At 29.6% G+C, this 57,671-nt stretch carries 48 protein-coding genes, 1 pseudogene and 1 riboswitch; of the genes and pseudogenes, 13 read left to right on the top strand and 36 right to left on the bottom strand.

The features are described from left to right. Nucleotides 1-51: 51 nt before the first annotated feature. From ACQ3F0_RS09165 to ACQ3F0_RS09135, 7 genes are all read right to left on the bottom strand, one after another. Entirely contained in the window at nucleotides 52-954 is a 903-nt protein-coding gene (locus tag ACQ3F0_RS09165) for a DMT family transporter (RefSeq protein WP_428864931.1), read from the bottom strand. Nucleotides 955-1,116: 162 nt separating this feature from the next. Continuing rightward, nucleotides 1,117-1,827 carry an AraC family transcriptional regulator gene (locus tag ACQ3F0_RS09160; protein ID WP_428864930.1) on the bottom strand — a complete coding sequence of 237 codons (711 nt, stop codon included), beginning with the start codon at nucleotides 1,825-1,827 and terminating at the stop codon, nucleotides 1,117-1,119. 93 nt (nucleotides 1,828-1,920) lie between these two features. Further along, nucleotides 1,921-2,373, bottom strand: coding sequence for a GNAT family N-acetyltransferase (locus ACQ3F0_RS09155; protein WP_428864929.1), 453 nt, complete (start codon nucleotides 2,371-2,373; stop codon nucleotides 1,921-1,923). 19 nt (nucleotides 2,374-2,392) lie between these two features. Then, entirely contained in the window at nucleotides 2,393-3,307 is a 915-nt protein-coding gene (locus ACQ3F0_RS09150) for a CsxC family protein (RefSeq protein ID WP_428864928.1), read from the bottom strand. A 305-nt stretch (nucleotides 3,308-3,612) separates the two neighbouring features. Further along, on the bottom strand, nucleotides 3,613-4,269 hold the full coding sequence (locus ACQ3F0_RS09145) for a hypothetical protein (protein WP_428864927.1): 657 nt from the start codon (nucleotides 4,267-4,269) through the stop codon (nucleotides 3,613-3,615). Between the two features lie 128 nt (nucleotides 4,270-4,397). Beyond that, a complete protein-coding gene (locus ACQ3F0_RS09140; RefSeq protein WP_428864926.1) occupies nucleotides 4,398-5,075 on the bottom strand; it encodes a hypothetical protein in 678 nt (225 codons plus the stop codon). Between the two features lie 308 nt (nucleotides 5,076-5,383). Then, nucleotides 5,384-6,289 (bottom strand): CsxC family protein, encoded by a 906-nt coding sequence (locus ACQ3F0_RS09135; RefSeq protein ID WP_428864925.1) that lies wholly within the window; start codon nucleotides 6,287-6,289, stop codon nucleotides 5,384-5,386. A 543-nt stretch (nucleotides 6,290-6,832) separates the two neighbouring features. Between ACQ3F0_RS09135 and ACQ3F0_RS09130 the strand changes: the two genes are divergently transcribed. Then, on the top strand, nucleotides 6,833-7,300 hold the full coding sequence (locus tag ACQ3F0_RS09130; RefSeq protein WP_428864924.1) for a hypothetical protein: 468 nt from the start codon (nucleotides 6,833-6,835) through the stop codon (nucleotides 7,298-7,300). A gap of 676 nt (nucleotides 7,301-7,976) precedes the next feature. Here ACQ3F0_RS09130 and ACQ3F0_RS09125 read toward each other — a convergent pair. The 3 genes from ACQ3F0_RS09125 to ACQ3F0_RS09115 form a co-directional block, all read right to left on the bottom strand. Further along, nucleotides 7,977-8,660 (bottom strand): YjjG family noncanonical pyrimidine nucleotidase, encoded by a 684-nt coding sequence (locus ACQ3F0_RS09125; RefSeq protein WP_428864923.1) that lies wholly within the window; start codon nucleotides 8,658-8,660, stop codon nucleotides 7,977-7,979. 88 nt (nucleotides 8,661-8,748) lie between these two features. Beyond that, a complete protein-coding gene (locus ACQ3F0_RS09120) occupies nucleotides 8,749-10,170 on the bottom strand; it encodes a sensor histidine kinase (protein WP_428864922.1) in 1,422 nt (473 codons plus the stop codon). 15 nt (nucleotides 10,171-10,185) lie between these two features. Continuing rightward, nucleotides 10,186-10,893 carry a response regulator transcription factor gene (locus tag ACQ3F0_RS09115; protein WP_428864921.1) on the bottom strand — a complete coding sequence of 236 codons (708 nt, stop codon included), beginning with the start codon at nucleotides 10,891-10,893 and terminating at the stop codon, nucleotides 10,186-10,188. Nucleotides 10,894-11,108: 215 nt separating this feature from the next. On the opposite strand from ACQ3F0_RS09115, the gene ACQ3F0_RS09110 reads away from it, so the two are divergent. Further along, nucleotides 11,109-11,507 carry a hypothetical protein gene (locus ACQ3F0_RS09110; RefSeq protein WP_428864920.1) on the top strand — a complete coding sequence of 133 codons (399 nt, stop codon included), beginning with the start codon at nucleotides 11,109-11,111 and terminating at the stop codon, nucleotides 11,505-11,507. Nucleotides 11,508-11,535: 28 nt separating this feature from the next. After that, nucleotides 11,536-12,108 carry a hypothetical protein gene (locus tag ACQ3F0_RS09105; RefSeq protein ID WP_428864919.1) on the top strand — a complete coding sequence of 191 codons (573 nt, stop codon included), beginning with the start codon at nucleotides 11,536-11,538 and terminating at the stop codon, nucleotides 12,106-12,108. Nucleotides 12,109-12,162: 54 nt separating this feature from the next. On the opposite strand, the gene ACQ3F0_RS09100 is transcribed toward ACQ3F0_RS09105, so the two are convergent. From ACQ3F0_RS09100 to ACQ3F0_RS09085, 4 genes and pseudogenes are all read right to left on the bottom strand, one after another. After that, nucleotides 12,163-13,842: a glycoside hydrolase family 13 protein gene (locus ACQ3F0_RS09100; RefSeq protein WP_428864918.1), complete on the bottom strand. Its 1,680-nt coding sequence runs from the start codon at nucleotides 13,840-13,842 to the stop codon at nucleotides 12,163-12,165. A 468-nt stretch (nucleotides 13,843-14,310) separates the two neighbouring features. Next, nucleotides 14,311-15,330, bottom strand: a complete 1,020-nt coding sequence (locus ACQ3F0_RS09095; RefSeq protein ID WP_428864917.1) for a LacI family DNA-binding transcriptional regulator — start codon at nucleotides 15,328-15,330, stop codon at nucleotides 14,311-14,313. A gap of 418 nt (nucleotides 15,331-15,748) precedes the next feature. Further along, nucleotides 15,749-16,213: pseudogene (locus tag ACQ3F0_RS09090) on the bottom strand (pyridoxamine 5'-phosphate oxidase family protein). Between the two features lie 219 nt (nucleotides 16,214-16,432). Next, nucleotides 16,433-16,870, bottom strand: a complete 438-nt coding sequence (locus tag ACQ3F0_RS09085) for a MarR family winged helix-turn-helix transcriptional regulator (RefSeq protein WP_428864916.1) — start codon at nucleotides 16,868-16,870, stop codon at nucleotides 16,433-16,435. A gap of 333 nt (nucleotides 16,871-17,203) precedes the next feature. On the opposite strand from ACQ3F0_RS09085, the gene ACQ3F0_RS09080 reads away from it, so the two are divergent. Further along, nucleotides 17,204-18,205 carry a YhdH/YhfP family quinone oxidoreductase gene (locus ACQ3F0_RS09080; protein WP_428864915.1) on the top strand — a complete coding sequence of 334 codons (1,002 nt, stop codon included), beginning with the start codon at nucleotides 17,204-17,206 and terminating at the stop codon, nucleotides 18,203-18,205. A 92-nt stretch (nucleotides 18,206-18,297) separates the two neighbouring features. Here the strand turns inward: ACQ3F0_RS09080 and ACQ3F0_RS09075 are convergent, their stop codons facing one another. The 3 genes from ACQ3F0_RS09075 to ACQ3F0_RS09065 form a co-directional block, all read right to left on the bottom strand. Beyond that, a complete protein-coding gene (locus tag ACQ3F0_RS09075) occupies nucleotides 18,298-19,668 on the bottom strand; it encodes a Na+/H+ antiporter NhaC family protein (protein WP_428864914.1) in 1,371 nt (456 codons plus the stop codon). Between the two features lie 259 nt (nucleotides 19,669-19,927). Further along, complete coding sequence (megL, locus tag ACQ3F0_RS09070; RefSeq protein WP_428864913.1) at nucleotides 19,928-21,133, bottom strand: methionine gamma-lyase; 1,206 nt, start codon at nucleotides 21,131-21,133, stop codon at nucleotides 19,928-19,930. A 274-nt stretch (nucleotides 21,134-21,407) separates the two neighbouring features. After that, nucleotides 21,408-22,988, bottom strand: a complete 1,581-nt coding sequence (locus ACQ3F0_RS09065; RefSeq protein ID WP_428864912.1) for a sigma 54-interacting transcriptional regulator — start codon at nucleotides 22,986-22,988, stop codon at nucleotides 21,408-21,410. Between the two features lie 434 nt (nucleotides 22,989-23,422). Between ACQ3F0_RS09065 and galE the strand changes: the two genes are divergently transcribed. The 5 genes from galE to ACQ3F0_RS09040 all read left to right on the top strand — a co-directional run bounded on the left by galE (nucleotide 23,423) and on the right by ACQ3F0_RS09040 (nucleotide 28,785). Further along, nucleotides 23,423-24,442, top strand: a complete 1,020-nt coding sequence (galE, locus tag ACQ3F0_RS09060) for a UDP-glucose 4-epimerase GalE (protein WP_428864911.1) — start codon at nucleotides 23,423-23,425, stop codon at nucleotides 24,440-24,442. A gap of 48 nt (nucleotides 24,443-24,490) precedes the next feature. Next, complete coding sequence (locus ACQ3F0_RS09055) at nucleotides 24,491-25,423, top strand: nucleotidyltransferase family protein (protein ID WP_428864910.1); 933 nt, start codon at nucleotides 24,491-24,493, stop codon at nucleotides 25,421-25,423. Further along, nucleotides 25,413-26,522 (top strand): phosphotransferase enzyme family protein, encoded by a 1,110-nt coding sequence (locus ACQ3F0_RS09050; RefSeq protein ID WP_428864909.1) that lies wholly within the window; start codon nucleotides 25,413-25,415, stop codon nucleotides 26,520-26,522. Before ACQ3F0_RS09055 ends, ACQ3F0_RS09050 begins: the two co-directional genes overlap by 11 nt. Before the next feature lie 202 nt (nucleotides 26,523-26,724). Continuing rightward, nucleotides 26,725-27,609 carry an AraC family transcriptional regulator gene (locus tag ACQ3F0_RS09045; RefSeq protein WP_428864908.1) on the top strand — a complete coding sequence of 295 codons (885 nt, stop codon included), beginning with the start codon at nucleotides 26,725-26,727 and terminating at the stop codon, nucleotides 27,607-27,609. Nucleotides 27,610-27,813: 204 nt separating this feature from the next. Further along, complete coding sequence (locus ACQ3F0_RS09040; protein WP_428864907.1) at nucleotides 27,814-28,785, top strand: transposase; 972 nt, start codon at nucleotides 27,814-27,816, stop codon at nucleotides 28,783-28,785. A 321-nt stretch (nucleotides 28,786-29,106) separates the two neighbouring features. Here ACQ3F0_RS09040 and ACQ3F0_RS09035 read toward each other — a convergent pair whose 3' ends face one another. Beyond that, on the bottom strand, nucleotides 29,107-29,877 hold the full coding sequence (locus ACQ3F0_RS09035) for a folate family ECF transporter S component (protein ID WP_428864906.1): 771 nt from the start codon (nucleotides 29,875-29,877) through the stop codon (nucleotides 29,107-29,109). A gap of 62 nt (nucleotides 29,878-29,939) precedes the next feature. Next, a riboswitch (THF riboswitch) is annotated at nucleotides 29,940-30,090 on the bottom strand. Nucleotides 30,091-30,147: 57 nt separating this feature from the next. Continuing rightward, nucleotides 30,148-31,080: a CAP domain-containing protein gene (locus ACQ3F0_RS09030; protein WP_428864905.1), complete on the bottom strand. Its 933-nt coding sequence runs from the start codon at nucleotides 31,078-31,080 to the stop codon at nucleotides 30,148-30,150. Nucleotides 31,081-31,371: 291 nt separating this feature from the next. Here ACQ3F0_RS09030 and ACQ3F0_RS09025 point away from each other — a divergent pair, with 291 nt between their 5' ends. Continuing rightward, nucleotides 31,372-31,875 (top strand): hypothetical protein, encoded by a 504-nt coding sequence (locus ACQ3F0_RS09025; protein ID WP_428864904.1) that lies wholly within the window; start codon nucleotides 31,372-31,374, stop codon nucleotides 31,873-31,875. A 154-nt stretch (nucleotides 31,876-32,029) separates the two neighbouring features. Here the strand turns inward: ACQ3F0_RS09025 and ACQ3F0_RS09020 are convergent, their stop codons facing one another. From ACQ3F0_RS09020 to rbsK, 6 genes are all read right to left on the bottom strand, one after another. Continuing rightward, a complete protein-coding gene (locus ACQ3F0_RS09020) occupies nucleotides 32,030-33,025 on the bottom strand; it encodes a LacI family DNA-binding transcriptional regulator (RefSeq protein WP_428864903.1) in 996 nt (331 codons plus the stop codon). A 240-nt stretch (nucleotides 33,026-33,265) separates the two neighbouring features. Next, nucleotides 33,266-34,189, bottom strand: coding sequence for a ribose ABC transporter substrate-binding protein RbsB (gene rbsB, locus ACQ3F0_RS09015; protein ID WP_428864902.1), 924 nt, complete (start codon nucleotides 34,187-34,189; stop codon nucleotides 33,266-33,268). Nucleotides 34,190-34,406: 217 nt separating this feature from the next. Then, nucleotides 34,407-35,363: an ABC transporter permease subunit gene (locus ACQ3F0_RS09010; protein WP_428864901.1), complete on the bottom strand. Its 957-nt coding sequence runs from the start codon at nucleotides 35,361-35,363 to the stop codon at nucleotides 34,407-34,409. Further along, complete coding sequence (locus tag ACQ3F0_RS09005; RefSeq protein ID WP_428864900.1) at nucleotides 35,341-36,846, bottom strand: sugar ABC transporter ATP-binding protein; 1,506 nt, start codon at nucleotides 36,844-36,846, stop codon at nucleotides 35,341-35,343. The genes ACQ3F0_RS09010 and ACQ3F0_RS09005 overlap by 23 nt, the downstream gene beginning before the upstream one ends. 11 nt (nucleotides 36,847-36,857) lie before the next feature. After that, nucleotides 36,858-37,253, bottom strand: coding sequence for a D-ribose pyranase (gene rbsD, locus ACQ3F0_RS09000; protein ID WP_428864899.1), 396 nt, complete (start codon nucleotides 37,251-37,253; stop codon nucleotides 36,858-36,860). A gap of 38 nt (nucleotides 37,254-37,291) precedes the next feature. Beyond that, nucleotides 37,292-38,200 (bottom strand): ribokinase, encoded by a 909-nt coding sequence (rbsK, locus tag ACQ3F0_RS08995; protein ID WP_428864898.1) that lies wholly within the window; start codon nucleotides 38,198-38,200, stop codon nucleotides 37,292-37,294. Between the two features lie 285 nt (nucleotides 38,201-38,485). Here rbsK and ACQ3F0_RS08990 point away from each other — a divergent pair, with 285 nt between their 5' ends. After that, nucleotides 38,486-39,196 carry an HAD family hydrolase gene (locus ACQ3F0_RS08990; protein WP_428864897.1) on the top strand — a complete coding sequence of 237 codons (711 nt, stop codon included), beginning with the start codon at nucleotides 38,486-38,488 and terminating at the stop codon, nucleotides 39,194-39,196. A gap of 85 nt (nucleotides 39,197-39,281) precedes the next feature. Then, nucleotides 39,282-39,464, top strand: a complete 183-nt coding sequence (locus ACQ3F0_RS08985; protein WP_428864896.1) for a hypothetical protein — start codon at nucleotides 39,282-39,284, stop codon at nucleotides 39,462-39,464. A gap of 64 nt (nucleotides 39,465-39,528) precedes the next feature. On the opposite strand, the gene ACQ3F0_RS08980 is transcribed toward ACQ3F0_RS08985, so the two are convergent. The 5 genes from ACQ3F0_RS08980 to codB all read right to left on the bottom strand — a co-directional run bounded on the left by ACQ3F0_RS08980 (nucleotide 39,529) and on the right by codB (nucleotide 48,730). Then, nucleotides 39,529-41,280 (bottom strand): methyl-accepting chemotaxis protein, encoded by a 1,752-nt coding sequence (locus tag ACQ3F0_RS08980; RefSeq protein WP_428864895.1) that lies wholly within the window; start codon nucleotides 41,278-41,280, stop codon nucleotides 39,529-39,531. 293 nt (nucleotides 41,281-41,573) lie between these two features. Then, entirely contained in the window at nucleotides 41,574-44,771 is a 3,198-nt protein-coding gene (locus tag ACQ3F0_RS08975; protein ID WP_428864894.1) for an AAA family ATPase, read from the bottom strand. Continuing rightward, nucleotides 44,768-45,937, bottom strand: coding sequence for an exonuclease SbcCD subunit D (locus ACQ3F0_RS08970; RefSeq protein WP_428864893.1), 1,170 nt, complete (start codon nucleotides 45,935-45,937; stop codon nucleotides 44,768-44,770). Before ACQ3F0_RS08970 ends, ACQ3F0_RS08975 begins: the two co-directional genes overlap by 4 nt. A gap of 144 nt (nucleotides 45,938-46,081) precedes the next feature. After that, nucleotides 46,082-47,341 carry a cytosine deaminase gene (locus ACQ3F0_RS08965; RefSeq protein ID WP_428864892.1) on the bottom strand — a complete coding sequence of 420 codons (1,260 nt, stop codon included), beginning with the start codon at nucleotides 47,339-47,341 and terminating at the stop codon, nucleotides 46,082-46,084. 129 nt (nucleotides 47,342-47,470) lie between these two features. Further along, the gene (gene codB / locus ACQ3F0_RS08960) at nucleotides 47,471-48,730 is read right to left on the bottom strand and encodes a cytosine permease (protein ID WP_428864891.1); all 1,260 of its coding nucleotides are present in this window, start codon (nucleotides 48,728-48,730) and stop codon (nucleotides 47,471-47,473) included. A gap of 392 nt (nucleotides 48,731-49,122) precedes the next feature. Here codB and ACQ3F0_RS08955 point away from each other — a divergent pair, with 392 nt between their 5' ends. Beyond that, complete coding sequence (locus tag ACQ3F0_RS08955; RefSeq protein WP_428864890.1) at nucleotides 49,123-49,536, top strand: DUF3842 family protein; 414 nt, start codon at nucleotides 49,123-49,125, stop codon at nucleotides 49,534-49,536. A 24-nt stretch (nucleotides 49,537-49,560) separates the two neighbouring features. Here the strand turns inward: ACQ3F0_RS08955 and ACQ3F0_RS08950 are convergent, their stop codons facing one another. The 6 genes from ACQ3F0_RS08950 to ACQ3F0_RS08925 all read right to left on the bottom strand — a co-directional run. Then, nucleotides 49,561-51,156: a sodium:solute symporter family transporter gene (locus ACQ3F0_RS08950; RefSeq protein ID WP_428864889.1), complete on the bottom strand. Its 1,596-nt coding sequence runs from the start codon at nucleotides 51,154-51,156 to the stop codon at nucleotides 49,561-49,563. Between the two features lie 152 nt (nucleotides 51,157-51,308). Next, complete coding sequence (locus tag ACQ3F0_RS08945) at nucleotides 51,309-52,433, bottom strand: dipeptidase (RefSeq protein ID WP_428864888.1); 1,125 nt, start codon at nucleotides 52,431-52,433, stop codon at nucleotides 51,309-51,311. Between the two features lie 13 nt (nucleotides 52,434-52,446). Continuing rightward, on the bottom strand, nucleotides 52,447-53,529 hold the full coding sequence (locus ACQ3F0_RS08940) for a dipeptidase (RefSeq protein ID WP_428864887.1): 1,083 nt from the start codon (nucleotides 53,527-53,529) through the stop codon (nucleotides 52,447-52,449). A 450-nt stretch (nucleotides 53,530-53,979) separates the two neighbouring features. Beyond that, on the bottom strand, nucleotides 53,980-55,005 hold the full coding sequence (locus tag ACQ3F0_RS08935) for a LacI family DNA-binding transcriptional regulator (protein WP_428864886.1): 1,026 nt from the start codon (nucleotides 55,003-55,005) through the stop codon (nucleotides 53,980-53,982). A gap of 191 nt (nucleotides 55,006-55,196) precedes the next feature. Further along, nucleotides 55,197-56,213 carry an ester cyclase gene (locus tag ACQ3F0_RS08930; protein WP_428864885.1) on the bottom strand — a complete coding sequence of 339 codons (1,017 nt, stop codon included), beginning with the start codon at nucleotides 56,211-56,213 and terminating at the stop codon, nucleotides 55,197-55,199. A gap of 262 nt (nucleotides 56,214-56,475) precedes the next feature. Next, nucleotides 56,476-57,671 (bottom strand): sodium:solute symporter family transporter (locus tag ACQ3F0_RS08925; RefSeq protein WP_428864884.1); only part of this gene is annotated, 1,196 nt, incomplete at its 5' end.

Here is a 57,671-nt window from a genome sequence, read left to right as displayed (position 1 = left end):
TTCGTCTTTTATTTCAATTGTCAACTATATTTTTCATATTATCTTGAAATGTTAGTTAAAAAATGGTTTACCTATATACTGCAATACCACTCCAAAAACAATAACTACCAAGCCAATTACAGAACTCATCAATATTTTTTCGTCTAAAAATATTGAAATATATATTAGAGAAACAAAAGGAGTCAAATAAAGAACATTGGAAATTATTGCAGTTTCTCCGCCTTCCAGAGCTTTAAACCAAAATATATAAGATACACCATTTACAAAAACTCCATTATAGATGATCCAAATCCAAACATTTGAACTTGGTAAAACTAATCCCGAAAAATTTAAAACCGTAGGAATTAAAAATATTAATGCACTTAGAAAATAAATAAAAACGCTTATTGTCTTATCAAAATTATATTTCTTTCCTAGAACAGAAAATAGTGCGAAAACAATTGCTCCGCTTAACGCAAGTATATCTCCATATAAATTCGTTAAATTGAATTTTGTTATATTTCCATTTGTTGTTATTATAATTATACCGAAAAAACTAATTAAAACTCCTACTACTTTCTTTAGCGTTACTTTCTCCTTAAGTATTATAAATGATAATACTAATACTAACATTGGCCACGTATATGCAAGAATAAAGCCTTCTGAAGCCGTTGTTTTATCAATCGCTCCATATAATAAAATATAATATAAATAATTTCCCAAGAATCCCAAGAAAAACATTATTGAATATTGCCTTATACTATATTTTTTTAGTTCCTTTTTCTTTTTTTGAACTATCATTAATATACCCATTACCAATAATGAGAAAACTGTTGAATAGAATAATGTTTGTAAGTTGTCCAACTCTACAAGAATTTTTTTTGTTGCTACAGGTATTGATGCCCACAATAAAATACACAAAAATAAATTTAAATAAGCATTTCTTCTTTTATTTCTAGTTTTATTTATTTCCATATTAATTTTCTCTCCTCTAGCAGTTTACAGTAAATTTTATTTCCATGTAAAAAATCTTCCAAATAAAAAATAACTACTTTGCTAGTAGTTATTAAATTCTCTTATTTATATTATATTTTATTATAAGAAAAAAGCTTTGTCGATTTCATGATGTATTTTTGCTTATTTTCGGATTCTTTTTCTAAACTTCATTGGCGTCATCTTTTCCAACTCCTTAAACCTTTTAGTTAAAGATGAATTATGTTTATATCCAACCATTTGAGCAATCTGTAATATGGAAAAATCAGTATCTACTAAAAGTTCTTTAGCTTTTTCTATTCTTAAGTTTTGTATATATTCTACTGGAGAAATATTCATGTTCTTTTTAAACCACTCGCTATAGTAAGTAATGTTATAATGCTCAATCTCCGCCAGAGTTTTTAAATCTATCTCTTGTGCAAAATTTTCATTAATATATTTTATAGATTCAGAAATATTTTCTTGTGGAATAAAACTATACAAATATTGGAACAGATTATTAATTGCAGTTGAATTTTGTTTTTTATATGCTTCATTTAATAATAAATATCTTATTGCCTTCCACTTTTCATCAAGAATAATCTTGTTACCACCTTTCATTTTATCCATATCATGTTTATTAACCATATGCTCTGGTATATCTAAAACTAAAAATTCATTACTGTTATCAGCTTTGAAACCATGCAAACACTCAGGGGGCAACAAAAATAAATAATTTTTGTCCAATAAAAGGTTTTTATAGTCTGTTTCTATATGAAGCTTTCCATGTATCGGCATTATCATTTGAGCAAATGGATGATTATGAGTATTCAATTTGTTTGTATAAACCCTTTTTTCGCATTTTATACCATTCAATTTACTCACCTCTTGTTTTTTATTATATCATATTACTTAGGGACGGGTCTCAACTCTTAGTAAAGTTTAGACCCGTCCCCGAAATACATTGAATTATTTTATTGTCTTTCCCATCATAACCATATTATCTAATTCTCTATAAATCTTGTACTTATTTTTGAAATAAAATCTATCTGTATGATTTCCTCTTGAAGTAAATAAAAAAACTGCCTTTATATCAAACTTTTTAACCTGCTTTTCTATATCTGCTAACATTTCACTTCCAATTTTATTTCCTTTTAAATTTTTATCAACAAACATCTCTTTTAAAAAATAACGTTTGCCATCGTACATTTGCTCACAATTGCCAAACACTGCTCCTATAACATTTCCATTTTCAACATACATTAAACCTATAAAATTTGGTGTTCTATATATATCAGATAATCTTATGTAAGATGTTTCTAATGTCCATTTTTCGTTCCATGGCTTGTCATTAAATACTTCTCTGTGTAGTTCCGCACACTTTTGTAAATTTTCGTATTTGATTTCAAAAATCTTTTTCAAAAGTTTCTCCTTTCATATACTAATCACCAGGAATAAAAATCTCTTGGTTTTGTAATAATTTAATTGTTAACGACACAACAACTTTTTCCTTCAACTTTTTAAATGTGTATTCATCTACAAAAAAATCGTTCAACTTTTCTTTATCTTCTTTTATACTGAGCTCTAAAATTTTTGCTGACTCAAGTTCACAAAATACATTATTGTTAAAGTATTGTGAATGGTAATATACTTTTGAAAACGAATTTTCTTCAAAAGTACTACTATTTCGGTAATTCTCTTCATTTGAAGAAGTTCTTTTCAATTGTTTTGCTTTAGTTGTTAGATATACATCTGTAGAACATTCAAAAGGAATATACACCATTGAATATGCTACATCTCCACATATCGATTTTTCTCTAACTGATTTTACAGAAGCATACTCAACATATTGTCTAATAAATCCTTGCAAAAACAATGTATTAGTTTCTTGCATAAAATAATATTTTTCTAAAATTACATTTTTGTTTATTTTAGATATTTCTAAAACCGGTTCAAAAAAATTAATTATTGCTTCTAAGTTTATGTTAACTTTACAAACTGCTAATAAAACAGGAAGCATAGAAACAACTGAGTTTGTATTCTTTTTACTTTTAGTCTTAATTACTTCATTAGAACATTCCTTAATGATTGAAGATTTATAAACCTCAACCCTATAGTCTTCACTTACTTCATCATTTGCTCCTTCTTCTGATTGAGAAATATCATTGTTTGCTTCAATATCAACTATATCAAATTCACTTAAACTCTCTATGGTATCCCCTAAACTATCATTCTCTGATTTATCATTATTGATAACTTTGTCAACAGTTGTAGTTTCTTCAATTTTAACAACTTGGCATTCTGGATGCCTATTTTTTTTCTTAGAATCACTTTTATGTTTATGCCTTCTTGACATATGTGAATTCTCCTTCTTAATTACTTATACTAAAAAGAATCTACCATGAACTTAATTCAAGTATTATTTATTTATCTATACCTCAAAATCGAAATTTTGTATAGTATCTCTATATTTATAATATGAATTATTAATTCAAAATAGACTAAAAACAAACAATAGTTTGCTTTATATCCTATCATCACCGAAAAAACTATTGTTTACATCTTACTCTTCATTTGATAGGTACTAGTTTTTTAACTATCGGCTAAATAATACGCCTTCCAAACATTAAAGCAGCCAAAATACGGCTGCTAATTTTAAATCTACTTTTCTGAATCTTCTTGTGGAATTTCTTTTTCAATTTGTAATACGTCTTCATCATCTGCTACTTCTGACAATCCATAACCTCCATTATTATAAGGAGGAGGTACATCAATGACTTCTGTTATACAACAGAGGTACATTAATTTATACACTTGATTATCTTCATCTTTAAATACAACTAAGTGATCTGTTACACAACTCACTAAAAGATTATTGGATTGTTCTCCACCTTCAAGAGTAACGTCCAGATATCCTGATTTACATAGTAGGAATTTAGCTAAATCATTTTCACCACAACAACATTCTTTTCTTCTAGATTCTCCACAACGACAACATTCTTTACATGCACAATCTACACCATAACCTCTTACTTCCGCAATTTGTGCAATAGGAATAACAACATTTCTTTTTATCTTATGCCATCTTCTATTATGCCATATCCATTTTTCCTCAAGAATGTTAACTAAGAAACCATTAACGCATTGAATAATACCTTCAGCCTTAATATCACTTTTCGTTGTTATTTCGACTTCTTGACCTTGTAGTTTCCTTAATATTTTTTCCATTTCTTTAAAGCAACTGCATATATTACTTTTTTTTGATTCGTAATATTTACCACTTTTATTATAACATGTGTTACATGAACAATAACTCAAAACTTTCACATCCTTAGGTTATATTTTATATTCATAATTTCACCAATTTTTAAGCTTACTATAAATCTAAAGAGACTCAAAATCCAAAAGATTTTGAGTCTGCAATAAATTTTTCTTTTATAGATTATCTATGCATCTTTTTCAGTTGACTCTTTTTTCTTGGTATTTCTTCCATAACCTCCACCAAATTTTTGATCTATAACTTCAGTTATACAGCAAAGTGGGAATGCAATATACATACCATTATCTTCATCCTTAAATACAGCAAGTTGATCAGTAACACATCTTACTCTTAATTCTCCCCATTTCTCTTCACCTATAACTACAATTTCAACCAAACCTTGCTTACAAGCTATAAATCTTCCGAGTTGATCTTCACCACAACAACATTCTTTTCTTCTTGGTTTTCTACAATTACAACATCCTCTACAAGCACATTCCACACCAAAACCAAATACCGCTGCTATTTGAGGGATTGGAAAAGTAATATTCCTTCCCTCGCCATCGTCTAAAAAGTTTACAAGCCAGCCGTTAACACATTGAATATAACCCCAGTACTCTCTACCACTTTTAGTTGTTATTTCCACATGTTGACTTACCAAACTTTTTAATAGTTTTTTCATTTCTTCAAAGCAACTACATTTATCAAACTTTTGATATCCATCATATTTTTTTTGCTTACCATACTTATGATAGTCTTCATAATCATAATAATCATCTTCATAACATTGATAACTATCATAGTATCCATCATAATTACCTTGTCCATAATATTTTCTTCTATTATAACGTGGGCAATAACTCAAAACATCCACTCCCTTATATTATATTTTTTCATAAATTAACCAATTATTATCTTCAGTTTAGTTTATTATATGCATTTGCATTAATTTTTGTTATTTTTTATAGAATTTAAAATATACAATCATTTAACAAAGAACAAATGCATATATTATAAGATTTTTAAATGAAACTTTTTCTATATATGCTTCTTCTACTCACTGAAGGATGGAATTTATAAATTCCTATACATAAAAAAAAGACTCAAAATCTAACCGATTAAGAGTCTTAAATAATTTTTTACTACAAAAATCATAAAAACTTAATGATTATATTATTCATCAAAGTCCTCATGTTTTTCATATTCTTCTTCCCTATCGTATTCTTCACCTTTTTCATACTCTTCTTGTTTATCATACTCTTCATATTTGTCATGTTTACCATATCCACAAGGTCTTCTGCATCTACCAGGTTTTATACACATTTCTTCATTTTGTAAAACTCTCAATGTTACGCTTACCACCATTTTTTCTTCTAATTTTTTAAATTTACCTTCCACTCTTGGAGTTTTTACAAAGTCACATTCTGAAATCACAGAATTAACTAATTCACAATAAGGAACTTCAACAAAATTTTCGTAATTCATTAAATGTTGCTGATCATAATCTCTGCAAAGTTTGGTCTTATCAAGAGTTTCAAACTTCTCTTGGAATGATGGAAGATTTTTTTTGCAACTGTTAGGTAGTATAATAGTTGTTGAACATTCAAAAGGAATTTTACAGGTTGTAAATAATACTTTACCACTTACACAACCTCTTTTTCCTTCAGCTTCACAAGTTGGGTAACTATATCTTATATTTTTCTTAACATATCCTTCTAAGAATAATTGATATTTAACCCATTTGTATTCCATATAAGGAGTATGAATTGGACATAAAGTACATTGTGTTATACATACATCTTTATCAATATCCTTAATATCTTCAGCACATTTTTCTAGCTTAATGAATGATTTAACATTAATATTAACACAGCATATTTTCTTTACTACAGGAACCTTAGCTACAAATGGATAAGGAGTTCTAGCATGAGGTGGCATACATTTGTTTGCACAACATGGCATTGTTTTTGTTTTAATAATTCTAGATTCACATGGTTCCTCATTATCACATTCAGTTAAATTAGCTTCTTCAGTTAAATTGGTCTCTTCAAAATTAGCAGTTGTATCATCTTTTATCATAAGATATCCTCCTTTTTTAATCTAACATATAAAGAAAAACAACAAAATTAATTCTTTGTATTTCATTATCATTTTATGCAGGACAAGGCACAAACGTAACTATTTATAATAAATTTATATATGTTGTGACCTACTATATAAATTTTTCATATTATATAGTAACCAACGCTAAAAAGGAGAGGTGCTATGTGAGAAAAAAAAAATGTTTATACAAAGAAAAAAAATATTTAATAAAATTCAAACCTTGTCAAACTATCAAAGAAACAACTATAGATTTAGTTTTTAAGCCTGAAAACAATTGTGTTTGTCATAATTGCAACCATTGTCATAATTGCAACCATTGTCATAATTGCAACCATTGCCATAATAGCAACCACTGTCATAATAATAGATTGGAGAATATTTTATTAATTACAATAATACTTCTAATTATAATTAATTATAATAATTCATTAACACCTAGGTGCTTCTATGAATACTATATATAATGAAGATGTTAAAATCTTATTACTTTACTAAAACTTAAAAAGGTGGGGAAATATTGTGAATGAAAACTACGAAACAATAGATGTAAATAACGAAATAGAGGAAGAAATCCAAATTAATGATTATCCAGCTGAAAATTCTTCAGTTGATATTAAATCTGATTGTGCTTATGGCTGTGAAGAAGATTGTGATTCTGATTGCTGTGAAGGAACATTTAGTGATGAATTTAAAAAATGTGAAATAAAAAAGGAAATATCTAAAGCAGTATTTTTAGAATGTCAAGGAAGACTATTAAGATTGAAGTTAAAATTAAAAAGACTCTGTGCAGGAAATTTCATTAATTTAGGTGTAGTAATTCTAAATATGGATGATAAAATTATTGGTTTTAGAGTTAAAAAATTTAAAATTCCAGGATGCCCAAATACTTGTGTAGATATTTGTAAAGAATTTTGTTTTGCCTTTGAAGATGAAAATATCTGCCAAAAGCGAAACTTTAAAGTACTTGTTATTGCTCAATATTGCTAATTAACATTTATATGCATTTTAAAATTATTTATATTTGTCTGATTTAGATATGTGGACAGCCTTTATATAAAAGTTAAAAAGTAATTTGGGATAATATAAAATTACTAAATTACTGTTAAACATTGTACAAAATATCGAAGTATTAACGATTTTAGACACGTTTAGGGATTGTCATCAAAAATAACAGCACCACCAATGAAGATAAAACTTACGTAAACTTAATTTATCCAAGTCCAATATCTCAGATTTTATGAGTTATGGACTTGGATAAATTATTAGTTGAACTAGAAATCCTTTAACTTTGTTAATTCCCATCTTTCTTCCTAATATTGCATGTATTTATTTTATATTATACCCTTTCACATCATAACCATTTCATCCAATTCCCTAAATACTTCGTACTTATTTTTAACATAAAATCTAATCTAATTCTTTTACCTTTTAAATTTCTATCTACAAAGTTTCAAACTCTTATATTTAATATAAAAAAGCTTTTCCAAACATAATCCTTCCCCATGAATTGAATCAATAAGTAGACTATTATTAATCACACATCATTATTTTACCACTTTTCACCATAATCTATTGTCGACTTATACGCCTTAGAAATAGAAAGTTTCAGGGACGCAGCTTAACTTTTGTAAAGTTGAGCCCCGTCCCCTAGTTTTTATAAAAATTATAAAATATCATTTAATTCATTTAATTTATTGATTTCATATTTAGGATGTACATCACTCTTATTAGTCTCATTATCTGGGTTATACCAACATGTATCTATTCCAAAGTTAACTCCACCTTTTATATCAGAAGTTAAACTATCTCCAACTATTAATACCGAACTTTTATCTTGAAGATTTAACATTTTAAATGTATATTCAAATATCTTAGGATCTGGTTTCGAAGCATTTGCTTCTTCAGAAATTATAATCTCTTCAAAATAGTTATTTAAATTAGAATTTCTTATCCTCTTATTTTGAACATCTGCAAATCCATTAGTAATTATACATAGTCTATATTTATCACTCAATGAGGATAATATCTCATTGGAACCCTCAATCAAAAAAGAAGTTTTGGATAAAAAATCTAGATATGTCTTGTTGAGCTCTTCAGGATCAACAGAAATATTCAATTTCTTAGTAAATCTTTTAAACCTTTCTATCTTTACATCTTCAACTAAAATTAAGCCTTTCTCAAGTTCTTCCCAAACTTTTTTATTAATATTTTTATAAGTTTTGTAATGATAATTTCTATAATATTTTATATCGAATTCACTGATTGTTCTTTCAAATGCATATTCTTCTGATTTCTTAAAATCTAACAAGGTATCATCTGCATCGAAAAGAATTACTTCATATTTCATTTCATCATCTCCATAACTTGTAACTTAACAGATTTATTATAACTTTTCTCCCACTTACTTCGCAAGAGGCATTATAGAAAATATCAAATTAAATCCTTATTTTAAAACAAGCGCCACCTTCAATATTATTCTCAGCATTTATACTTCCTCCATGCATCTCAATAATGCTTTTAGTAATAGCAAGGCCTAATCCATAGTTGCCTTTTTCTCCTTTAAAAAACCTTTGAAATACATTTTCTATTTCATTTTGCTTAAAACCACTTCCATCATCTATAATTGTTATTAGTACTTTATCTCTTTCTTTTTCAGCTTTTACTAAAATCTTTTCTTTTGCGTATTTCAAACAATTAGATAAAATATTGATTATAGCTCTTGTTAATTTTTTTTCATCTCCGCTTATGTTAATATTACTTTCTTTTAATGATATATTGATAATCTTATTATTTTGTACTGATATTCCATTAACCCTCTCAATAGAACTTTTAAGAAGATTTTCAATATTAATTTCTTCTAGATCCAATTCTTCTTGCATAGAATCTAATTTCGATAGATACAGCAATTCCTCCACTAATTTGGATAATCTCTCGCTTTCTTCAATTATAATATCAACAGCTTTATCTTGACTATCAACCACCCCGTATTTTATTCCTTCAGCATACCCTCTAATGGACATTAATGGTGTTCTTAATTCATGGGATGCGTTTTGAAGAAAAGTTTTCATAGTATAATCGTAAGCTTTAAGCTTTTCACCCATGATCTTCATAGTTTCTGCCAATTGTCCAATTTCATCATTATCATGCTTTATTGTCTCTGTTGAATACTCTCTCTCTCCAATTTTTTTTGCATATTTACTAAGTCCTGTTATTGGCCTAGATATCTTCTTTGATACTGAATTCGAGATAAACACCGCAATAATAGCTGTAATCAGCATTATAAAAAATAACATCAATGTTATAAATGATGTTATCCTTTTGCTCGCGTCCAAATTAGAATAAATAAGCAGATTAATATTTCTTTTATCTTTTTGCAAATTGATTTGGTATTTTATACCTGCATATTTTTTATCAGAGGTATTAAAGAAAAAAACATTATTATTTTTTATTCTTTTTCTTTTTTCTATTACAGGGAAAATCTTATCCTCTAAAGTACTATTATCCTCATTTTCTTCATTTGAATTATATAGAACCTTACTATTTTTAGTTACTACAGCATAATCGATATCTAAAAACGTTTGAGTTCGTTTTAACGTTCTGTTTACTTTTACAAGATTTTCCCTATACTCCCTATTTACATTATTTACATCTTTATTGAAATTTAATAAAGAAGTATCTGCTTTTAATGATTCTTTAACTAAATTACCCGCTGTTATTAACTGCTGCTTTGTTTGATTTCTAATATAAACTCTAAGACATAAGGTGAAAACCGCAGCTGTAAGGAATAAAGCTATCAATACTGTTGACATCTGTGAAATAAATATACTTTCCTTAATGCTCTTTTTAGGTTTTATCATTTACATACCTCTTTTCTAATTGTCATCTATATTATTATGAGCTATTTTAAATCCAAAACCCCATATTGTTTGAATTTTAAGCTTAGAACCTGCATTTGTAAGTTTTTTTCTAATTCTTTTTATCATATCATCAGTAGCTCTAGTGTCCACTTCACTATCAAATCCCCATACTTTATTCAGTAGTTCTTCTCTCCCAACACCCCTATTCTTGTTTTTTGATAGATAATGAAGAAGATTAAATTCCATTGGTGTAAACTTTAAATCCCTCCCTTTGCAATTAGCATTTCGGCCATCTGGATTTATAATTACATCTTCAATTTCAACTACAGCTTTATTTTCCTGGGAAATTTTTTGAAATTCCATTCTCTTAAAAATACTTTTAACTCGTAATACAAGCTCCACAGGACTAAAAGGCTTAGTCATATAATCATCACTTCCTAACATCAATCCTGCAATTTTGTCCGCCTCTCCATCTTTAGCTGAAATTATTATAATAGGCACATCACTCTCTTTTCGAATTTCAGTACAAAGAGTAAACCCATCTAATCCTGGCATCATAATATCTAAAAGCAACATATCCGGTTTTCTTTTCATAAAAGCTTCTAATAAAGAATTTCCATCTGAAAAAAGTCTAACTTCATATCCTTCTTTTTTTAAAAACATTTTTATAAGCTCTTGTATTTTAACTTCATCATCTGCTATATATATTAGTTTTTGATTCATATGAACTCTCCTTTTTAAATATTTGTTATAAACATAAAAGCTTTTCATTTTAAAATTAACCTTAACTAATAATTTACATTTCCTATTTTGATTATACCATACCTAAATATTGGTCACACAAAATGAATTTTTCTGCCACAATTCTGCCACATTTTATCGGAGATTTATCCTAAGCTTACTTGATATAATTAGATTAACGAAGGAGGAATTCAAAGATGAAAAAAAATCATATTATCTTAAGTATAGTAATGATTTCTACACTATTAGTTGGTGGTTGCGGAAAAGCTAAACCTACAAATAATACTTCAACTAGTAATAAAACTTTATCAACTATTGAAAAAGTAAATGAAAGCAAAACTAATTCCACTGAAGATACTAATTCTAACACAATAGAAACTGATATTAATGATACCGTTGATATTAATACCGAATCTAATTCAACTAATGAAAGTGGCACAAGCAATGAAAATAACGAAACTTCATCAAAAATAATTGCCGAATCACACCAATCATTCGAAGATTTGTCAAATATTTTAGATGACCTGGACAATGCCTTAGATGATATAAATGACAGTACAGAAACAGAAACATTAATAAATAATAGCCTAAATTAAATTAACATATAAAAAGGAGATGTATTTTATGAAAAATTTAAGAGTAAAAGTATCTGCATTATTTCTTGCCGCTTCAATTTTAGTCCCTAGTGTATCTGTATATGCAGATGAAACAACAAAACAATCTAGTAGACAAGAGAATGTTGCTGCACGTCAAGAATTAATCGCCAAGAAAAAAGAAGCACTTGCTGAGAAAAAAGAAGCCTCAGCTAAGAAGAAAGAATTACTTGCGGGTATGAGAGATTTAATAAAAGAAAATAAAGAAACTAATTCTTCCTTAAGAATCGAAGTAAAAGAAAAAAGATCTACAGTAAAAACCTTATTAAAAGAAATTAAAGAAAGCGAAACAACTTTACAACCTGAAGATATAGAATTAATCAAAACTCAGCGTGAAGTAATTAAGAGCGAAAGCACTTTGTTAAAATCTACAAAAGGTTCAATAAAAAAGCAGTCTGATTTAATAAGAGAAGCAATTAGAAATGAAAACTTCGAAGAAATTGGAGGCTATTTAAATAATATAACTTCTATTCAAAGTAAAAGAACTGAAAGCTTGAACAAAATAAATGCAGCATTAAATACTATACTATCAATACTTCAATAAATTTTTGGGGACAGTGCTCAAATTTTGCAAAAAGTTGAGCACTGTCCCCCAATTTTAATCTAACATATAAACCCTAGCTTCATAAGGTTTAAGTGTGAATTTATCTATTTCATCGTTATCTACATGATAATTCTGCACTATTAGTTTCTTTTCTTTATACTTTATATCTTGAGGTAATACAAATTCAGGTGATTGCCCTGAAAAATTACATATAACTAATAATTTTTGCTCCTCTAAAGTTCTTGTATATGCAAAGATTTGTTCATCATCATTTAGAATCAAATCGTAAGTACCATAAACTATTATCTCATTTTCTTTTCTAAGCTTTATTAATTTTTGATAGAAATAAAAAATGGACTCATTATCTTCTAAAACTTTCTTACTATTGATTTCTTTATAATTTTGATTAATTTTTAGCCAAGGCTTTCCGTTTGTGAATCCAGCATTTTCTGAATCATCCCATTGCATAGGCGTTCTTGCATTATCCCTTCCTCTTGCATAAATTGATTCCAAAACTTCCTGTGGATTTTTACCATATTCATTAACTGCTTCATCATAGTAATTTATAGATTCAATATCTTCATAGTCTTTGATAGATTCAAAAGCCACATTAGTCATTCCTAATTCTTCACCTTGATAAATATATGGAGTCCCCTGCATCATATGAAGACATGTTGCTAGCATTTTAGCACTTTTAACCCTATATTTCTTATCATTACCAAATCTAGACACTACCCGTGGTTGGTCATGATTGTTCCAATACAGGCTGTTCCATCCTTTGTTTTCTAAACCTTTTTGCCATTTAGTCAATATTGTTTTTAGTTCAGTTAATTTCCAGCTTGTATTACTCCATTTGCCTTCTGGTCCATCGCCAACACCCATGTGTTCAAACTGAAAAAGCATATTTAATTCTTCTCTATCTTCACCTACATAATCTTTAGCTTGTTCTACTGATACACATGGTGCTTCACCCACAGTAACTAGATCGTATTGACTTAATACTTGTTTGTTCATTTCCTTTAAAAATTCATGTATTCTTGGACCATTGGCGAAAAACTTAGACCCGTCCCCAAATACTTTACCTTCATTTACAATTCCATCTACATAACTTTGATCTTTTGATATGAATGTAATTACATCCATTCTGAAACCATCAATCCCTTTTTTTAGCCAAAAATGCATCATGTCATAGACTTCATTTCTTAATTTCTCATTTTCCCAATTTAAATCTGGTTGTTTTTTTGAAAATATATGAAGATAGTATTCATCAGTGTTTTCATCATATTCCCAAGTGGAACCACTGAAGAAAGATTCCCAGTTGTTTGGTGTTTGTCCATCTCTCCCTTTTTTCCATATATAGTAGTCTCTATAAGGATTATCTTTGGATTTTTTACTCTCTGAAAACCATTCATGTTCATCTGAGCTGTGATTTACAACTAAGTCCATCATAATTTTTAATCCTCTAGCATGAGCCTGTTTCAGCAATTCATCGAAATCCTCCATTGTCCCAAACTCTTCCATTATATTTCTATAATCACTGATATCATATCCATTATCATCGTTAGGAGATTTATATATAGGGCTTAGCCAAATTATATCAATACCAAGTTTCTTTAAATAATCCAGTTTTTCAATAATCCCTCTTAAATCACCAACTCCATCTCCATTACTATCGTTAAAACTTCTTGGATAAATTTGATATACAACACTCTCTTTCCACCATGTTTTATTCATAATAAACCTCCTTGTAATTTTAATTATAAATATTCTATTTTAATATTGATCTATTGTTTACTCAAAGATAAATTCAAGAAATTCTATCTTTGAGTTGATAGTGCACTATACCGGTAAGGAATCGTTTAATATTAAGTTCTACTAGATTTCTTTCAAAAAACATATAGAGTTTTTAATTCAACTAATTATTTATACAAGTCCAAAACTCATAAGTACCTGAGCTTTTGTACATCTATAAATAAAGTTTCGCAATAAAAACACTTACTTGAAGATTGCATATTTTTAAAAGAAAAGTAGAATTAATTCTTAAGCTGCCCTGTACGGTAAGAGATCGTTTAAAAATAACTTCTACTAAGTTCTTTTGAAAAATGCTTGAAACGTGCATTTTTTAAAAGAAAAGTAGAACTAATTTTTAAGCCGACTCATTAGTAAGCGCTTACGTTATATTCAAAAATAACAGTTAAAAAATTATTTTAATCTTTTAACTGATTCTCTCTCTATTAAATAATGTTGCATTATACTATTTTCTGCTTTTATTTTTCCTTCTATCATAGCTATAAGATTATCTGAAGCCTTACGCCCCATTTCTTCAAAAGGTTGCGCTACAACTGTAATGGAAGGTATTGCCATTTGAGAAACCTCTGTATTGTCGTATCCAATTATTGATATATCTTCTGGAACTTTAATATTATTGATATATGCTGCCTTTAAAGCTCCAACAGCCATATAATCGCTTGCAGCAAACACTGCTGTAAATTTATTTTTTTCTTCTGCGATACCTTCTGAAATCAGCTCTTCCATACACTTAACACCACTTTTATAGGAGAAATCTCCGTATTTTATTAAACTATCATCAATTGTTATACCATAGTCTTTATGAGCATTAATGTAACCTTCAATTCTCGGTGTTCCTGCAATTAAATCATCCTTATAACCACTAATCATCGCAATTTTATTATGTCCTGCTTCAATCAAAAACTGTGTTGCACTATACGCAGCCGCCCTATCATCCACTTTTACATATGGCATTAAATATTCATTGGACATCGTTGAAACAAGTACTGAAGGTATTTTCATATTTTTCAAAATTTCATAGTATTCTTCTTTAATTGGCTCACTAATAATTATTATGCCATCAACTCTTTTTTCAGACATAAGGTCTAAAGATTTTGTAGTTCTTTCACCATCTTGTCCAGTATTTGATATGATAACGCTATACCCCTTATCTCCAGCAACTGTTTCCAATCCATATAATATGGTAGAGGCTATACTTGTTGGAATATATGGTACAAGTACTCCAATAGTAGAAGTTGTATTACTAGCCAAACTTCTAGCCATGGCATTTGGAGAATAATTTAATTCCTTTATAGCTTTCAATACTTTTTCTTTCGTTTTTTCAGAATATCCTATCTGCCCGTTCAAAACTCTTGAAACTGTTGCAGTAGATACACCTGCTTTTATTGCTACTTCATTTATAGTTATTTTCATTTTGATTTCTCCTAGGTATGATGTTAACTTCTAGTAAGCGCTTACGTTAATATAAATTTATCATAAATATTATTATTTGTAAATAATAATATCATAAAAGTAAAATGTTAATATTAAATTAATTGTTTAATATTTTCACATAAAAAACTTTAATTTCCTATAATTTTCTACAAATCTTTATTTTTTTTGTATTTTTTTAATGTATACGTGTTCAAGAGTCGAAATCTACATTAATTTGTTGTATAATGAATTTGTTAAGCATTATTTTTATGAATTTGTTTAACTGTTTTGATTCCCCCCAATTTGAATCAAAACAAAATGGACTGCTGAAAGGCTTGTTATAAAACAACAACTCTTTCTACAGTCCTTATTTTTATTTTCCATAAACAGAATCTATACCAATATGTGTATCTTAAATCTATCTTGATACCTTTCCTGTTATATGTTGAATGTCAATTTTGATTACTTTTGTCTTATTTTTATCTTTCAATACATATTTCTTTCCTGCATCCAAATGGTCACTAGAATATTTATTAATTAAAGCAAATAGAGCATTTACTTTTTCTTCACCCTCTACTGCTTTAGCTTATCCAAACACAATTACACTTTCATATTTAGTAGAAAACTTCTCAGGTACTAATTTTACATCACCTACGACAGAGAATGAAACTTTACAATTATGATTTATATTTTGAATTTTTTGTCCATCTTCAGCACTGTGAAAATAAATACAACCATCACTATAAACATAGTTTAATGGTGTTCCATAAGGATATCCATTTAAGCTAATAGTAGATAATACGCCATACTCACCTTTTTTTAATATTTCTTGACTCTCAGCTAAAGAAATTTGCTTTTCTTTTCTACGCATTTCTAAAAACATTTAATCTATTCCTCCTGCGTTTATCTTTAATTCAAAAATGTTACACTTTCTCTTTATAAAGGTACCTTAATCTCTAGTATTATGTAAATATTTTTGCAACTTCTTTTACATTTTGTTAACATTTAAGATACATTTTATACTCAAATTTATTTCTTATAATTTAACCTCACCACATATACGATTATATTTTCAAAAAGTTCGAGGACGAAACTAATATTCTTAAATCTCTTCTCTAAAATTTGTGTTCATTTTCTTTAACAATGATAGGAAAATTTCTTTTTCTTCTTGTGAAAACCCCTTATAAGCAGTTTCATAAACTTCCATAGATATATTCTTATACTTAATCTCAATTTCCCTTCCTTTATCAGTGAGAATAATATATGTAATCCTCTTATCTTGCTGACATTTTCGTTTTTCAATATATCCAAGATTTAACAATTTCTTAACTAGTGGTGTAACTGTAGATTTATCTTTACCAATCCTTCTAGCTATTTCTTTCATAGTTAGTTTCCCATCATTCTCATATAAGGCTGTAAGTATATTACCATGAGATGGAATTAAGTCCGTTAAATCTTCATCCCATAATTTATTCTCTATAAATTCCATCATTTTTTTCTTTGTTCTACTTATAAAGTAAACAATATACTTATCATTCATTATCTTCGCTCCAATTCTAATTTTTCTAACATTTAATCATTCAATAACGTTAAAATTTAGTTTTCATAATATCTATATTTATCTTCTTTCCTATAAATTTCTTCCTTATTTATATTAACTTATAATGTATCAATTATAAACTTTAGTAAAAATACTTGTCAACATCTTGAATTATTAATTACAAATTAACTTAAATCTTTGACAAAAATTTAAAAGTTGTTTATAATTAGTTTGTCGTAAAACTATTTTTGTTTGCTTTGTTTCTTTCTGTACTTTTCAGAATATTAAGTGAAGCTTAAAAATTTTAATAAGAATTCAAAAGGAGTGTTATATATGGAAAATATCAAATTTAAAGCTATGGTTGTTAAAGAAATTGAAAAAAATAAATTCCAGAGAAATATCCAAGAAAAAGAAATTAGCTCTCTTCCTAAAGGAGATATCTTAGTAAATGTTAAATATTCATCTTTGAATTACAAAGATGCCCTTTCTGCAACAGGTAATAAAGGGGTGACTAGAAAATTTCCACATACGCCAGGAATTGATTCTGCCGGTATTATTATAGAAAGTAATGACGAAAACTTCAAAAAGGGAGATGAAGTCATAGTAACAAGCTATGATTTAGGCATGAATACATCAGGTGGATACGGTCAATATATAAGAGTTCCATCTAATTGGGTAGTTAAGCTCCCTGAAAATCTAACTCTGAGAGAAAGTATGATTTATGGTACTGCTGGTTTTACTGCTGCTTTATCAATTTTCAAAATGATAAATTGTGGAGTCAAACCAGAAGATGGAGAAATATTAGTTACAGGTGCAACTGGTGGAGTAGGAAGTCTTTCAATTGCCATACTAGCTAAGCTTGGTTATAACGTTATTGCAGCTTCTGGAAAACCACAAGCAAGAGATATGCTATTAGATTTAGGTGCTAAAGATACAATTCACAGAAGCAATCTAGATGATGAATCTGGTAGAGCTATGCTTAGAAGTAGATGGGCCGGTGTAATTGATACTGTAGGTGGTAATATTTTATCTACAGCGATAAAATCTACTAAGTATAGTGGAGCCGTTACTTGCTGCGGAAATGTAGCATCTCACGAATTCATGTCATCAGTTTACCCATTTATACTTAGAGGAGTAACTTTATGCGGCATAGATTCAGGTGAAACTCCAATGGATATTCGATTAAAACTTTGGGCTTTACTTTCTAGTGAGTGGAAAATTCCTAACTTAGAACATAACGTTGAAGAAGTATCTTTAGAAGGTCTAAATGAAAAAATAGATATGATATTAAAAGGTAAAGCTAAAGGAAGAATTATCGTAAATCTAGATATATAAGAAAATGCTATATTGCTAAAATAAAAATTTTAGGGACGGGGCTTAACTTTTTAAAAGTTGAGCCCCGTCCCCAAATATATTATTATTTTATATTATTCTTGAATTGCTGTTTCTGTTTCTTTTTCCCATTTCCATGGATTCTTTTTGATAAGTCTATCTGCAAATGGCACGAATATTGATAGTATAGCAGAAACTGCTAGTAATTGTTGATACCAAAGTAGAGGAATAACTTGCATTGGAGATACTGCACCTTTAGCAAAACTTGTTAATATTAACATTTGAGCTCCATAAGGAATAAGTCCTTGGAAAACACATGAGAAAGTATCAAGTAATGATGCACTTCTTCTAGGATCAACTTTATATTTTTCGCACATTTCTTTTGCGATAGGTCCATTGATTATGATAGCAACAGTATTATTTGCTACAGCAGCGTCAGTTAAAGAAACTAATGCAGCTATACCAACTTCTGCTGATTTTTTACCTTTAATCATTTTTTGAATTCCGTTTAATAAGAATTGAATTCCACCCGCTTTAGTAACCATTAAGGCAAGTCCACCGGTTAACATTGAAAGAAGGAATATATCAGTCATATTTGTAAATCCTGTGAAAATCTGTTGTGCAAAAGTTAAGAATGATAAATCCCCATAAGCTAATCCAATTATTCCTGATAAGAATATACCACCTGTTAATACTGCAAAAACGTTCATTCCTGCTAAAGCTAACACTAGTACAAAAATATATGGTAAAACTTTTATTATGTTATAATCATAAGTTTGCATTACTGGAACACTTGTAGGAGCTCCTAAGATTAAAAGTAATATTATTGTTATAATTGCAGCTGGCGCAGCAATAAATATATTAACTTTAAATTTATCTCTCATTTCACAACCTTGAGTTCTAGTTGCTGCAATTGTTGTATCAGATATTACAGAAAGGTTGTCTCCAAACATAGCACCACCACATACAGCAGCTAATGTAAGAGGAAGAGGTAATCCAGCTTTTGCAGCAACTCCTACAGCTATTGGTCCTAAAGCAGCAATTGCGCCAACAGAAGTTCCTGTTGCAATAGAAATAAAACCTGCTATAACAAATAATCCTGCCATTACATATTGAGCTGGAATGTACGTTAAACCTAAATTAACTGTTGAATCTACTCCACCCATTGCCTTAGATACAGCAGCAAATGCACCTGCTAGTAAATAAATAGTACACATTATGATTATATCAGGATTTCCACAACCCTTAACAAATGTGTCGAATTTTTCGTTTATTGATCCTTTAAATAAAATGAATGCTGTAATAATACCGCAAAATGCTGCTACTGGCGCAGGGAATTGATAAAACGCCATTTCTACACCTTGTGCTTGTAATACTAATCCAACTCCTAAATAGACACCTATAAATACTATAAAAGGTATAAGGGCTTTTCCACTAGGTACAATTTTACTTTCTTTACTGCTCATTATTATTCCTCCTTAGGTTTTAACATTTATGAAATTTATAAAAACATTATAATAATTTACATTTTGCCCCAGAAAAGGTTTACAGAAACAAGAAATTTATTTGCCCCAAATAATTCCTTTAGTTATTTCTTCAATATTCTGGGGGAATACAATTGATTCCCCCAGGTAAAAGTACTTATTTTCTTTATCTTCTTTATCTTCTTTATCTTTCATTTATCAAATATAGCTTTATCTTTTATAACTTCATTAAAAATTGAAACTATTTAACTATCAAATCTAAAGCTTGTTTCATATCAGCAATTATATCTTCAGCAGTTTCAAGACCAACTGATAATCTAACAAGTCCATCACTTATTCCACAAGCTGCTCTTTCTTCTGATGTATATGGAGAGTGAGTCATTGAAGCTGGATGTTGAATTAATGTTTCAGCATCTCCTAAGCTAACTGCTAATGCAGCTAAGTGAACATTATTCATAACAACTCTTCCTTCTTCTACTCCACCTTTAAGTTCAAAAGCAATCATAGCTCCTGGTAAGTCCATTTGTTTTTTAGCTAACTCATAGAATTCAAAACTTTCAAGTCCTGGGTAATAAACTTTTTCTACTGCAGGATGACTTTCTAAGAATTCAGCAACTTTCATTGCATTAGCACAATGTTGTCTCATTCTAAGTTCTAAAGTTTTCATTCCTCTTAATACTAAATAAGCATCGTCAGCACTTAGTACAGCACCAGTCATATCTTTTACACCAACTAATCTAACTTGTGTAATGAAATCTGCTTTACCAGCTGCGAATCCAGCGATAACATCTCCGTGTCCATTCAAGTATTTAGTTGCTGAGTGAAGAACAACGTCAGCACCATGCTCTAAGGGTCTTTGAATATAAGGTGTACAGAATGTATTATCAACAAATACTAAACAATTTTCATTAGCATGAGCAATTTTAGATATTTCTTCTATATCAGTTACTTTTAATGTAGGGTTTGCAGGTGTTTCTAGGTATACAACTCTAGTATTAGGTTTCATAGCTTTTTTAACTTCTTCAAGGTTACTTACATCTACAAATGTAACTTCGATTCCAAATCTAGTAAGTCCGTGGTTTAATAATGCAAAAGTACATCCATAAAGTGTATCAGATGCTACTACATGATCTCCAGCTTTCAATGCAGTCCATAAAGATGAAGAAATCGCTCCGATTCCAGATGCTGTTGATACAGCAGCTTCAGCTTTTTCAAGGATAGCTACTCTTTCTTCTACTTCAGCATTTGTAGGATTTCCAAGTCTTGAGTATATATATCCTGGCTCTTCTAATGCGAATCTTCTTCCGCCTTCTTCTGCTGAATTAAATACGAATGTAGAAGTTCTGTGTATAGGAGTAACTAACGAACCATATTGTTTGTCTCCAACATGTCCACCATGTATTGTTTTTGTTCCAAAGCCCATATTTTCCAATTTTTCTCTATTCATTTATATCGCTCCTTAAAATTTTATATTTTTATTATCTTAGTTAAACCATTATTGCTCTTTAACTAATTTATGTGTCTTATCGTTTACACTATTAGTATAAGCAATTGCTATGCCAACTTATTATAATAAGCCTATAAGCTATTCTATCACGATTTTATGACAAAAATATAAAACAATGGAATTTTTTTTTACACATTCGACAAAACATTCGGAAATATTTTTTACACTTGTAAATAATATTTCCACAGACATATTAGAGGCAACTAGGAATCATTTAAAACTGTATATCAAATTTTTTCACTTTATTTATTATTGTTGTATGAGAAATTCCTAAAGCTTTAGCTGCCTTACGATACGTTCTATGAGTTCTTAATGCATTAGTAATAACTTCTTTTTCATACATTTCAATTGCTTGTTTTAAGTTTGGTTCTTTACAATAATTAAATTTAGGGGTAGAAGTAATGCATCCTTTACTTCTACTATTAAAATCTATAATCAAGTGCTCTAGTTCCAATATATCATTTGGACATAAATTCATAGCTCTTTCAATAACATTCTGTAATTCTCTAACATTTCCTGGCCAATTATATTCCATTAACGCATTAATAAATGTTGCATCTGATCCAGAAATCTTTTTATTTAATTTTTTATTTAATTTTTCAATAAAAAAAGTAACTAAGCTAGGAATATCTTCTATTCTATCTCTTAAAGGAGGTATATATACAGGAATAACATTTAACCTGTAGTATAAGTCTTCTCTAAATCCTCCCTTTTTTATCATTTCTTCTAAATCTCGATTAGTAGCTGCAATTATTCTTACATCAACTTTTTCTTCTTTAGTACCTCCAATTTTTCTAATAACGCCTTCTTGAAGAACTCTCAAAAGCTTTGCTTGCAATGTCATAGAAAGTTCTCCAATTTCATCTAAAAACAAAGTTCCTTCATGAGCTTCTTTGAAAAGACCTTCCTTCCCATTATTACTTGCCCCTGTAAAACTTCCTTTTTCATAACCAAATAACTCACTTTCAATCAAACTATCTGGCAGAGCAGCGCAGTTTATAGTTACAAAATTTTTATTCGTCCTGTTACTTAACCTTTGAATTGCCTTTGCAAACATTTCTTTTCCTGTACCACTTTCTCCTCTTAATAAAATCGTAGAATTGCTCTTTGCAACAGAAGTACATAGTTTTTTCACATTTTCCATTGTAAAACAACTACCTATTACTTCTTTAAAAGCTCCTTTTTTAGTCGATGAAACAATATTTGCAATTTCTATAGCTTGTTCAATGTCTTTAAGAGAAGCAACAACTCCAATAGTATTATCATTATCATCCTTAACCGGTCTGCCAGTAGTTAGATAATGAATTTTGCCCTTTTCATTTTTTATCTCGATTTCAACATTATCATATTTTTTACCAGTCTTGAGCAAATTTATCATAGGCGCATTTATTGCTAGAAATTCTTCTACTTTATTTCCAATAACTTCTTCTTTATTACAATAAAAAACTTTTTCGCAATAACTATTAAATATTTCTATTTCCATTTTATTGTTTATTGCCATTATTCCTTCGTCAACAGAATCAATAATCGCACGAAGTTTTCTTTCGTTTTTTTCATGTTTCATAAGTTCAACTTCTCGAACACTATGAACTCCTTCTAATTTAAGTAGTTCTTTTTTCAGTAGATTCTTTTTATCGCTAGACATGTTTTCAATTTTAACACAAAGTTTTCTAGGAAATACTTCTAAAGAATGTAGACTTATATTAAAATGATAAATTTTATTTAGTATATTCATTGCCATACCAATTTTGTCTTTTGAAATAACTTCAAGTCTGATAAATTTTTTCACTTCCATAGTTATCACCCTTGTATTATAAGATTTTGGTACAATTGCAACATTAATTATATCACAAATAGTTTCCTATATTTCATAAACTTTTAATGTAAAATTTGGGGTACGAGTAAAATCTGGGGACGGTTCTCAACTTTTTCAGAAGTTGAGAGCCGTCCCCGAATAATTTCACTTAAGACTAAAAATGCAAATTCATAGTCTTTTTTGATAAATATTAATAAATTTAAAATTGCTATTATATATACATACCTTACGTAACTTTAATCTATGCATGTACAAATTCTCAGGTATCAATGACTTATGGACTTGTATAGATTCAAAATTGAAGTGGTTTATTTAAATATAAGCATTACGTAAACTAATTAATACAGTGCTAAAATAATGACCCCTCGTAAATATTATTTAGCGGTCATTTATTGAATGGAGGAGGTATTTACATGGCAATATTAGTTACAGGTGGAGCGGGCTATATTGGAAGTCATACCTGTGTTGAATTACTTGAAGCAGGCTATGAAATTATAGTTGTAGACAATCTTATGAATAGTAATGAGGAATCATTAACAAGAGTTAAAAAGATAACCAAAAAGAACTTGAAATTTTATAAGGTTGATTTGCTTAATCAAATTGCTTTAGAAGAAATTTTCAAGGATAATAATATAGATGCAGTTATTCATTTTGCTGGGCTAAAAGCCGTTGGGGAATCTGTATCAATTCCTCTAAAGTACTATAGTAATAATATCATTAGTACTTTAACTTTATGTGATGTAATGAAAAAATTCAATGTTAAAAATCTAGTATTCAGTTCATCTGCAACAGTTTATGGTGATCCTGCTACGGTTCCTATAAATGAAGATTTTCCTTTAAGTGCTACAAATCCTTATGGACGTACAAAACTTATGATTGAGGAAATACTTAGAGATTTATACAAATCAGACTCTAGTTGGAACATTGGAATCCTTCGTTATTTCAACCCTGTAGGAGCTCATCACAGCGGACTTATTGGAGAGGATCCTAATGGCATACCAAATAATTTAGTTCCATACATCTCACAAGTTGCTGTTGGTAAACTCTCACAACTGAGTGTATTTGGAAGTGATTATTCAACAAAAGATGGAACTGGCGTTAGAGACTACATTCATGTAGTTGATCTTGCAATTGGTCATTTGAAAACGTTAGAAAAACTAAATAGTAACCCAGGTTTGGTAACCTATAATCTTGGTACCGGAGAAGGATACAGCGTTTTGGATATGATAAATGCTTTTAAAAAGGCATCAAGCAGAGAAATTCCTTACAAGCTAGTAGAAAGAAGATCCGGAGATATAGCTGAGTGCTACGCTGATACTTCACTAGCTGAAAAAGAACTAGGCTTCAAATCAAAATATGGTCTTGAAGATATGTGTAAAGATTCTTGGCGTTGGCAGTTTAATAATCCAAATGGATATTCCAACGAAATATAAATATTGTGAAGAATAATTATTATAAATTTTGAAAGGGGTAATTACATTATGATGAAACCAACACTTGTAGTAATGGCAGCTGGGATGGGAAGTCGCTATGGTGGACTAAAACAAATAGATCCAGTAGGTCCTAGCGGAGAACTTATTATCGATTATTCAATTTATGATGCTTTAAAAGCTGGATTTGGAAAAGTTGTATTTATCATTAAAGAAGAGATAAAAGAAGATTTTCATAATATAATTGGAAGTAGAATAGAAAAAATCATGGACATAGCCTATATATATCAAAAATTAGATACTTTGCCTGAAGGTTACCATCCTCCCGAAGGAAGAACAAAACCGTGGGGTACAGCGCATGCAGTAATGTGTTGTAAAGATGAAGTTAATACCCCTTTTGCTGTTATTAATGCAGATGATTTTTATGGTCCTTCAAGCTTTAAAGGAATTCACGACTACCTTGTAACCTCAAGCGATAGTGATGATTGTTATCAATATTCAATGGTGGGATTTATCTTAGAGAATACCCTTACAGACCATGGACATGTAGCACGTGGAGTATGCACTTTAGATAATGAAGGATATTTAAAAGATATTAATGAAAGAACTAAGATTCAAAAGTTTGGTAATATGGCAAGATATACTGAGGATGATGATACTTGGATAGATATTCCTAAAGGAAGTACTGTTTCCATGAATACATGGGGATTTACTCCTAGTATTTTTAATGAAATTGATTCTAGATTCCCTAAATTCTTAGAAGAGAGCAAAAACAATCCACTAAAAGCTGAATTTTTCTTACCTAGTGTTGTAGATAGTTTAATATCTGAAAACAAAGCTAAGGTAAAAGTTTTAACTTCTAAAGAACAATGGTATGGAGTTACTTACAAAGAAGACAAACCTCTTGTGAAGAAAGCAATTCAAAAACTAGTAAATGATGGTGTTTACCCAGAAAATTTATGGAGGAATATATATGACTCTTAATTATAATTTTAATGAAATTGTTAAGAACTTTAATTTTCAAGGTGATTTTATAGAAGCAAACCCTTACGGGGACGGTCACATTAATGATACCTTCGAAGCTTATTTCAGAAAAAATGACGGTACAAAACATAGATATATAATGCAAAGAATTAACTCAAATATATTTAAATCTCCTGAAGAATTGATGGAAAATATAGAAAACGTGACATTACATCTTAGAAAAAAAATTGTTGAAGCTGCTGGTAATCCTGATCGTGAAACTTTAAACTTAATCAGAACATTAGACAATAAATGTGTTTATAAAAGCCCAGAAGGAGATTATTGGAGAAGCTATATTTTCATCGAAAATGCTAAAACATACCTACTTGTAGAAAATTCAGAGCATTTTTATAATGCAGGAAAAGCATTTGGCATGTTTCAACAACTTTTAGCTGACTTTCCTGCTGAAAAATTATATGAAACTATTCCAAATTTCCACAACACAGAGAAGAGATTCTCAGATTTCTTAGAAGCAGTAAAGAATGATAAGATGGGTAGAGCAAAAGATATTAAAGCTGAAATAGATTTTGTTTTAGAAAGAGCAGAAGATACAAAAGTTCTTGTAAATCTTATAAAACTAGGTCAATTGCCAATTAAAGTTACACACAATGATACAAAATTCAACAATGTAATGATAGATGATGTTACTGGTGAAGGAATTTGCGTTGTTGACTTAGATACAGTAATGCCGGGTTCAGCCTTATATGATTTCGGAGATTCTATCCGTTCTGGAACTAATACAGCTGAAGAGGACGAGCCTGATATATCAAAAGTCTGGATGGATCTGAATCTCTTCGAAAATTTCACTAAAGGTTACCTTGAATCTGCTGGTCATTCTCTTAGTGATTTAGAATTAGAATATTTACCATTTTCCGCAAAATTAATGACATTTGAATGTGGAACAAGGTTCCTTACAGATCACTTAAATGGTGATATATACTTCAAAATTCACAAAGAAAATCATAATCTAGATAGAGCAAGGACTCAGTTTAAAATGGTAGCTGACATAGAAAACAAGCTAGAAAAGATGAAATTAATCGTACAAAAATATACTAAATAAAATTTTATCACAGGTACTTTTATTTGAATATAAAAGATGCCTGTGATAAAATTTTTATATAAGGTTAGTATTTAACAATTGCTATTGATGTAATGGCAATTGTTTTATTTTTATTATTTTTCCTTAACAATCTTCTATAGTTACTTTCACAAAATATTTACAAGCAAAAAACTACTAATAACTATCAGAGAAGGAGCCTGCAATGACTTATTCTAAAACATTTTTAAAACTTGAGTTTGAAATTGAAAGTCTAATAAGCGTTCATTATTTTGAGTTTGCTAAAAATTACGTATATGAAGGCGAAACACATAATTTTTGGGAGTTTGTTTATGTAGATAAAGGTGAATTAGAAGTAATGTCTCAAGATAATGGCTTCAAATTAAAAAAGGGTGAAATGATTTTTCATAAGCCAAATGAATTTCATAACTTGTGGGCAGACGGAAAAATTGCTCCAAATATTATAGTAATCACCTTCTACTGTAATTCTAAAGCTATGGAATTTTTCGAGAACAGGATAATCTCTACTGGAGACACTGTAAAAAATTTATTAGCTAATATAATAAAAGAATCAAAAGAAGCTTTTTCTACTAAACTCAATATTTCTAACGTCACTAAACTAGAAAAAAAGAAAAGCTCACTTTTTGGTTGTGAACAATTAATTAAAATTTATTTACAGCACTTACTTATATACTTAGTAAGAAAAGGCTCTAATCTTTTACCTGAAGATAGACTTTCTTCTTCCGTTAAAGAAAGAACTTATAATGATATGACTAGAAAAGCTATTAACTTCCTTCATTGTAATATTTCCAATAATATTACTTTCCAGGATGTATGTAGACATTTAAATGTTGGAAGTACATATTTGAAAGCTATGTTCAAAGAACATACAGGTACTAGTGTAATAGAATTTTATAAATCTTTAAAAATTGAAGAAGCTAAAAAGCTTATACGAGAAGGTCAATTAAACTTTACCGAAATAGCAGAAAAATTATCATACTCATCAATACATTACTTTTCAAGGCATTTCAAGAAAACTACAGGCATGACCCCAACGGAATATGCATCCTCTGTGAAAATGAAACTATAAGCTTAATTTTTATCCCTGTCCCCAACTTTTCAAAAAGTTGGGGACATTGCTTAACTTATTTAACTGAATTCTGAAAACATGTACTAAATTTAAATAATTAAACTTAAATCTAAAATTTCAGTATTAATCATCAAGTTTTTGTCAACAATTTATTATGTACTGCATAACTAAGTCAAGGTAAAAACATTGAATGGAGGTAAATAAATGTGTAGAAAAACAAGAATAAAATCTGAAGATGCATATTATCATATCATAATGAAAGGTATGAGTGAAATAAAACTATTTCGCTGTACAAAAGATAAAGATAGATATTTATTTTATATAAAAAAATATAAAGATATATATGGGTTTAAAGTTCTAGCTTATTGCTTAATGAATACTCATGTTCATCTTTTAATCGATACCAATGGCGCCGATATAAGTGATTATATGCACGATATTAATCAATGCTACGCACAATATTACAATAGAACGTATAAAAGAAATGGTCATGTTTTCGGTGATAGATTCAAAAGCATTCTCCCCAATGAAGAGTTTGGTTTACTACAAATGTCATCTTATATTCATAACAACCCAAAAGATATAAAAGGATTCAGATCTAATGTAGAAAATTATGAATACTCAAGTTTTGGCATATATGCTGGAAATCATAAAAATATCTATAATTTAATAGATCCTAGTCTCTTGTTAAGCTATTTTTTAGAAAAAAACAATTTCGAAATAGCTAGAAAAGGCTACTATACCTTCGTCAAAATAAGGTTATCTAACAAAGTAGAGGAGACAGATATTGTAACAGAAATTACTCCTATCAATATTAATAAATTTAAATATATTAATGATATTTTTTGGCAAAATGAAGATAGTATACCAATAATAAAACAGATAATCTGTCCTTCTTCAATAATTAACTTCTTATGTAAAACAGCTACTATTGAGCATCGAAAACTTTTAAACAACTCTAACAGGAAATACTCGGATTATAGATCAATTTGTGTATTCCTTTTAAGGTCAGTATGTAATTTAAAATTCAAAGAAATCAATCCTATTATGGGTAATTTAACTACATCAGCCTTATCAAAATTATGTAACAAGGGCTATGATTTATTAATGAATAATCCAAATTATATAGATATACTTTTTAAACTTAAATCAAATTCTATAGCATCTTTAGCTTAGTATTAAAGTTTATATATTTAAAAGATATTTTCAATTCAAACTCTTAATATTATCTTATCCTTTATTAACTTCTTTATAAATAAGAAATTAGCTTGTCTATTATCAAAATTTCTTATTAAATCATTTCTTTTTTTACTTGAATAGGACAAGCATAAAAAATTATTGTTTAAAGTACCGCATCTCGTGTAATATTTCTAAAAACATCTTTAAATTTCTTGAAATTAATATTAAAACACCTAGATATAAAAAAACTAGGTGTTTTAAAGTGGATTTATTTTTTAGTTAATTTTTTTTAATTATGAACTGTCCCCAATTAAAACTTTAACCAATATATTTAAAAGTTCTACTTACCATATACAAAATGATTGAGTGAATAGGAATAATAAATAATCCCGCTAATACTCTTCCTGGTAAGAAAGCAAGAAATCCTTTGCTAAACAAAATAGATAGCCATAATGTATTTAGAATCATTGAATTTAATAAATACGATATAGTAACTACAAATTGAATCTTATCTATTGAATACTTTTCATTAGTTGACCTATACCTTTTAGTGATAACTGTTGGCACTATTATGAATAGGGCAACTAGTAGCAAATACGCCATTGCTGTAATTACATGCAATTCACCATCATAAAGATAAACTCTTCCATCTATGGCTTTCAAAACTTCACTCTGGAACATAATTAACACTATACCTAAGGATATCAATATAGTAATTAATCCATTAATAATATTAAAATTAATATCATCTTTCATCTTTCTAAAATAATTAAACAACAATCCCGGAATAATTCCATTTAAAGCTGCTGTTAAAGTAAATCCTGGAAAAAATATACCCCCGCCTGGATTCATAATAAATCCAAGAAGGTCGGCAATTACCCCAACAATTCCCCCTATTACTGGACCCATTAAGATTCCTGAAATTTGAATTGGAATAGCTCCAAATCCAATTCTTAGAGCTGGCATTCCCGCAATAGGTACCATAATTGCAAAAACTCTTGTTAGAATAATACTAATTGCAATAAACACTCCCGATAAAGCAATTTCCTTAGCTCCTATTTTCCTTTTGACATCAATATTTTCGTACATAAGAAAAATACCCCCTTCTATAATTAGACAGGGCTATGACATTAAATAAGCTATATTAATGTAACAGCGGACGCAAAAAAGTACCGCGGTATTCATTACAAAATAAAAAATATATACTTAATTCATATTTTTTATAAATTCACATGTAACTTTCCCTTCGTCTAAGGGCAACTTCCCATCCCTTAACACTTTACGCACTTTTCCTACTCTGTCTTTTTATAAATAATACACGAAACCAGTAGAATAGTCAATATAAAAACAGTTTCTCTGTTACTTTCCAATGAACATTTGAGTCCAATAGTATCTTCCATTTGAGTCAGTAGCTACCCCTACACCTATCTCAGAAAATGATGATTTTAATATATTACTTCTATGACCATCTGAATTCATCCACCCATCCATTACTTGTTCAGGAGTAGTTTGTCCATATGCGATATTTTCCCCTGCAGCCATATAAGTTATACCAAATTTACTAATCATATCAAAAGGTGCTCCATAAGTTGGAGAAGTGTGAGAAAAATAATTTTTGTCAATCATATCTTGTGATTTTAATCTTGCTACCTCACATAATTTTTTACTAGTTCCTAGTTCACCTAATCCAGCTTTAGCTCTTTCCCTATTCACTAATTGAATTACTTTATTTTCAAAAGTACTATAAATTGTCGTATCAACACCACTTTCTTTTTCATTATTCTCTTTGTCTATTTCCTCATTTGAACTCTTCTCTTTCCTTGGTTCAGTTATATCACTTGAATCCGTCAACTCACTGTTATCATCTGGAGTTTTAACTGTTTTTTCTTTTTCTTGCTTTTGTTCCTCTTCACTTTTTGTATTATCCCCAATATTATTCGATTCTTTATTATCTTCTTTAGTTTTTTCTCCTAAATCACTTTTACCACTTTCTTTTTTATTTATCTTAGAAGTATTAGTAGTTTTTGTATCAAATTTTCCTTCGCTTTTACTATCATCTTTTGAATTAATAGATTCTTTTTGTTCTTCTGAATCTTCAACCTTCAAGTTCTTATTTTTCTCACTATCCATACTATTATAATTTTTATTTTTTGAGAACTGTCCCCAATTGAATATACTAATTTTATTATTGGAAGTTTCATAATAATTAAAAGAAAAATACCCAAGAACAGTAGTAGCTCCTATTGCCGTTGTAATAACTCCAGCAAAAATAATTTTATTTATTTTATTCACTTACTTTCCCTCCACCATCTTTGATAATTATTAAAATTGGTCATTATTTTATATTTATTTGATTTTTTTTCAAGACCTGACCCCAACTTTTCTATATTATTACTAAAGTCATGTAAAATATGACCTTTATCACTTAAAATATCTTTAATTATATTCTAAAATATAGTTAGAAGAAAGTCATTGTAAAATAATTACCACTTTTCAATTCAACAATCTTTACTTTATAAAATGACTATTGCAACAAATAATTGTATAATATTTCTTATATACTAGTTACAAGGAGGTTTTTATATGAATGGAAAATTAACATGGGGTATTATCTTGGTAGCATTCGGTATTATAGCAATTTTAAATAATTTCGGACTGATGCATGGCGAATATACTTTATTTATTATTAGTGGAGGCTTCTTTATTGGATATTTTTCTAGACCAAGCACAAGAATTGGATTATTAATACCAGCTTGCATTCTTTTATCTATTGGATTTTATACTAATATAGAGCATTTTGCGGAATCTACTGGTATTGAAGGTACATTGTTTTTTATATTTCTAGGTACAGGTTTTTTATTTATTTTCTTTATTCATAATATATTTACTAGAAAACTAACAAAAGAGAAAACAATTAAATGGCCTTTAATAACAGGAATAGCTATTTATGCATTCTCAGTTCTAATCTTTTTTGGAGAAAAATATGATTCAAATGTAGCAGAAATGATTATTAATAATATTTGGCCGATAGCCCTTATTTGTGTCGGAGGATCAATGGTTATTAACGGAATCAAAAAGAAAGAGTGAGTATAAATCAAAAGCATATTTAACTATAAAGGGGATTTATTTCAATACTATTATACTAAATATGCTTCGTTCTATTACTTATCATGTGAATCGGTTTAAAAATAATTTTAATTAAACTTTTAGTATAATCAAATTATGTAAATGCTGCTGAATATTATGCACTTCCTCTAACTACTAAATAAGACTCTAAAACAACTTCTTCTGGAACTTCTTCACCTTCAATAATTTTAATCAATAATTCACAAGAATACTGACCCATTTTATAAATTGGTTGTGCAACGGTAGTTAGTTCAGGTTCTAAAATTTCGGCAAATTTAATATTATCATATCCAATGACACTTATATTTTCAGGAATTTTAAAACCACTTCTTATGAGTGTTTTTATTCCTCCTGCAGCCATTGCATCATTACTGTAGAAAATTGCATCTATATCCAAACCTGAAGAGAGAATTTTTTCTGTAATTTTTCTTCCCCCTTCAATTGAAAATTCACTTTCAAATATGTATTCTTCATTAAAAATACCATTTTCTTTCATAACATTTTTATATGTTTCCAAACGACTTATCGCATTTTCTAAATTTTGTGGGCCACTTACAAATGCAATCTTTTTTCTATCTTTGTTAAATAAATATTTTAATCCTTCTTCAATGCCTACTTTATTTGAACAGTAAACACCACATTTAATTTTAGAGTATTTTATGTGTCTATCTACTAAAACGTAAGGAATACTGTTTGCATCTAATTTTTCAATGCTTTTAGTACTTTCACCACCTGATATAAATATTACACCATCTACTTGCTTACTTATTAACAATTGTACATACTTTTTTTCTTTTATTATATCATTGTCAGAATTGCACAAAATAACATTATAACTATATTTATTAGCGCTATCTTCTATTGCTCTCGCTACTTCTGAAAAAAATGGATTTTCAATATCTGGAACAATAATACCTATAGTTTCACTTTTGTTTGTGCTAAGACTTTTTGCAGCAAAGTTTGGTATATAATGCATTTCTTTAGCAGTTTGTAGTATCTTATTTCTAGTATCTTCACTTACATTAATATTTTTTTTATTTAAAACCATTGAAACTGTAGTTTTGGATACCCCAACTCTTTCAGCAATATCCTTCATCGTTGTCTTCTTCATCTAAATCTCCCATCTTATGATAAAATCTCAAATAATCTTCTAGTCAAGACTTACTTTTGTCATTTTATCATCCCTTAAAATATCCGAAAAATTATTTTTATAGTATCTCATCTAATTTTATCAAATAATATAATAATATGCGAGAATAAAAATATTATTGTTTCTAAACAGAAGTAAAAACCTAATTTAAGGCACTAGCTTAAATTAGGCATTTATACTTATATGTTCTATTTAATAAAATTACTTTTTAATTAAAGCTAAGTCAACAGGAATTTGAGCATCAACTGTTTCGCCAGTAGAAGTTTTTACTGCATTCATAATAGCAATTTCACCCATTAATTTAGGTTGTTGTGCAACAGTAGCAGCCATTTCTCCAGCATTTACAGCATCGATAGCGTCATCATTACCATCAAATCCAACAACAATAACATTTCTATTACTAGCTTTAAGAGCTTTTACAGCGCCAAGAGCCATTTCATCATTATGAGCAAAAATTGCATGGAATTCTGGTTGCGCTTGAATTATATTTTCTGTAACAGTTAAACCTTTTTGTCTATCAAAATCAGCCGCTTGGCTGGAAACTACAGTTATACCTTCTTTATCATCTACTATGTTATGGAAACCTGCTCCTCTGTCATTAGTTGCAGATGCTCCAGGAATACCTTGAAGCTCAACTAATTTTATATCAGCTGTATCGCCTAATTGCTCAAGAATATATTCTGCTGCAAGTTCTCCTCCTGCAACATTATCTGAAGCAATGTGTGATACAACCTCTCCACCATTAGCAGCTCTATCAACAGTTATTACAGGAATTTTCGCTTCATTAGCAACTTTGATAGCGTTTTCAACTGCGTCACTATCTGTTGGATTAATAACAATAGCAGCTACTCCCTGTTGTACTAAATCTTCTACATTTGATCTTTCTTTTGCAGGGTCATTTTGTGAATCTAAAACTACTAATTCATATCCTAAATCTTTAGCTTTCTCTTCAGCTCCTTCTTTCATTTGAACGAAAAATGGATTGTTTAATGTAGATACCACAATTCCTACCTTTTTATTTGCTTCATCAGTTTTTGGTTCATCTTTTGTTTTACATCCAACCATTCCAAATACTAACGTAGATACTAAAGTTGCAGCAGTTATTAGCTTTAAAATCTTTTTCATAAGTATTCACTCCCTAAAATTTTTTATTTAATGTCTATATGTAAATATAATTTAGCAATTATCTACATGTAGAACTATCAAATCATATTATTATTTTTTTCAAATTACTAATAAAAATACCTAGTATTTAATTTTGCTAATAAAAATCACTAATTTTATTAATATCAAAGTCAGCAAAAGTTACTTTCACCCTTGAACTATACATTTTTAATTCCGCTTACTTTCTCTCTCTCTTATCAATTAATACAGCAGCTAAAATTACAATACCTTTAATAATCGCTTGATAGAATGGAGATACATTCATAAGATTCAATGAGTTGTTAAGAACTCCTATAATCAACGCACCAACCATAGTTCCAATTACACTACCTTCTCCACCAGATAAACTTGTTCCACCAATTACTACTGCTGCAATGGCATCAAGTTCAAATCCCATACCAGCATTTGGAGAAGCTGAACCAATTCTGCTTGTTACGATTATTCCACTAAGCGCTGCCGCTGCACCACTTACTACATAAACAAGGGTCTTGATTTTATTTGTATCTATTCCTGAAAGCCTTGCTGAATCTTCATTCCCACCTAGTGCGTATAAATATCTACCATATCGCGTTTCACTTAGAATGTAGTATGCTAATATTAATACAATTACAGTGAATATAACTGGTAACGGTAGATTATTTCCTAGAATTCTTTTATTTCCTAAGGCTCCAAAAGCATCTCCTAATCTTGATATAGGCGTTCCATTTGTAAATACATAAGTTACTCCTCTAAAAATAGTCATTGACGCAAGTGTAACAATAAATGCTTGAATTCTTCCTTTTGCAACCACAAGACCATTAAATAATCCTATTAATCCACCTATTACAATTGCAACTATCACTGATAAAAGTACACTTCCTGTACTTCCAATAATTGTTGCAGCTACTGCACCACTTATTGCTAAAATTGATCCAACTGAAAGGTCAATACCTCCTGATAAAATTACGAATGTCATTCCAATTGCTAATACTGCATTTACCGATACTTGAGTTAATACATTCATCATATTGGAAGTCGTCAAAAACCTCGGTGATACTAATGATGCTATAATACAAAGAATTATTAATCCAAAAATCGACTTATATTTTGCTAAAAAAGATTTCAATTTATTTTTATTTGCTAATGTTGACTGCATGCTTCATAATCGCCTCCTGACTTGCTTCTTCTCTTGTTAATTCACCTGTTATTTTACCTTCGTGCATAACTAAAATCCTGTCGCTTACTCCCAGTACTTCAGCCATGTCGGAACTAATCATTATAACTGCTCTATTTGATTTTTTTAGCTTGTTAAGAATTTCATAAATTTCTTTTTTTGCTCCTACATCAATTCCTCTTGTTGGTTCATCAATAATCAGAATATCTGGGTTTAACATAAGCCACTTTGCTAAAATAACTTTCTGTTGATTTCCACCGCTTAAGTTTTTAATTTTTTGTTCTGATCCTGGAGTTTTAATAGAAAGTTTTTGTATATACTCATCAACTTCTGCACTTTCCATTTTTTTATTTATTCGTTTGATACCCTTTTCATACTTTTGTAAATTTGATAGAGTCATATTTTCTCTAACTGACATACCAAGCACTAAACCTTCTTTTTTTCTATCTTCAGAAAGGTAACAAACTTTCTTTTTAATTGCTTCTTTAGGAGAATTGATTTCAATTTTTTCTCCATTTAAATATACTTCTCCACTATCTTTTTTATATTCACCAAAGATTGTCTTAGCAAGCTCAGTTCTTCCAGAGCCCATAAGTCCTGAAATACCTAGTATTTCCCCAGCTCTTACTTTCAATGACGCATTTACAACTTTATTTTTCAAATTGACATTTTTGACTTCTAAAAGTACCTTTCCCTTTTCCTCTTCTTTGTAAGGAAACTGTTCTTCTATCTTTCTTCCAACCATCATAGTAACCAAATCATCATTATCTACATCTTTTATTAATGACTCACCTACATATTTACCATCTCTTAAAACCGTAATTCTATCGCAAATTTCAAAAATCTCTTCCATTCTATGAGATATATAGATAACTGCAATATTTCTTTCCTTTAAGTTATTTATAACCTTGAATAAACTTTTAGTTTCAACATCTGTTAGAGCTGTAGTTGGTTCATCCATAATGATAATTTTAGAATCATGGGTAAGAGCTTTTGCTATTTCAACCATTTGCATTTCACCAACAGTTATATCTCTAACTGGAGTATCAGGATCAATGCTACATCCAATTTGTTCTAAATATTTCAAACTCTCTTCTCTTAGATGTTTTTTATTAACTTTTCTTGTAACTTTATCAAACTTTTCGTTTCCTAAAAATAAATTTTCTGAAACAGTCATATTAGTCAAAATACTAAGTTCCTGATGAATAATTGCAATTCCTAATTCTTCGGCATGTTTGATACCTTTTACTATAGTTTCATTACCGTCAATTAAGATATCTCCACCATCTTTTTTGTAAACTCCACTCAATACCTTCATTAAAGTAGATTTACCTGCACCATTTTCACCTAGTAATGCTAAGACTTCACCTTTGTATGCTCTTAGATTTACCCCGTCTAGTGCTTTGACTCCTGGAAAGCTTTTAGATATATTTTTCATTTCTAATATTGGTGTTTGAGCTTTCATTTTTCCCCTCCTTAGAAAACAACTCCTGATTTAAGAATAATATTTGCATAAGGTGTTTGTTCTCCAGTTCTAACTACCGCTTTACATTTCTTAGTTAGATTTTTAAAATCTTCGTGCGTTGTGAAAGTTACCTTTATGTCTCCAATTATTTCTTTTATATTTACTAAAATATTTGGACTCATTTCTTCAATTTCTTTTGCTAAAATTACTTCTTCTATTTTTAATTCTTCTAAAATCACCTTCAAAGTATCTAAAAATGTTGGAATTCCTGCACATAATGAAATATCTATTCTCTTTGTTTCTTCTGGTATAGGGAGGCCACAATCTCCAATACATATAGAATCTGTATGACCCATTTTTGAAATTATAGTTGTGATTTCTGAATTCAATAACTTGCCTTTCTTCATTAGTTGTCCTCCTATATAATTTCTTAATATCTATTTTTTTATAACTCCTCTAAATACGGTATTGACGGTTGAGCTCCTGGTCTTTGAACCGCTATAGATGATACTTTATTACCATATAAAATCGCTGCTTTAACACTTTCAAAATTGATATTCTTGATGTCCAGCTTACTAGAAAATCCTCCAATAAAGCTATCTCCTGCAGCTGTTGTATCTACAGCTTCTACCTTAAATGCCGGAATAATTTCTGCCATACCATCTCCAATTAAAGCTGCACCTTTTTCTCCAAGTGTTACAATTACATATTTAACACCTTTATTATTCAGTTCCTTTGCAGCTACTTTTGCAGTTTCTAAATCATGAACTTCTATTCCCGTTAATGAAAATACTTCAGTTTCATTCGGAACTATTATATCTGTATACTTCAAAAGTTCATCTTTAATTTCCTTTGCAGGTGCAGGATTCAGTATAGTTATTTTACTATTATCTTTGGCAATTTTAAATGCTTCTATACCAGCCTCCATAGGTGTTTCAAACTGTGTAATTACAATATCTGAACCTTTTATACCATCTTCACATTCAATTATATCTTTTTTATTTAAAGTCATATTAGACCCTGAAACAACTATAATTGAATTATTTGCATCATTATCTACAGTAATAATTGCTGTTCCTGTTGGATTATTTCTATCTTTAAAAATAAATTTACTCTCTATATTATCTTTTATCAGCTCATCTATTAGCTTCTTCCCGTTTGCATCTTCACCAGTTTTTGCAATCATAATTACTTCAGCACCACTTCTAGCAGCAGCTACTGCTTGATTTGCACCTTTTCCACCAGGAATCATCTTCATTTCATCAGAAAAAATTGTTTCTCCTTCTTTTGGCATCGCTTTGACACTCAAGACAACATCCATGTTCATACTACCCACAATACAAACCTTATTCATTTAAACAACTCCTTTTGTAAATCCATCGTTAACCGATTCAGTTTATCGGTTCACTTAATCGGTTAACTAGATTATACACTATTCTGAAATGCTTTTCAACTTATTTTTAGTATTTTCTGAATATAAAATTATATTCTTTTACCTTATAACTTACATCCTTTTTTATTGCATTGACATTTATATTGATGTATTGTACAGTTGTAAGATATATTATTTTTTTTAATAAAAGCTAATGGAAGCTTAATTAAACATAGTTTAACCTACTATAATAAAGGAGCTGATTACATGAATACATTATTATTTGATTTAGACGGAACTCTTCTTCCGTTAGATATGAATTCCTTTATGGAAATATATTTTAAAGAAATAGGTGAATACTTTAATGACTTAATGGATAGCAAAAAATTTATAGAGCATTTATTAGCTTCTACAAAAGCAATGTTAACTAATTCTGAAAATAAGACGAATGAAGAAATTTTTATGGATGATTTTTCTAAAAGAATTGAAGGTGACTTAGCCCTTTATAAGGACAAGTTTGATAGTTTTTACGATTCTGCTTTTTTAAAAGCAAAAGACTCTGTGCTTGAAACTCCTTTTATAAAGAAAAGCATTAATTTATTAAAAGAAAAAGGATATAAAATGGCTATTGCAACTAACCCTCTATTCCCATTAAAAGCAATCCTTCATAGAATAGAATGGGCTGGACTAAACCCTAATGATTTTATTTATATTTCATCTTATGAAAAGAACTGTTATTGTAAACCAAGCTTAAAATTTTATGAAGAAATACTAAAAGACATAAATAAAAAATCTTGTGAATGTCTTATGGTTGGAAATGATGTTCAAGAAGATTTAATAGCATCAAAATTGGGTATGGAAACTTTTTTAATAGAAGATTGTATACTTCATAGAACCGAAGATGAAATAAGAACTGATTATAGAGGAAGCTATGAAGATTTTTATAAGTTTGTAATTGAGCTTCCAAATTTAAAATAAATAATTTTATTACTTCTACTTTCATTGCAGTAATCATATAAATAAGTTGTAAATATTTAAGCTCTAAAAGAAAGTAGGTGTTAAAATGAAAAACAAACATAATATTGAAAGTTTACTTTGGGAGGTGTATCAAACTATAAGTCATTTAGCCCCTGAAGAATATTCATTACTTTTAAAAAACAAGGGAATGCTTAAATTTCATAAGTCATCAAATACTTATGAAATCGAAAAATTTTCATCTCAAATAAAGAAAGAATACCATTCTTAACAAGAAGCTTTCAACTGCTCCTTGTTATATGGTATTCAGTTTCTTTTGAATTCTTTAAAAAATATTAATATTTTTCAAATTCTTTATCACTTAAACTAATCACTTCGTTATTATCGACCATTGCTTTTTCCTTCATATTTTTTAGGAGCTTCAAAACATCTGGATTTAAATCTTCCATACCTTCATTTAACAATGGTTCATCATCTAAAGTAGATTTTATGGATTTGTAAGTATCTTTGTTGTTATTTTTTATTTTAAATGTCCTTACTTGGCTCTTCAACATCTCTGCTTGACTAGATAACTCTTCGCTTGCAGCTGCTGTTTCTTCTGATGTAGCCGAAGTTGTTTGTACGACATCTGCTATTTGATTAATCCCTTTATTAACTTGTTCTACTCCTATTGCCTGTTCATTAGAAGCTACTGCTATATTTCCAACTAAAGTAGCTGCTTCGGAAATTCCATTAACTATTTTGCCTAAAGCAACTGCTGTAGAATTTGCAATATTAGTTCCACGTTCTACATTCTTTATAGAACCTTCAATCATATCAGTTGTCTCCTTAGCTGCATTTGCAGAACGTGCTGCTAGATTTCTTACTTCTTCAGCAACTACCGCGAATCCCCTACCATGTTGCCCAGCTCTTGCCGCTTCAACTGCCGCATTTAAAGCTAATATATTTGTTTGAAAAGCAATCTCATCTATTACTTTAATAATTTTAGAAATGCTATTAGAAGAATCATTAATCTCACCCATTGCAATTACCATTTCCTGCATTTGATTATTTCCTTCTACTGCATATTCTTTAGCTTTTTCTGCAATTTCTTTAGCATTATTTGAATTTTTAGCATTTTGTTTTGTCTGTGCATATATTTCTTCAATAGACGCTGTTAATTCTTCAATGGAACTTGCTTGCTCAGTTGCGCCTTGTGAAAGTGATGTACTAGAATCAGATACTTGTCCCGCTCCTGCTGCTACTTGTTCTGAGGCTGAATCTATGTTAATGATTACCTTATTAAGATTCTCTGTCATATTATTAAAAGCTATTGCCATTTCACCTATTTCATCTTTTGACTTTACTTCTAAGTCTACATCAAGATTACCTTCAGCTATATTATCTGCTGCTACTAAGATTTCCTTTATTGGCTTACCAATCTTATTTGCAAAATATAATCCCAACGCACCAGCTAACATAACTCCTAAAACAATAATAGTTATCATTAATATAATAGAATTCCTATAGTTATCATCAATATCTTGCAGTAATAATTCTGCCTGTAGATTGCTTTCCTCAATAAGATTTTGTATATCTTCTTCTACGTTTTCTCTTATTGAAGCGTATTCCGATGCAACTCTCAATGCTTGTAATTCATTACCATCCTTTATGTATTTTTCAAATTTTTCACGCATTGCTATATACGGTAAAATATCTCTTTCAAAATTACTTAAAAGTTCTTCTTCATTATCTGATAATGGTAATTTTTTATAGTTCTCTAGTAATACTTTATTTTTATTTATCCATTCAATGTTTTCCTTCTCTCTTTGTTCGAGCTTTTCTAAATCTTCATTATCGTAAAGCATATATATATTATTTGACCGAATCCTTAATAAATTTAAATTTATAGTTGATAATTCTTTAATAGGTATAAGTCTATGCTCATAAATTTTTACTGCCTCTTTATGGCTTTTACTCATATTATACAATCCAACTACTCCAACTATTACAGCCAAAATTGAAACCATCAAAAAAGCAACTGTCAACTTTGTTCGAATTTTCAAGCTATTGAAACCAAAAGATTTTATTTTTATAAGTTTTTTCACATAAATTCCCCCTTTTTGTAGTAACTATTTATATATTTTCCATTGATAAGCTTTACATTTAATGATAAAACCAATTTAACAAATTTTGTACACACTTCACATATTACCATATTTTATGAAATAATTCTACGATTTTTCATAAAATAACACGAAAATCGTGTGTTTTTATGCGGTTTTTTAATTTATTTATTAATTATAATAACTTTTACATTAAAATATTTACTAATTAACAAAAAAAAGAACAGGAGATACTCTCGTATCTCCTCTTAAAATCCTTACTTATCTATATTATTCTACACAAATCTGGTACAACTTCCTGCATTTCCAGCTACAACCTCAAGTTTTGATTCAATTCTCTCTTTAAGTTCCGGAACATGAGAAATAATTCCTACAAGCCTTCCCATTCTTTGAAGATCAATCAAACATTCTATTGCATTATCCAAAGATTCAGAATCAAGTGTTCCAAAACCTTCATCTATGAACATAGTATCTAATCTTACTCCTCCAGCATAGGATTGAACTACATCAGACAATCCAAGAGCCATTGAAAGTGATGCTTTGAATCCTTCTCCACCAGATAGAGTTTTTACATGTCTTGATCTTCCTGTATAACTATCAAAAACTTCTAATTCCAGTCCACTTTGCTTATTTTTTCTTTCTAGTTCATCAGTTCTAGATAACTGAAACCTTCCATCAGTCATCTTTCTAAGCCTTGAATTTGCAGCTACTAATATATCATCTAAAAATGCTGCAAGTACATATCTTTCAAAAGATATATTGGATGAATTACTTCCATTTGCTATTTTAGATAATTGGCCAATTAATTTATATTGATTTTCCTTAGTTTCAATTTTTACATTTATTTCCTCTATATCACTTATTGTCTTTATGTTATTTTCAATCCTATTTTGTGTTTTGTTTTTAATACTATTTATTTCTTTATAAAATTCATTCTTTTCATCTATTCTCTTTTGTATTAATGAAATATCAACTAAAGAAAATCCCTCAGTATTTTTTGCTAATTCTTCGTATCTGTCTCGGATAGATTGAAGGTCACTAAAGTATTTTTCTATACTTTTCTTGGTTGAATCCATCCACTCCCTATCTCTTTTTGCATTAATATATTCTTTGTATCCATCAAAACCAGCTTCCTCAACCTTTTCTTTAAAAATTTCTTTAGCTTTATTGAAAACTAATTTTGATTTTTCTAACTCCTTTTCAATATGTTCCTTTGAAACCTTTTTAGTCACGAAAACTTTAGAACAATTTTCATATTCTTTTCTGGAAGCTTCAAGCTTATGTTCTAATTTATTTTTTAAACTCTCAACTTCTTTAATTTCTGCTAAAAGTTGAGACCCGTCCCTAAATTCTTCTGGTATCTCTTTTACTATTTCTTCGTACTTAGTTTTAGCTTCAGTAAAGTTATTGTTAGCTATATATAAATTCTTTTCATTGACCTCAAAATCTTCTTCATTCTTCTTCATGTTTTCATTAGCGTTAATAATCTGTTTTTCTATATTACTGTGAATTTCTTTTAATTTTTTCATTTCATTTATTTCCATATTTGATTGATTAATTTTTTCTTCAATAAAGTTTTTTAAACTACTAATAAATATTGCAATTTTTTTTAATCCCATAACTTTGAATTTTTTAATGTCCACAGCATATTTAGGATTTTGGATTATTTCTTCAAATTCACCTATTTTATTAATGAGTTCTTCTGCTCTATTATATAGATTTTCTTTAGCATTTTTACCTTCAGTTTCTAAAGCTGCCTTCATAGCATTTCTATCATTAAAAAGTTTTTGTGCTTTTTGAACTCTTTCCCTTTTAACTTTCAGTTCCTCTTCTGAAGGTAAATGAGCTCCTTTAACTGCTAGATTAGTATGGTTAGTTGATCCACATACTGGACACGGCTCTCCTTCTTTTAAGTTATTTGCCAATAAGGCAGCTTGCCCTTCTATAAATTTATTATATAAATCATCATATTCTTTAGATTCATTTTCTAATTCTTCTTTTATAATCTTTAAACTTTCAGTTTCTTTTAAAAATAATTTACTTTTTTTGGCCAAATCTCTTTCTACGAGAGATAAATTATTTACATTGGATAAAACCTCTTTCAGCTTATCTCCAAAATTTTTCAATTTTTCATATTCAATTGCAGCATTTTGACATTTATCTTTTTCTTTATTTAAATTTTCTAATCTATCCTTTGTGCCCTGAATAACCTTTTGAATATTTTCTTTTCTTTCAATTAACTTTGACAACTGTCCCTGAAACTTTGTTTTTTCATTTTTAATAACATCGAAATTTCTAACTTTATCAATATAGCTTTTTAAAACAGTTAGTTTTTCATTTAAAGAATTTCTTCTATTTATACTTTCTTCTGAAGATTGAATTTTATATTTTTCCTGGGAACTATTCATACTAACTTCAGATTTTTGAAATTCATCAATTATTTTTTTTAATTCTTTTTCTTTATTTACTTTCTCTATTTTTCTATCATTATAAATCTCTTCTACAGGAATTATTGTATGTGCTTTATCAGCTAGATTTAATTCTTTTTCTTTTTGAGAAACCTCATCTTTTCGAGCTTCCATTAAAGTCTTTTCTTTAAATAACTCATCTTTTCTAGAAAGCTTTTTATTGTTTTCCTCAGACTTTGTTTTTTCTATAGTTAGTTTATTTACTTCTTTAAATATTGATTTTTCTTTTTCTTCTAATTCTTTCTTTTTTTCTTTATCTAATTCTAAGCTGTTTTTTGTCTTTTCAATAATTTTTGAGATATTTTTTTCATCACTCTCTACCATTTGGCTTAATGCAAAATTTTCAAAAGTATCTATTCTAGAGACAGCAGATTCTCTAAGTGCAAGGCTATTTTTAATTTCATTTTTCAACTGCTTTTCTTTTATTTGTAATTTGAATTGGAGATCCTTATAGATTTTTGTATTAAATATTTTCTGTAATACTTTTTCTCTTTCTTGAGAATCAGCTGTTAATAATTTTCTGAAAGAACCTTGAGGAATCATTAATATTTGCCTGAATTGCTCCGCATTTATCCCCATTATTTCTGAAACTTTATTATTTACGCTAGATACTCCTGTAATTACTGTTTTCTCATCAACCCCATTATCAATAATCATAGAAGCTTCTGGCTTTTGTTCTGTAAAACCTTCCCCTCTTTTCTTCTTCTTCATTTGTTTAGGAGTTCTGTGAATAAGGTATTTTTCTTCTTTTAATTCAAATTCCAATGTAACTTCTGTAATAAGATTATCTTCAGCAAAGTGACTTCGGAGACTTTCAGGATTTCTCTCATTTCCGCTTGTTTCACCATACATTGCATAACAAATACCATCAAATATAGTGGTTTTTCCTGCTCCTGTTGGTCCTGTTATCAAAAACAAATTCTTACCATTTAACTCAGTAAAATCTACAACTTCTTCATTAGGATAAGGTCCAAATGCCGTCATAGTTAATTTTAGAGGTCTCATCTTTCATTCCTCCTTTCTTTTTCCATTCCTTCTGCTGTATCAACAACTATTTCTTTCATCTCTTGGTTAAATTTATTTCCCGTAATGTTTTCATAGAACTCAGTAAATAAACCAAGTAAAGATTTTTCTACGAAATTCTTACTAGCAGAAGTTCTCTCTTCACCTGCATCACCTGTTGAAGCTTCTCTCTCAAGCCTTAAAACATTCGGATACACATTTCTTAACTTTCCAATGGCATCAATAATTTCTCCTTTATCCGTTAAAGTTGCCATTATGTAATCTTCTGAAGTCTTTTCTAATGAGTTAGCTTCTTCAATTAAATCCTTCAGTTCTCCTCTTATTTTTCTCATGTTTCTCTTAGGGGCTAATTCTCTATACCTATACTGAATGTCACCACTTTCATCTATATCAACAATTGTTACAGACTTTTTATGCTTAACTTCTGAAAAAGAATATTTCATTAATGAACCTGAATATCTTATTTTATCTACATTAATTTTCTGCGCTCCATGAAGATGTCCTAAAGCCACATAATTAAAGTCATGGAAATGCTCTACATTTACTGCGTCTGTTCCACCTATGGATAGAGGTCTTTCAGAATCACAAGTTTCAGGGGACTCCCCTGATGTTATGTATCCATGTGCAACTAAAACATTCCTTTCATTCATATTTATAGTGGCTTTTATCTTATCTATAATTACTTTAAAAGCATCGTCATGAGTCTTAATAGTTTCATCTCCATAAAGTTCACGAACTAAAACTGGTTCTGCATAGGGCACTGTATAAAAATTTACTGGCCCAAACTCATCTTCCATTGTGACTTTTCCTATTTCCTTTTTTAACTTTCCTGAAATATATAACCCTGTTGCTTCCATTAACCTACCACCAAAATCAATTCTATCTGGGCTATCGTGGTTACCTGCAATAGCAATAACCTTTACCCCTTGTTTTAAAAGAATTTCCACTAAGGCTTCTCCTAATAATTGTACCGCTTCAACTGGTGGTATTGATCTATCATATAAATCCCCTGCAATAACTATTGCATCAGGCTTTTCTTCTTTTACCATTTCAATAAATTGATCTAATATGTATTTTTGATCCTCTGTCATGTGAATTCCATGAACAAGTTTTCCTATGTGCCAATCTGCTGTGTGGATAAATCTCATAAAAACACCCCTTTTATCAATTCGCAATTCACAATTGCCAATTAAAACGTAGCCTTACTTTTCAATTATATCATAATTTAATAAACAACAAAGCGAAGCTTTCGGTATCATAAAAGATACATAAGCTTCGCTTAATCATTCCTATTATTTTTTGAAATTCACTTCTTTTTCTCCATCACCAAAATTCACAGTAGTTCTACATGGTTTAGTTTTAGCTATAATATTTCCATTTCTAATTGAATATAAAACGGATGCTTGTCTTCTTATAGCATCATAGCCATTTTCCGCATGTAAAATTAATAGATTTGCAGGTTTCCCCTCTTCTATACCATATTTATCTAATATGTTTAAAGCTCTTGCACTATTTTTAGTTATAAGATCAATAGAATCATTTATCTGACTGTATCCCATCATTTGGCACACATGCAGTCCCATATGAAGTACTTGCAACATATTTCCTGTTCCAAGTGGATACCATGGGTCAAAAATATCATCATGTCCAAAACATACATTAATACCAGCTTCATTTAATTCCTTAACCCTTGTAATTCCTCTTCTTTTGGGATAAGTATCAAACCTTCCTTGAAGATGAATATTCACTAATGGGTTTGCAACAAAATTAATCTTTGACATTTTTAATAGCCTAAATAATTTATATGTATAGGCATTGTTATAAGAATGCATTGCAGTTGTATGGCTAGCTGTAACCTTTTCTCCCATATTATTCTCATATGCTTTTGCAGCTAGTACTTCAATGAATCTTGATTGTTCATCATCAATTTCATCACAATGTACATCAATTAAGCAATCGTACTTTTTAGCAATTTCAAATATTTTCTCGATAGATTGAACTCCATATTCTCTAGTGAATTCAAAATGAGGTATAGCTCCTATAACATCAGCCCCTAGCTGAACAGCTTTTTCTAAAAGCTCAACTCCATTAGGAAAAGATAAAATACCTTCCTGTGGAAATGCAACTATTTGTAGTGTTACATAATTCTTCATTTCTTCTTTTACTTCTACCAACGCTTTTAATGCAATAAGCTCAGGATCCGTAACATCCACATGAGTTCTCACAAATTGAATCCCGTTAGCTACTTGCCATTCTAAAGCTTTTTTAGCTCTTTTCTTAACATCTTCAATAGTCAGCATGCTTTTTCTTTCTGACCATCTCTCTATTCCTTCAAATAATGTTCCACTTTCATTCCATCTTGGTTCACCTGCTGTTAATGTAGTATCTAAATGAATATGAGGCTCAATAAAAGGTGGTAACACTAGATTACCTTCTGCATCAATTGTTGTGTTTCCTACTATTTCACTATCTATTCTTTCTATAATCCCATTGTTTATTAGTATATCAACTGTATCATTCTTACCTTGTAATCTAGCATTCTTTATTAACATAAAGCACCCTCCTTAAAATTAACCCTCTATGTAAAGAGAATCCACGTGAAACTTAATTTATACATGTTTCAAAATCTCGGACATCAGCGAGTTATGGTACATGTATAATTTATAGTTGAACTGGAATCTCTATATATTCTCTAATTCTTTATTATCTATATTAACTTTATTTTCCAATCTAGCAACTACTACATGGCAAACTGCTGAAAACAATACAGCATTTATTGGTGCTATGCCTGGTACATATTTAGCTGCAAGAACTCCTACAGTCCATGCTATAATTGCTGAGATATTCACATTTTCAAATCTTGCATTTTTAAAGTTTTTATATTTTTCTCTATTAACAAAGAAATAATCCGCGATAATAATTCCTCCGATTGGCGGTATAAATGATCCTAAAAATGTTAGCCATCCAACAAAATTATTATATAAATACATCGCTCCTATAGTACCAATCAATCCATTAAATATAACTATTTTATTCTTTGGAATTTTTGTTATGTTTGAGAACCCTAACCCCGATGCATATAACGCATTGTCATTAGTTGTCCAAATATTAAATCCTAATATTATAATTGCAGGTAAAATCAATCCTTGAGTAAACATTACTTCAGATATATCTGATTGTCCAGTAACGGCTGCTCCTATAGCTCCGAAAATAAACATTAGTGAATTACCTATAAAGAATGCAATTAACGTTGTTAAAACTCCAACTTTTTTATTCTTAGAGAATCTTGTAAAATCAGGTGTTAATGTACCTCCACTTATAAATGAACCAACACATAGCGTTAATGCAATTCCTATCCCGATCGTTTCTTTTGGTTCTATAGCTAATAAATTTGAAATACCTCCGATTGAATTCACTGCATTTGCTACTGAATAACTACCAAGACATGCAATTGAAGGTACAGCAATTAAACTTAGAATTGTAAGTGCCTTAATTCCGAAATATGCCGTTCCAGTCATTAAAAGTCCCGCTACAAATATTATAAGATATACATTTGCACCAGTCACCTTTTGCACTGGGAGCGCAAACATGGCAACTCCAACACCAAACCATCCTACTTGAGTAATCCCAAGTATAAAAGATGCTAGATATGATCCCTTTTCTCCAAAAGAATATCTTGCAAGTAAATGTGTTGATAAACCAGTGTTTGAAGCAATATAAGCAAGCAAACTTGTATACACACCTAAAATTAAATTTCCTAATAAAACTGCAATTATAAAATCTTTTATTCCTAATCCTGTCCCAAGAGTTCCACCTGTCCACATACTTGCTGAAAAGAAAGTAAATCCTAACATAACAACAAACATAGATAAAAATCCTTTTTTGCTTTCCTCTGGAACTGTTTCTAATGCATAATCATGATCATAATTTTGATTGCTCATTTTTATTCCTCCTAAGTATTATATTTATCTGTACCAATTCGAGCAATAAAAAACAGCCTTGTCACAATAATATGACAAGGCTGTTATAAAGCAATTTTTTATTATTTAGATAAACACCTTCTATAATGCTTATCTATAATATGCGCTCAACCTTGCCAGTCTCTCGGACTGATTTAAAGGTACCGATATAATTTAAATTATTATATCATGCCATATTTTACATGTCAATAATAAATATCTTCTTTAATATACGGGTCTGATTGATTTTATAAGCTTATTTTGATAAAATTAATTCATGTTAAAGAGAATCCACAATGAACTTTATTTACAGTTGAATTGGAATCTCTATCTAAAGATAAATATTACAAAAATTTAATCCATGGAGTGATAAAATGAAAATTGCTGTTATAGATAGTCAAGGTGGAGGTTTAGGAAAACGTATTGTTGAAAAATTAAGTAAAGTTGTTGATGAGAATACTAAAATTATAGCTTTAGGTACTAATTCTATAGCTACAATGGGTATGCTAAAAGCTGGAGCACATTCTTGTGCTACAGGAGAAAATGCAATAAAGGTCATGAGTCAAAAAGTTGATATTATTACTGGGGCAATGGCAATTTGTGTGCCTAATTCAATGATGGGAGAAATATCTGAATCTATTGCATATTCTATAGGAACTAGCACTGCATCTAAGATTTTATTACCTTTAAATAGATGTGGTATAAAAGTAGCTGGAGTTGAAGATAAAAAGGCTAATGAACTTATAGATGATTTAATTAGTTTAATTATAAAAGAAACAAAAAAATAAAAACCGCATTTTGCGGTTTTTTTATTACTGAATTATTGCTAAGAAAATATATTGAACAACAAAGAACACTAAAGTAAAAATAGCATACTTATCCATTGTGAATGGAAGAATAGAAACTCCATCATCTTCTTTAAGTCCCTGAGCTATCATTTCTTTTCTTACACCCATAGCTGTATATTTCTTAACTTCTTCATCTGCTTTGTTACCTTTAAATATCAAACTAGCAATAAAACCAATTGAAACTGATAAAGTTGCACCAATTGCAGGATTCCATAACCAACTAGGATGATAAGTTTGTGCAATCCAGTACCCCCCTAAGAAACTAAGAATAAATCCAGTTGCAACACCTTTATCATTAGCTTTTGTAGTAAACATTGCTAATAAGAAAGCACCACATGCAGGGCCTGAGAAGTATGATATATATTTACCAACTAATTCTAGAACTGATTTAACTGTTCCACCGAATGCTAATATTACCACGAATATTATAACTATGCCAAATACTGCAGAAATAGTCATTGTAAGCTTAAGTGAAACTTCTCCTTTTCCTTTGTAGAAATATTTTTCATATATATCTTTAATAAATACTGTTGTCATGGAGTTTAATAATGAATCAACGCTCGACATAGCTGCAGCAAAAGCACCAGCAATAACTAAACCTACTATACCTACTGGAAGCTCTTCTAATATAAATCCAATCATAATTTGGTTTGAAGAATCAAATGATTTTCCACCATAGAATACCCAAAGAATTAAACCTACAAGTAATGTAGCAAAGTATGTAAAACTCATTACAACTGAACTTGAAGCTAGTGAACTTTTAACACCTTTCATTGACTTTGCAGTTAAAACCCTTTGAATTTGAGCTTGGTCAAAACAAAAATATCTAGTCCACATTATAGCACCACCTATAAGTGCTACCCAAAACGCATTTGTATTTGTTAAACTAAATGAAAAATCAAGAGCTTGCAACTTGCCAGCAGCTTGTGCTGTTCCAATAGTTTCAAAAAATCCCATATTCATTTTCTTTAAAGGAATAATTACTGCTAAAATTACTCCTAGCCAAACAACTGCTGTCTGAACTGCATCTGTCCAAATAACGGCTTTAATTCCACCTAATAATGTGTAAACTATTGATATAAGTACAATTATTGGAACTATTACATTTAGAGACCACCCAGTAATTGTTTGTAAAATAAGAGCTGGAACAAATACCATTGAACTAACTTGAATAAGTGAGTTAATAAAAAACTGAGCAACTGTTAGGTTTCTACTTATGCCACCTAAACGTAATTCCATATACTCATATATTGAAGTAATTTTTAGATGATAAATAACAGGAGTAGTTATATAAAGTGCAATAAATATAGCAAGTGGCACCGTAATATTCACCATGTAGGGTGCTATACCAGAATTATATGCCCAACCTGGAGCTCCAACAAAACTGTTAGCACTAATCATTGTTGCTGCTACAGACAATGCAATTGGAAGCCAAGGCATTGATCTTCCTGCTAATAAATAGTCTTCTTGTGTTTCGTTATCTTTACCTGCAAAATATCCAATAAGAATCATTCCTAAAAGATATGCTACTATTACAATACTGTCAATTGTAGAAATCATTTTTAAATCTCCCCTTTTCTAAATGTTTTTTTTAATTCATTTGTGAAATAATGTTACCAGAATCAATTATGTTTTTATCCTTCTTTCTTATTAATCCTTGAATTATATTAATAATGTAAAAAACCTCAATAACCATTTCGTTATTATTTTCTCTATTCTACAAAAACCTCTTTATAAACTCTCATAATATTTCCACCAAGGATTTTTTTAATATCTTCATCGCTGTAATTATTTCTGATAAGAACATCAATAAATTTATAGTAATCATCAAAATGTTGTAAATCTTCCATAATTAGTCTTCCTTTTGGAACACCAATCTCTAATCCTTCAATAAATCCAGGTGCTGGTGACCAAGCTCTATGAACATTACTCACTAATGGAAACTCGTCATTATCACTACCAATTGCAATATTATCTACTGTTCCAAGTAAGTCAGCAACATAATTAATATGTTTTACAAAATCATCAACAGTAACTCTCTCATCATTAAAATGACTAACCTTACCTTTTACAAATCCTTTTAAAGTTGTTATACCCATAACACCATTGCTTTTTGCAATAGCTTTTACACGTTCATCAGATATGTTTCTTCCATGATCTACAACTCCACTAATACAAGTATGAGAATTTATTAAAGGTTTTGTTGATACTTCTGCTACATCAAAAAAAACTCTATCAAGCATATGTGCAGTATCTATAACCATACCAAGCTTATCCATTTCTTGAATCGCTTTTACACCTAAATTAGTTAGTTTTCCACCACGCCCATCTCTCGCTGCAGCTTTTTCACCTGGTCCATCTCCAAAAGATGTTCTTCCCGATGAGAGAAGACAACATCCTCTTAAACCTAATCTATAGAAGCTTCTTAGAGTAGACAAATCATGTTCATCAGCTTTTCCTGTTAGCGCTCTAGCACCTTCGAATTTCATAAATATACCTAATTTATTATCTTCTATACATTTTTCTATATCTCTATAACTACGTAATATACGTAATTCTTTAGATACTTTTTCTTCTTCAAGCAACATATCTATAAGACTCATTGCTCCTAGCACTATGTTATCTTGACAATTTGTTAAACATGGTGAATTACCACCAACTACAGCATCCAAAAATTTAAGTCCACCTTTTCTCATTAACGGAGCATAGTGAGTATCAAAAATATTCTCTTCTCCAGCATCTTTTCTAATTGCAAATTCCATCATAAATTGATTCATAATATCAAAATATGGTGTATGTTTTATATGATATTGCAAACGATCATTTAAATTATTCATTTCTTCAACTCCTCTAATTTTTACTCTCTCTACTTGGTAATATTTCTTTCCAAACTCTTATCCAGTTCTCTCCCATAATCTTTCTTATATCTGATTCACTATAACCTTTTTTAATTAATTTATCTGCAATCTTATGGATTTCTTCAATTCCTGTTATACCTTCAATATAATCATTTTCACGACATTTATATGATATTCCCTCTATCCAACCTGGATGTCTTAACTTTGACAAAGGATTGATTCTATCAAATTCACAGAAATCCGGTCCTAGTGCAACACAATCAATGCCTGCTATTTCAATAACATGTTCTATATTTTTAATCAAATCATCCATACCTGCTGTTACTGCATCTTTATTCAAAAGTTCTCCTAGAAAGCTAATTCCAATAACGCCTTTCCTTTCAGCAATAGCTTTGATACGTTCATCAGATATACATCTTGTAAATTGATTTAAAGATTTACAACCAGTATGAGAATCAATAACAGGTTTACTTGTTAGCTCCATTAGATGATAAAAACCATAATCACTTAATGCTGAAGTATCGATAATTACTCCTAATCTTTCCATCTCTTTAACTAAATCAACACCGAAAAAAGTAATACCAGCTTCTGTTCTTTCTTCTGCACAGCCATCTGCAATACGATTTCTTCCATTTCCAGTTAATTGAACTGAACGAAGTCCCAATCTATATAAATTTCTTAGGCTTGATAGTAAATTTAAGTTTTCTTTTCCTTCTAAGGCTCTTCCATTCTCAATTGTGCACATTACTGCAATCTTATCTTCTTTGATACAATCATCCAAATCTTCTTTGTGCATAATTATTTTAAATGTTTGACAACCTTGTTCTAGATCATTTATTAAGCAATCTAATATTTTATTTGCATTCCAAAAATACAATTCAGAATAGCTATCAATACACATTACCGTATGGCTTCTAGTTATAACTAGATTTATTGCTCTAACTCCCGCTTTCTTAAGCTTTGGATAATATGTTTTATCGAAAGATTTCATACCTCCTGCCATTTTATCTTGTAAATACTTGTCCCATAATTGATGATGCCCATCAATTATAAGAAAATCTGTGTTTTTATCCACTATAATCCCTCCATTTTTTATGATGTTGTTTTGATATCGTTGTCATCAATATTAATCAGAAATCAAAATATTCTTTTTATAAAGATAGATGAAATTTGATATCGTTATCATAAACTGTAATAATTTTTCTTTTTCAGATAAATTAAACACAACAATGACATCGCTATCATGTATATTGAAAATTAAAATGCTTTTGCACAAAGCACTTAATTCAACTTTATATTTATTATTAATCTAATACTTGCTCATTATATAATTATTTTTATATATAGTCAAGTGTTTTATGGTATATTCTGAATTTACAAACAATTTTTAAATACTGCCATAGTAACTCTTAGCACTACCTTTTTATTTGATGAAATTTATAAATATAATAGAAAACAAAGAATGAATTTGCATAGTTATACTAATGCTAATCTATTCCTTGAATTATATATTACATACTTTTCCTTAGCTATTACCATTCGTCAAAACTTTAACTGAAGAACGAATAATTAATTCCATATCATATCTTCTTAATATCTGCTTTTCAGGATTTTCAAGCAACTCTTCAATAACTTCTATGGTTGCATTAACTAAATCATCAACTGATTGTCTCATAGTAGTTAAATCATATGCCTCTAAGCTTGCTGCTGAATTATCATCAAAGCCTATTATTGAAATATCATTTGGTACATCTAATCCAAATTTTCCTCTTGCTGCATCCATTGCGCCCATAGCCATATTATCTCCACAGCAAAATATTATATCCGGCCTTTTTTTAGAAGAGATCATTTTAGTGGCTAGCTTATATCCTGATTTATAAGTAAAGTCGCCTTCAATAACATATACAGGTTCTATACTATGGTTTTTAAGTTTTGTAATAAAGCTCTCATTTCTTTCGTTCTCGTTTTTACCTGCTATATATCCTATATGCTTAAATCCATTGTCAAATATAAAATCAGCTATTTCATTTACAGCTTTTATACTATCGCTCCAAACTGCACTTGCATTTGAATTCATAACTTCACGATTAAATAATATCAAAGGAATTTTACTATTTGTAAAATAGTTCATTATATTTGACTTTGTAGCTGGTGAAGTAACAATTATTGCGTCAACTCGATACTGATTAACTTGAGCTACTACTTTTTCCATGCCAATAGCCAAGTCTGCAACAAAAACTAATGCCTGTCTTCCTGATTCTTGTATTTTATGAATTAATTTATTTAAAACTTCTGCATAGAAATATCCTGTTTCCATTCCCATAACAACCGCTATGATATTAGTTCTTTGTGAATTTAAACTTCGAGCAACCCCATTAGGATTATACCCAATTTCCTTTGCAGCTTTAAGAACTTTATCAACTGTTGATTGTCTTACTTTTCCTTCCCATTTTGGGTTGTATACTCTTGATACAGTTATAGGGGAAACATCAGCACTTTTTGCTACATCTATCAAAGTAGGAAAAACAGATTTAGTACCGTCCTTTTTCATTTTAATCTCCATTCTGTAAAAATATTCTTTTTAAACTTTCTTTTTATTATCCAGTATTATTATAAAATATAAATCATTTAATTACAATTTTTTCGCCTTTATAATATTTTAATTATCATAATTTTTTGCACAAAAAAACATACGATACTCTCAAAGCTATCATATGTTTAATAATACAAAATATTAATTTATTATAAAAGATATTTTTTATTTCTTAATCTCTCAAATACGTCTACGCCCATCTGAAGTAAAACATCAATGACATCCATATAGCACCAGTTTTCAACGATACGCCCATCTTCCATTAAGTAGAAATCGGCATCTCTCATAACAATTTTGTTGCCGGTAGCTTTTTGTCCTAACCAGCCATCACCTGTATGAGTGGCTGTAAATCCTTCCCATTCAATAAGTGCACCGTACTTACCTTCTGCCATTTCAATCCTGAATTTATCTAAGTCCATCCCTCTGTCAGGAACAGAGTCTAAAAACGGCTTCTGATGATCTCTTTCAAATCCTTTAATCCCTCTAGTTGTACCAATGCCACAAGGTCCAAACCAAATAAAATCTTCTGTAAAATATTTTTCAAGACCCATGTTTCCTAAACCGACATCCTCAAAACTATCTAAACCTTTCCAAATCATATCGTACATGATTTGGAAAGTCTTTTTAGTTTCTTCCGGATCGCTTTCACCCATTAATACGCCATCATTAGTTTTTGGTCCAGGAATAATTACTTCTGGAGCTAAAGCCGCTGTAAAAGAGATTCCCGCTTGTCTGATTAAATCCAACATATCAATAATTGTGAAAGTTTCAACAATTTTACCATTTTCCAATCTGTTAAATTCTATATAGGTAACCCAAACCATATGCTCTGTCGCAGGGATATCAACAAAATCATTGTCAAAACTTCCTGAGTAATGACCTGAAGAAGCAACCCAATCATGGTTTTTGCCAAAGAAGTTCTTGCCTGCAATGTGCATAAACACATTTTTTTGCAAATCAGGAACAGCCTTCTTAAATGGCTTCCAGAACTTCTCACTTAAGTCTTTTCTATTAGTAATTGTATTAAATGGTTGTGGACCATTCCAAACAACACCATCGGCATAATACTTTTCGATTACATCATCCATTTTATCCATCGATGTATCACGAATCTCATCGAAAAGAGCCTTCACAATTTTTTTATTCTCTACGTTATTATTACTCATTTGTTACCCCTCCCATTTAAACTAATCTAATTGCACTAATCATCGATTTGATTAGATTTTAACTGAACATTACAAATTATTTGATCGATATTATTTCTTTTTGTAATTTTCATTCTGTTTATATATAAGCTTTCCTTTAAAACTGAAAATTCTAACCATATAAGATATTTCTCCGAAATACCTTATATTGTGTAAACATATATGTAAAAGGATGTAGTTTCCTACATCCTTTGTGGGGTTGATATAATAAATTCTAATTACTTTACATTTGTAATATTAGAAGTATTATGCATTGAACAACGAATATTCCAACAATAATCCATCCATATTTATCAAATACTAGTGGAGCTACTGCAGTGCCATCTTCGTCTTTTACGTCACCAAGTCTTTCTTTAACTCCCATAATAGTATATTGTCTCTTTTCTTTACTTTCATCTTTAAAGAACAAACTACATATATATGAGAAGATAATACAGTAAACAGCACCATAGAAGTATGTCCATAACCAATGCGCTGGCATATTATTTTGAGTTATGAATGTTGCTATCGCAGCTATTATACTACCTACAAACACTCCGTTATCATTAACTCTAGGCATAAACATACAAACAATCATAATACCTGTTATTAATGCTCCAAATGGAGATACATATCCACCAATTGTATCTAATATTGATTTAGTGTTTCCACTAAGGCCTGCGTAAACAAATCCTACGATTATAACACCAAATATTACAGAGAACATAATTGTTGTAGATAATGGTGTATCTTTCTTTTTAGTTATATATGGCTCATAAATATCTTTTGTAAATACTGCTGTTAATGAGTTAAGTATTGAGTCAATGCTTGACATTGCAGCAGCGAATGTTGCAGCTAATAAGATACCTAATAAACCAGTAGGTACATAGTTTAATAAGAAATCAGTCATAATCAAGTTTGAGTTTCCAAAATCAAGTGTACTAGGGTTTGTTTTGTAGAATACAAATAGTACAACACCTAAGAACATACAGAACCAGTAAATAAGTTGCATTGCAATAGAACTCATTATTCCACCTTTTTTGATGTTCTTAATGTTCTTTGCTGTTAAATATCTTTGTACTTGACCTTGGTCAAATCCAAAGTATCCTATCCACATTGCAAATCCACCGATCATTACTGTCCACATATTTAATGAATCTTTATTGAATAACCAATCAAAAGATTTTAGCTTGTCAGCTTCTTTTGCAGCTTGCATTATTCCACTAAATCCTGTTGGTACTTGACTTGAAGCAAATATTACTGCAAATACTAACCCTGCAAATAACACAAGAGCTTGTATAGCATCTGTCCAGATAACTGCTTTAATACCTCCAACAGCTGTATAAATAATTGCGAAAACAACAATAATTGGAACCCATGCTTTGAATGATAATCCAGTAATTTCACTTAATACTAAAGCTGGTGTATATACAAATCCAC

The sequence above is a fragment of the Clostridium sediminicola genome (assembly GCF_050402865.1).
Classification (GTDB): domain Bacteria; phylum Bacillota; class Clostridia; order Clostridiales; family Clostridiaceae; genus Clostridium_AF; species Clostridium_AF sediminicola.
Note: the sequence above shows the minus strand (reverse complement) of the source record. Positions and strands in the feature narration are given on the sequence as shown.

Coding starts and splice junctions, on each gene's coding strand:
- ACQ3F0_RS09110 (WP_428864920.1), top strand. CDS start 11,109: ATGAAAAAAAATCATATTATCTTAAGTATAGTAATGATTTCTACACTA.
- ACQ3F0_RS09005 (WP_428864900.1), bottom strand. CDS start 36,846: ATGAAAGCTCAAACACCAATATTAGAAATGAAAAATATATCTAAAAGC.
- ACQ3F0_RS09035 (WP_428864906.1), bottom strand. CDS start 29,877: ATGTACGAAAATATTGATGTCAAAAGGAAAATAGGAGCTAAGGAAATT.
- ACQ3F0_RS09040 (WP_428864907.1), top strand. CDS start 27,814: ATGTGTAGAAAAACAAGAATAAAATCTGAAGATGCATATTATCATATC.
- ACQ3F0_RS08935 (WP_428864886.1), bottom strand. CDS start 55,005: ATGAAAAAGGACGGTACTAAATCTGTTTTTCCTACTTTGATAGATGTA.
- ACQ3F0_RS09120 (WP_428864922.1), bottom strand. CDS start 10,170: ATGATAAAACCTAAAAAGAGCATTAAGGAAAGTATATTTATTTCACAG.
- ACQ3F0_RS08985 (WP_428864896.1), top strand. CDS start 39,282: ATGAAAAACAAACATAATATTGAAAGTTTACTTTGGGAGGTGTATCAA.
- megL (WP_428864913.1), bottom strand. CDS start 21,133: ATGAATAGAGAAAAATTGGAAAATATGGGCTTTGGAACAAAAACAATA.
- ACQ3F0_RS09165 (WP_428864931.1), bottom strand. CDS start 954: ATGGAAATAAATAAAACTAGAAATAAAAGAAGAAATGCTTATTTAAAT.
- ACQ3F0_RS09010 (WP_428864901.1), bottom strand. CDS start 35,363: ATGCAGTCAACATTAGCAAATAAAAATAAATTGAAATCTTTTTTAGCA.
- ACQ3F0_RS08955 (WP_428864890.1), top strand. CDS start 49,123: ATGAAAATTGCTGTTATAGATAGTCAAGGTGGAGGTTTAGGAAAACGT.
- ACQ3F0_RS09125 (WP_428864923.1), bottom strand. CDS start 8,660: ATGAAATATGAAGTAATTCTTTTCGATGCAGATGATACCTTGTTAGAT.
- galE (WP_428864911.1), top strand. CDS start 23,423: ATGGCAATATTAGTTACAGGTGGAGCGGGCTATATTGGAAGTCATACC.
- ACQ3F0_RS09135 (WP_428864925.1), bottom strand. CDS start 6,289: ATGATAAAAGATGATACAACTGCTAATTTTGAAGAGACCAATTTAACT.
- ACQ3F0_RS09065 (WP_428864912.1), bottom strand. CDS start 22,988: ATGGAAGTGAAAAAATTTATCAGACTTGAAGTTATTTCAAAAGACAAA.
- ACQ3F0_RS08990 (WP_428864897.1), top strand. CDS start 38,486: ATGAATACATTATTATTTGATTTAGACGGAACTCTTCTTCCGTTAGAT.
- ACQ3F0_RS09095 (WP_428864917.1), bottom strand. CDS start 15,330: ATGAAAATAACTATAAATGAAGTAGCAATAAAAGCAGGTGTATCTACT.
- ACQ3F0_RS08950 (WP_428864889.1), bottom strand. CDS start 51,156: ATGATTTCTACAATTGACAGTATTGTAATAGTAGCATATCTTTTAGGA.
- ACQ3F0_RS08965 (WP_428864892.1), bottom strand. CDS start 47,341: ATGTTAATAAAGAATGCTAGATTACAAGGTAAGAATGATACAGTTGAT.
- rbsK (WP_428864898.1), bottom strand. CDS start 38,200: ATGAATAAGGTTTGTATTGTGGGTAGTATGAACATGGATGTTGTCTTG.
- ACQ3F0_RS09150 (WP_428864928.1), bottom strand. CDS start 3,307: ATGTCAAGAAGGCATAAACATAAAAGTGATTCTAAGAAAAAAAATAGG.
- ACQ3F0_RS08970 (WP_428864893.1), bottom strand. CDS start 45,937: ATGAGATTTATCCACACAGCAGATTGGCACATAGGAAAACTTGTTCAT.
- ACQ3F0_RS09075 (WP_428864914.1), bottom strand. CDS start 19,668: ATGAGCAGTAAAGAAAGTAAAATTGTACCTAGTGGAAAAGCCCTTATA.
- rbsB (WP_428864902.1), bottom strand. CDS start 34,189: ATGAAAAAGATTTTAAAGCTAATAACTGCTGCAACTTTAGTATCTACG.
- ACQ3F0_RS09050 (WP_428864909.1), top strand. CDS start 25,413: ATGACTCTTAATTATAATTTTAATGAAATTGTTAAGAACTTTAATTTT.
- ACQ3F0_RS09115 (WP_428864921.1), bottom strand. CDS start 10,893: ATGAATCAAAAACTAATATATATAGCAGATGATGAAGTTAAAATACAA.
- ACQ3F0_RS09055 (WP_428864910.1), top strand. CDS start 24,491: ATGATGAAACCAACACTTGTAGTAATGGCAGCTGGGATGGGAAGTCGC.
- ACQ3F0_RS09045 (WP_428864908.1), top strand. CDS start 26,725: ATGACTTATTCTAAAACATTTTTAAAACTTGAGTTTGAAATTGAAAGT.
- ACQ3F0_RS09085 (WP_428864916.1), bottom strand. CDS start 16,870: ATGAATGATAAGTATATTGTTTACTTTATAAGTAGAACAAAGAAAAAA.
- ACQ3F0_RS09080 (WP_428864915.1), top strand. CDS start 17,204: ATGGAAAATATCAAATTTAAAGCTATGGTTGTTAAAGAAATTGAAAAA.
- ACQ3F0_RS09020 (WP_428864903.1), bottom strand. CDS start 33,025: ATGAAGAAGACAACGATGAAGGATATTGCTGAAAGAGTTGGGGTATCC.
- ACQ3F0_RS08945 (WP_428864888.1), bottom strand. CDS start 52,433: ATGAATAATTTAAATGATCGTTTGCAATATCATATAAAACATACACCA.
- ACQ3F0_RS09100 (WP_428864918.1), bottom strand. CDS start 13,842: ATGAATAAAACATGGTGGAAAGAGAGTGTTGTATATCAAATTTATCCA.
- ACQ3F0_RS08930 (WP_428864885.1), bottom strand. CDS start 56,213: ATGAGTAATAATAACGTAGAGAATAAAAAAATTGTGAAGGCTCTTTTC.
- ACQ3F0_RS09025 (WP_428864904.1), top strand. CDS start 31,372: ATGAATGGAAAATTAACATGGGGTATTATCTTGGTAGCATTCGGTATT.
- rbsD (WP_428864899.1), bottom strand. CDS start 37,253: ATGAAGAAAGGCAAGTTATTGAATTCAGAAATCACAACTATAATTTCA.
- codB (WP_428864891.1), bottom strand. CDS start 48,730: ATGAGCAATCAAAATTATGATCATGATTATGCATTAGAAACAGTTCCA.
- ACQ3F0_RS09105 (WP_428864919.1), top strand. CDS start 11,536: ATGAAAAATTTAAGAGTAAAAGTATCTGCATTATTTCTTGCCGCTTCA.
- ACQ3F0_RS08975 (WP_428864894.1), bottom strand. CDS start 44,771: ATGAGACCTCTAAAATTAACTATGACGGCATTTGGACCTTATCCTAAT.